The 52,613-nt window shown below is 56.1% G+C and carries 68 protein-coding genes and 4 pseudogenes (1 of these 72 running past the window's edge); 36 read left to right on the forward strand and 36 right to left on the reverse strand.

Features of this window, described 5'->3' with window-relative positions:
* Positions 1 to 93: 93 nt before the first annotated feature.
* Positions 94 to 1,755: a beta strand repeat-containing protein gene (locus AC1RNA_RS07900; protein WP_492950711.1), complete on the forward strand. Its 1,662-nt coding sequence runs from the start codon at positions 94 to 96 to the stop codon at positions 1,753 to 1,755.
* 95 nt (positions 1,756 to 1,850) lie between these two features.
* On the opposite strand, the gene AC1RNA_RS07905 is transcribed toward AC1RNA_RS07900, so the two are convergent.
* From AC1RNA_RS07905 to AC1RNA_RS07915, 3 genes are all read right to left on the reverse strand, one after another.
* A complete protein-coding gene (locus tag AC1RNA_RS07905; protein ID WP_492950712.1) occupies positions 1,851 to 3,602 on the reverse strand; it encodes a tetratricopeptide repeat protein in 1,752 nt (583 codons plus the stop codon).
* 380 nt (positions 3,603 to 3,982) lie between these two features.
* Entirely contained in the window at positions 3,983 to 4,450 is a 468-nt protein-coding gene (locus tag AC1RNA_RS07910) for a helix-turn-helix transcriptional regulator (RefSeq protein ID WP_492950713.1), read from the reverse strand.
* 50 nt (positions 4,451 to 4,500) lie between these two features.
* On the reverse strand, positions 4,501 to 4,728 hold the full coding sequence (locus AC1RNA_RS07915) for a helix-turn-helix domain-containing protein (protein WP_492950714.1): 228 nt from the start codon (positions 4,726 to 4,728) through the stop codon (positions 4,501 to 4,503).
* Positions 4,729 to 5,024: 296 nt separating this feature from the next.
* Here AC1RNA_RS07915 and AC1RNA_RS07920 point away from each other — a divergent pair, with 296 nt between their 5' ends.
* From AC1RNA_RS07920 to AC1RNA_RS07935, 4 genes are all read left to right on the forward strand, one after another.
* Positions 5,025 to 5,306 (forward strand): hypothetical protein, encoded by a 282-nt coding sequence (locus AC1RNA_RS07920; protein ID WP_492950715.1) that lies wholly within the window; start codon positions 5,025 to 5,027, stop codon positions 5,304 to 5,306.
* Entirely contained in the window at positions 5,303 to 5,806 is a 504-nt protein-coding gene (locus tag AC1RNA_RS07925) for a hypothetical protein (RefSeq protein ID WP_492950716.1), read from the forward strand. The genes AC1RNA_RS07920 and AC1RNA_RS07925 overlap by 4 nt, the downstream gene beginning before the upstream one ends.
* A 202-nt stretch (positions 5,807 to 6,008) precedes the next feature.
* A complete protein-coding gene (locus tag AC1RNA_RS07930) occupies positions 6,009 to 6,308 on the forward strand; it encodes an HU family DNA-binding protein (RefSeq protein ID WP_492950102.1) in 300 nt (99 codons plus the stop codon).
* 92 nt (positions 6,309 to 6,400) lie between these two features.
* Complete coding sequence (locus AC1RNA_RS07935; RefSeq protein ID WP_492950717.1) at positions 6,401 to 6,607, forward strand: hypothetical protein; 207 nt, start codon at positions 6,401 to 6,403, stop codon at positions 6,605 to 6,607.
* Positions 6,608 to 6,654: 47 nt separating this feature from the next.
* Here the strand turns inward: AC1RNA_RS07935 and AC1RNA_RS07940 are convergent, their stop codons facing one another.
* From AC1RNA_RS07940 to xth, 15 genes are all read right to left on the reverse strand, one after another.
* A complete protein-coding gene (locus AC1RNA_RS07940) occupies positions 6,655 to 8,247 on the reverse strand; it encodes an AAA family ATPase (RefSeq protein ID WP_492950718.1) in 1,593 nt (530 codons plus the stop codon).
* A complete protein-coding gene (locus AC1RNA_RS07945; RefSeq protein ID WP_492950719.1) occupies positions 8,244 to 9,017 on the reverse strand; it encodes a metallophosphoesterase in 774 nt (257 codons plus the stop codon). The genes AC1RNA_RS07940 and AC1RNA_RS07945 overlap by 4 nt, the downstream gene beginning before the upstream one ends.
* A complete protein-coding gene (locus AC1RNA_RS07950; protein ID WP_492950720.1) occupies positions 9,014 to 9,418 on the reverse strand; it encodes a hypothetical protein in 405 nt (134 codons plus the stop codon). Before AC1RNA_RS07950 ends, AC1RNA_RS07945 begins: the two co-directional genes overlap by 4 nt.
* 14 nt (positions 9,419 to 9,432) lie before the next feature.
* The gene (locus tag AC1RNA_RS07955) at positions 9,433 to 10,389 is read right to left on the reverse strand and encodes a DUF4357 domain-containing protein (RefSeq protein ID WP_492950721.1); all 957 of its coding nucleotides are present in this window, start codon (positions 10,387 to 10,389) and stop codon (positions 9,433 to 9,435) included.
* Between the two features lie 576 nt (positions 10,390 to 10,965).
* Entirely contained in the window at positions 10,966 to 11,985 is a 1,020-nt protein-coding gene (locus tag AC1RNA_RS07960) for a DNA-methyltransferase (protein ID WP_492951195.1), read from the reverse strand.
* 5 nt (positions 11,986 to 11,990) lie between these two features.
* Positions 11,991 to 12,227 (reverse strand): ParB N-terminal domain-containing protein, encoded by a 237-nt coding sequence (locus tag AC1RNA_RS07965; protein WP_492950722.1) that lies wholly within the window; start codon positions 12,225 to 12,227, stop codon positions 11,991 to 11,993.
* 1,416 nt (positions 12,228 to 13,643) lie between these two features.
* A complete protein-coding gene (locus AC1RNA_RS07970) occupies positions 13,644 to 14,228 on the reverse strand; it encodes a DUF1989 domain-containing protein (RefSeq protein ID WP_048755588.1) in 585 nt (194 codons plus the stop codon).
* Between the two features lies 1 nt (position 14,229).
* Positions 14,230 to 14,904, reverse strand: a complete 675-nt coding sequence (gene gntA / locus AC1RNA_RS07975) for a guanitoxin biosynthesis heme-dependent pre-guanitoxin N-hydroxylase GntA (protein ID WP_048755589.1) — start codon at positions 14,902 to 14,904, stop codon at positions 14,230 to 14,232.
* A 255-nt stretch (positions 14,905 to 15,159) separates the two neighbouring features.
* Positions 15,160 to 15,681 carry a YciE/YciF ferroxidase family protein gene (locus AC1RNA_RS07980; protein ID WP_492951196.1) on the reverse strand — a complete coding sequence of 174 codons (522 nt, stop codon included), beginning with the start codon at positions 15,679 to 15,681 and terminating at the stop codon, positions 15,160 to 15,162.
* Between the two features lie 301 nt (positions 15,682 to 15,982).
* Positions 15,983 to 16,189 (reverse strand): con-10 family general stress protein, encoded by a 207-nt coding sequence (locus AC1RNA_RS07985; protein WP_492950723.1) that lies wholly within the window; start codon positions 16,187 to 16,189, stop codon positions 15,983 to 15,985.
* Positions 16,190 to 16,331: 142 nt separating this feature from the next.
* A complete protein-coding gene (locus AC1RNA_RS07990; protein WP_244469027.1) occupies positions 16,332 to 16,670 on the reverse strand; it encodes a low affinity iron permease family protein in 339 nt (112 codons plus the stop codon).
* Positions 16,671 to 17,513: 843 nt separating this feature from the next.
* Entirely contained in the window at positions 17,514 to 17,636 is a 123-nt protein-coding gene (locus AC1RNA_RS07995) for a hypothetical protein (RefSeq protein WP_283805007.1), read from the reverse strand.
* Between the two features lie 1,002 nt (positions 17,637 to 18,638).
* Positions 18,639 to 18,881 (reverse strand): DUF6894 family protein, encoded by a 243-nt coding sequence (locus AC1RNA_RS08000; RefSeq protein ID WP_492950724.1) that lies wholly within the window; start codon positions 18,879 to 18,881, stop codon positions 18,639 to 18,641.
* A gap of 686 nt (positions 18,882 to 19,567) precedes the next feature.
* A complete protein-coding gene (locus AC1RNA_RS08005; protein WP_492950725.1) occupies positions 19,568 to 19,852 on the reverse strand; it encodes a hypothetical protein in 285 nt (94 codons plus the stop codon).
* A 469-nt stretch (positions 19,853 to 20,321) separates the two neighbouring features.
* Entirely contained in the window at positions 20,322 to 21,095 is a 774-nt protein-coding gene (gene xth, locus AC1RNA_RS08010; protein ID WP_492950726.1) for an exodeoxyribonuclease III, read from the reverse strand.
* A 154-nt stretch (positions 21,096 to 21,249) separates the two neighbouring features.
* Between xth and AC1RNA_RS08015 the strand changes: the two genes are divergently transcribed.
* From AC1RNA_RS08015 to AC1RNA_RS08055, 9 genes and pseudogenes are all read left to right on the forward strand, one after another.
* Complete coding sequence (locus AC1RNA_RS08015; protein WP_492950727.1) at positions 21,250 to 21,384, forward strand: hypothetical protein; 135 nt, start codon at positions 21,250 to 21,252, stop codon at positions 21,382 to 21,384.
* Positions 21,385 to 21,441: 57 nt separating this feature from the next.
* Positions 21,442 to 21,621, forward strand: a complete 180-nt coding sequence (locus tag AC1RNA_RS08020) for a hypothetical protein (protein WP_492950728.1) — start codon at positions 21,442 to 21,444, stop codon at positions 21,619 to 21,621.
* Positions 21,622 to 21,650: 29 nt separating this feature from the next.
* Complete coding sequence (gene greA / locus AC1RNA_RS08025; protein ID WP_492950729.1) at positions 21,651 to 22,130, forward strand: transcription elongation factor GreA; 480 nt, start codon at positions 21,651 to 21,653, stop codon at positions 22,128 to 22,130.
* Positions 22,131 to 22,164: 34 nt separating this feature from the next.
* On the forward strand, positions 22,165 to 22,779 hold the full coding sequence (locus AC1RNA_RS08030) for a cupin domain-containing protein (protein ID WP_492950730.1): 615 nt from the start codon (positions 22,165 to 22,167) through the stop codon (positions 22,777 to 22,779).
* Between the two features lie 182 nt (positions 22,780 to 22,961).
* Positions 22,962 to 25,301 (forward strand): annotated as a pseudogene (locus tag AC1RNA_RS08035) (FdhF/YdeP family oxidoreductase).
* A 228-nt stretch (positions 25,302 to 25,529) separates the two neighbouring features.
* Positions 25,530 to 25,859, forward strand: a complete 330-nt coding sequence (locus tag AC1RNA_RS08040) for a low affinity iron permease family protein (RefSeq protein WP_492950731.1) — start codon at positions 25,530 to 25,532, stop codon at positions 25,857 to 25,859.
* A gap of 3 nt (positions 25,860 to 25,862) precedes the next feature.
* Positions 25,863 to 26,141 carry a SemiSWEET family sugar transporter gene (locus tag AC1RNA_RS08045; protein WP_048755599.1) on the forward strand — a complete coding sequence of 93 codons (279 nt, stop codon included), beginning with the start codon at positions 25,863 to 25,865 and terminating at the stop codon, positions 26,139 to 26,141.
* Positions 26,142 to 26,145: 4 nt separating this feature from the next.
* The gene (locus tag AC1RNA_RS08050; RefSeq protein ID WP_492950732.1) at positions 26,146 to 27,114 is read left to right on the forward strand and encodes an NAD(P)/FAD-dependent oxidoreductase; all 969 of its coding nucleotides are present in this window, start codon (positions 26,146 to 26,148) and stop codon (positions 27,112 to 27,114) included.
* Positions 27,115 to 27,484: 370 nt separating this feature from the next.
* Positions 27,485 to 28,227, forward strand: a pseudogene (locus tag AC1RNA_RS08055) (DUF72 domain-containing protein).
* 12 nt (positions 28,228 to 28,239) lie between these two features.
* On the opposite strand, the gene AC1RNA_RS08060 reads toward AC1RNA_RS08055, so the two are convergent.
* Positions 28,240 to 28,458, reverse strand: coding sequence for a hypothetical protein (locus AC1RNA_RS08060; protein WP_048755602.1), 219 nt, complete (start codon positions 28,456 to 28,458; stop codon positions 28,240 to 28,242).
* A gap of 176 nt (positions 28,459 to 28,634) precedes the next feature.
* On the opposite strand from AC1RNA_RS08060, the gene AC1RNA_RS08065 reads away from it, so the two are divergent.
* Positions 28,635 to 28,817: a hypothetical protein gene (locus tag AC1RNA_RS08065; protein ID WP_492950733.1), complete on the forward strand. Its 183-nt coding sequence runs from the start codon at positions 28,635 to 28,637 to the stop codon at positions 28,815 to 28,817.
* Positions 28,818 to 29,044: 227 nt separating this feature from the next.
* Here the strand turns inward: AC1RNA_RS08065 and AC1RNA_RS08070 are convergent, their stop codons facing one another.
* Both AC1RNA_RS08070 and AC1RNA_RS08075 read right to left on the reverse strand, forming a co-directional pair.
* On the reverse strand, positions 29,045 to 29,653 hold the full coding sequence (locus AC1RNA_RS08070) for a cysteine hydrolase family protein (RefSeq protein ID WP_492950734.1): 609 nt from the start codon (positions 29,651 to 29,653) through the stop codon (positions 29,045 to 29,047).
* Positions 29,653 to 30,234: a phosphatase PAP2 family protein gene (locus AC1RNA_RS08075; protein ID WP_492950735.1), complete on the reverse strand. Its 582-nt coding sequence runs from the start codon at positions 30,232 to 30,234 to the stop codon at positions 29,653 to 29,655. Before AC1RNA_RS08075 ends, AC1RNA_RS08070 begins: the two co-directional genes overlap by 1 nt.
* A 79-nt stretch (positions 30,235 to 30,313) precedes the next feature.
* Here AC1RNA_RS08075 and AC1RNA_RS08080 point away from each other — a divergent pair, with 79 nt between their 5' ends.
* Together AC1RNA_RS08080 and AC1RNA_RS08085 are read left to right on the forward strand one after the other, a co-directional pair.
* The gene (locus AC1RNA_RS08080) at positions 30,314 to 30,652 is read left to right on the forward strand and encodes a DUF3147 family protein (protein ID WP_492950736.1); all 339 of its coding nucleotides are present in this window, start codon (positions 30,314 to 30,316) and stop codon (positions 30,650 to 30,652) included.
* Positions 30,653 to 31,090 carry a hypothetical protein gene (locus AC1RNA_RS08085; protein WP_492950737.1) on the forward strand — a complete coding sequence of 146 codons (438 nt, stop codon included), beginning with the start codon at positions 30,653 to 30,655 and terminating at the stop codon, positions 31,088 to 31,090.
* Positions 31,091 to 31,309: 219 nt separating this feature from the next.
* Here AC1RNA_RS08085 and AC1RNA_RS08090 read toward each other — a convergent pair.
* Positions 31,310 to 32,057 (reverse strand): annotated as a pseudogene (locus AC1RNA_RS08090) (PQQ-dependent sugar dehydrogenase); the annotation flags it as partial.
* A 276-nt stretch (positions 32,058 to 32,333) separates the two neighbouring features.
* Between AC1RNA_RS08090 and AC1RNA_RS08095 the strand changes: the two are divergent.
* The 11 genes and pseudogenes from AC1RNA_RS08095 to AC1RNA_RS08145 all read left to right on the forward strand — a co-directional run.
* The gene (locus tag AC1RNA_RS08095; RefSeq protein ID WP_492951197.1) at positions 32,334 to 32,981 is read left to right on the forward strand and encodes a gluconate 2-dehydrogenase subunit 3 family protein; all 648 of its coding nucleotides are present in this window, start codon (positions 32,334 to 32,336) and stop codon (positions 32,979 to 32,981) included.
* Positions 32,982 to 33,644: 663 nt separating this feature from the next.
* A complete protein-coding gene (locus AC1RNA_RS08100; RefSeq protein WP_492950738.1) occupies positions 33,645 to 34,760 on the forward strand; it encodes a GMC family oxidoreductase in 1,116 nt (371 codons plus the stop codon).
* Between the two features lie 64 nt (positions 34,761 to 34,824).
* The gene (locus tag AC1RNA_RS08105) at positions 34,825 to 36,018 is read left to right on the forward strand and encodes a c-type cytochrome (protein ID WP_492950739.1); all 1,194 of its coding nucleotides are present in this window, start codon (positions 34,825 to 34,827) and stop codon (positions 36,016 to 36,018) included.
* A 383-nt stretch (positions 36,019 to 36,401) separates the two neighbouring features.
* A complete protein-coding gene (locus tag AC1RNA_RS08110) occupies positions 36,402 to 37,274 on the forward strand; it encodes a c-type cytochrome (RefSeq protein ID WP_492950740.1) in 873 nt (290 codons plus the stop codon).
* Positions 37,271 to 38,236, forward strand: a complete 966-nt coding sequence (coxB, locus tag AC1RNA_RS08115; protein ID WP_492950741.1) for a cytochrome c oxidase subunit II — start codon at positions 37,271 to 37,273, stop codon at positions 38,234 to 38,236. The genes AC1RNA_RS08110 and coxB overlap by 4 nt, the downstream gene beginning before the upstream one ends.
* Before the next feature lie 10 nt (positions 38,237 to 38,246).
* Positions 38,247 to 40,205: a cytochrome c oxidase subunit I gene (gene ctaD / locus AC1RNA_RS08120; RefSeq protein ID WP_492950742.1), complete on the forward strand. Its 1,959-nt coding sequence runs from the start codon at positions 38,247 to 38,249 to the stop codon at positions 40,203 to 40,205.
* On the forward strand, positions 40,192 to 40,812 hold the full coding sequence (locus tag AC1RNA_RS08125; protein WP_492950743.1) for a cytochrome c oxidase subunit 3: 621 nt from the start codon (positions 40,192 to 40,194) through the stop codon (positions 40,810 to 40,812). The genes ctaD and AC1RNA_RS08125 overlap by 14 nt, the downstream gene beginning before the upstream one ends.
* Positions 40,813 to 40,816: 4 nt before the next feature.
* Positions 40,817 to 41,257, forward strand: a complete 441-nt coding sequence (locus tag AC1RNA_RS08130; RefSeq protein WP_492950744.1) for a hypothetical protein — start codon at positions 40,817 to 40,819, stop codon at positions 41,255 to 41,257.
* A complete protein-coding gene (locus AC1RNA_RS08135; RefSeq protein ID WP_492950745.1) occupies positions 41,245 to 41,649 on the forward strand; it encodes a c-type cytochrome in 405 nt (134 codons plus the stop codon). The genes AC1RNA_RS08130 and AC1RNA_RS08135 overlap by 13 nt, the downstream gene beginning before the upstream one ends.
* 11 nt (positions 41,650 to 41,660) lie before the next feature.
* Positions 41,661 to 42,329 carry a cytochrome c oxidase assembly protein gene (locus tag AC1RNA_RS08140; RefSeq protein WP_492950746.1) on the forward strand — a complete coding sequence of 223 codons (669 nt, stop codon included), beginning with the start codon at positions 41,661 to 41,663 and terminating at the stop codon, positions 42,327 to 42,329.
* A 566-nt stretch (positions 42,330 to 42,895) separates the two neighbouring features.
* Positions 42,896 to 43,081 (forward strand): annotated as a pseudogene (locus tag AC1RNA_RS08145) (c-type cytochrome); the annotation flags it as partial.
* Between the two features lie 189 nt (positions 43,082 to 43,270).
* Here the strand turns inward: AC1RNA_RS08145 and AC1RNA_RS08150 are convergent.
* The gene (locus AC1RNA_RS08150) at positions 43,271 to 43,477 is read right to left on the reverse strand and encodes a cytochrome b/b6 domain-containing protein (protein ID WP_492951198.1); all 207 of its coding nucleotides are present in this window, start codon (positions 43,475 to 43,477) and stop codon (positions 43,271 to 43,273) included.
* A 256-nt stretch (positions 43,478 to 43,733) separates the two neighbouring features.
* Positions 43,734 to 43,862: a hypothetical protein gene (locus AC1RNA_RS08155; RefSeq protein WP_492950747.1), complete on the reverse strand. Its 129-nt coding sequence runs from the start codon at positions 43,860 to 43,862 to the stop codon at positions 43,734 to 43,736.
* A 55-nt stretch (positions 43,863 to 43,917) separates the two neighbouring features.
* Between AC1RNA_RS08155 and AC1RNA_RS08160 the strand changes: the two genes are divergently transcribed.
* A complete protein-coding gene (locus AC1RNA_RS08160) occupies positions 43,918 to 44,445 on the forward strand; it encodes a lysozyme (RefSeq protein WP_492950748.1) in 528 nt (175 codons plus the stop codon).
* Positions 44,446 to 44,712: 267 nt separating this feature from the next.
* Here AC1RNA_RS08160 and AC1RNA_RS08165 read toward each other — a convergent pair whose 3' ends face one another.
* From AC1RNA_RS08165 to AC1RNA_RS08195, 7 genes are all read right to left on the reverse strand, one after another.
* Positions 44,713 to 44,937: a hypothetical protein gene (locus tag AC1RNA_RS08165; protein WP_492950749.1), complete on the reverse strand. Its 225-nt coding sequence runs from the start codon at positions 44,935 to 44,937 to the stop codon at positions 44,713 to 44,715.
* A 160-nt stretch (positions 44,938 to 45,097) separates the two neighbouring features.
* The gene (locus AC1RNA_RS08170) at positions 45,098 to 45,310 is read right to left on the reverse strand and encodes a hypothetical protein (protein WP_492950750.1); all 213 of its coding nucleotides are present in this window, start codon (positions 45,308 to 45,310) and stop codon (positions 45,098 to 45,100) included.
* Positions 45,303 to 45,572 carry a hypothetical protein gene (locus AC1RNA_RS08175; RefSeq protein ID WP_492950751.1) on the reverse strand — a complete coding sequence of 90 codons (270 nt, stop codon included), beginning with the start codon at positions 45,570 to 45,572 and terminating at the stop codon, positions 45,303 to 45,305. The genes AC1RNA_RS08170 and AC1RNA_RS08175 overlap by 8 nt, the downstream gene beginning before the upstream one ends.
* Entirely contained in the window at positions 45,553 to 46,215 is a 663-nt protein-coding gene (locus AC1RNA_RS08180) for an SOS response-associated peptidase (protein ID WP_492950752.1), read from the reverse strand. The genes AC1RNA_RS08175 and AC1RNA_RS08180 overlap by 20 nt, the downstream gene beginning before the upstream one ends.
* Entirely contained in the window at positions 46,208 to 46,645 is a 438-nt protein-coding gene (locus tag AC1RNA_RS08185; protein ID WP_492950753.1) for a hypothetical protein, read from the reverse strand. Before AC1RNA_RS08185 ends, AC1RNA_RS08180 begins: the two co-directional genes overlap by 8 nt.
* The gene (locus AC1RNA_RS08190; protein WP_492950754.1) at positions 46,642 to 47,091 is read right to left on the reverse strand and encodes a hypothetical protein; all 450 of its coding nucleotides are present in this window, start codon (positions 47,089 to 47,091) and stop codon (positions 46,642 to 46,644) included. Before AC1RNA_RS08190 ends, AC1RNA_RS08185 begins: the two co-directional genes overlap by 4 nt.
* Before the next feature lie 6 nt (positions 47,092 to 47,097).
* Positions 47,098 to 47,310 (reverse strand): hypothetical protein, encoded by a 213-nt coding sequence (locus AC1RNA_RS08195; protein WP_492950755.1) that lies wholly within the window; start codon positions 47,308 to 47,310, stop codon positions 47,098 to 47,100.
* Between the two features lie 307 nt (positions 47,311 to 47,617).
* Here AC1RNA_RS08195 and AC1RNA_RS08200 point away from each other — a divergent pair, with 307 nt between their 5' ends.
* Positions 47,618 to 47,770: a hypothetical protein gene (locus AC1RNA_RS08200; RefSeq protein ID WP_492950756.1), complete on the forward strand. Its 153-nt coding sequence runs from the start codon at positions 47,618 to 47,620 to the stop codon at positions 47,768 to 47,770.
* 88 nt (positions 47,771 to 47,858) lie between these two features.
* Here the strand turns inward: AC1RNA_RS08200 and AC1RNA_RS08205 are convergent, their stop codons facing one another.
* On the reverse strand, positions 47,859 to 48,152 hold the full coding sequence (locus AC1RNA_RS08205) for a hypothetical protein (RefSeq protein ID WP_492950757.1): 294 nt from the start codon (positions 48,150 to 48,152) through the stop codon (positions 47,859 to 47,861).
* A 184-nt stretch (positions 48,153 to 48,336) separates the two neighbouring features.
* The gene (locus AC1RNA_RS08210; RefSeq protein ID WP_492950758.1) at positions 48,337 to 48,588 is read right to left on the reverse strand and encodes a hypothetical protein; all 252 of its coding nucleotides are present in this window, start codon (positions 48,586 to 48,588) and stop codon (positions 48,337 to 48,339) included.
* Between the two features lie 461 nt (positions 48,589 to 49,049).
* On the opposite strand from AC1RNA_RS08210, the gene AC1RNA_RS08215 reads away from it, so the two are divergent.
* From AC1RNA_RS08215 to AC1RNA_RS08225, 3 genes are all read left to right on the forward strand, one after another.
* On the forward strand, positions 49,050 to 49,505 hold the full coding sequence (locus AC1RNA_RS08215; RefSeq protein WP_492951199.1) for an Hsp20 family protein: 456 nt from the start codon (positions 49,050 to 49,052) through the stop codon (positions 49,503 to 49,505).
* A gap of 72 nt (positions 49,506 to 49,577) precedes the next feature.
* Complete coding sequence (locus tag AC1RNA_RS08220; protein WP_492950759.1) at positions 49,578 to 49,904, forward strand: hypothetical protein; 327 nt, start codon at positions 49,578 to 49,580, stop codon at positions 49,902 to 49,904.
* An 11-nt stretch (positions 49,905 to 49,915) separates the two neighbouring features.
* On the forward strand, positions 49,916 to 50,104 hold the full coding sequence (locus tag AC1RNA_RS08225) for a hypothetical protein (RefSeq protein ID WP_492950760.1): 189 nt from the start codon (positions 49,916 to 49,918) through the stop codon (positions 50,102 to 50,104).
* 53 nt (positions 50,105 to 50,157) lie between these two features.
* Here the strand turns inward: AC1RNA_RS08225 and AC1RNA_RS08230 are convergent, their stop codons facing one another.
* Complete coding sequence (locus AC1RNA_RS08230) at positions 50,158 to 50,334, reverse strand: DUF3606 domain-containing protein (RefSeq protein ID WP_492950761.1); 177 nt, start codon at positions 50,332 to 50,334, stop codon at positions 50,158 to 50,160.
* 269 nt (positions 50,335 to 50,603) lie between these two features.
* Entirely contained in the window at positions 50,604 to 51,101 is a 498-nt protein-coding gene (locus AC1RNA_RS08235) for a YciE/YciF ferroxidase family protein (RefSeq protein ID WP_492950762.1), read from the reverse strand.
* A 444-nt stretch (positions 51,102 to 51,545) separates the two neighbouring features.
* Here AC1RNA_RS08235 and AC1RNA_RS08240 point away from each other — a divergent pair, with 444 nt between their 5' ends.
* The 3 genes from AC1RNA_RS08240 (at position 51,546) to AC1RNA_RS08250 (ending at position 52,569) form a co-directional block, all read left to right on the forward strand.
* Complete coding sequence (locus tag AC1RNA_RS08240) at positions 51,546 to 51,983, forward strand: GreA/GreB family elongation factor (RefSeq protein ID WP_492950763.1); 438 nt, start codon at positions 51,546 to 51,548, stop codon at positions 51,981 to 51,983.
* 162 nt (positions 51,984 to 52,145) lie between these two features.
* Positions 52,146 to 52,397: an SDR family oxidoreductase gene (locus AC1RNA_RS08245; protein WP_492950764.1), complete on the forward strand. Its 252-nt coding sequence runs from the start codon at positions 52,146 to 52,148 to the stop codon at positions 52,395 to 52,397.
* A 22-nt stretch (positions 52,398 to 52,419) separates the two neighbouring features.
* Positions 52,420 to 52,569: a hypothetical protein gene (locus AC1RNA_RS08250; protein ID WP_492950765.1), complete on the forward strand. Its 150-nt coding sequence runs from the start codon at positions 52,420 to 52,422 to the stop codon at positions 52,567 to 52,569.
* A 36-nt stretch (positions 52,570 to 52,605) separates the two neighbouring features.
* On the opposite strand, the gene AC1RNA_RS08255 is transcribed toward AC1RNA_RS08250, so the two are convergent.
* Positions 52,606 to 52,613, reverse strand: the final stretch of a protein-coding gene (locus AC1RNA_RS08255) for a tyrosine-type recombinase/integrase (protein WP_492950766.1). It continues 634 nt past the right edge of the window; 8 of the gene's 642 nt are visible here — the last part of the coding sequence; its start codon lies off the right edge, out of view — the gene reads right to left on this strand; it ends in the stop codon at positions 52,606 to 52,608.

Below are 52,613 nucleotides of genomic sequence, written 5' to 3' on the forward strand. Positions count from 1 at the left end.
GACCAGTGCGGCGGAGGGCAGCAACGTCGCGGCGCAGACCATCACCGGGACGGTTGTGTCGGGTGGCACGGCGGACGTGGGGTCGGTCAGACGGTGACGCTGACCGACAACGGCACGGCGATCGGGACTGCGACGGTGCAAGCCGATGGTTCGTTCACAGCGTCAGTAACGCTGAGCGAAGGATCGAACTCGATCGTTGCGACTGTAACCGACAGCTACGGCAATGTTGGAACCAGTGACGCGGTCGTGGACCTGCTGGATACTGTTGCCCCGACGGTTGCGCTGACCAGTGCGGCGGAGGGCAGCAACGTCGCGGCGCAGACCATCACCGGGACGGTTGTGTCGGGTGGCACGGCGGACGTTGTCGGTCAGACGGTGACGCTGACCGACAACGGCACGGTAATCGGCACAGCAACCGTCCAAGCCGGTGGTTCGTTCACCAAATTGGTGAAGCTGAACGAGGGATCAAACTCGATCGTTGCGACTGTAACCGACAGCTACGGCAATGTTGGAACCAGTGACGCGGTCGTTGATCTGCTTGATACCGTTGCCCCGACGATCGTATTTGCAAATGCAACAGAGATGCTCACAGGCTCTGAAGTTATTACTGGTACAGTTGCTTCTGGTGGAACTGCGGCGGTGGTCGGGCAAACCGTTACGTTTGCGGATAATGGGGTGACTGTTGGAACAGCAGTAGTTCAAGCAGACGGCACGTTCAATGTCTCGATTGGCCTTTTAAGCCAAGGTGGCAACTCCATCGTCCCGCATGTTGCTGATAGCTATGGGAATATCGGCACAAGTTCTTCTGCATTATTTTCCTTCAATAGCCCCACATCGGACATATCGTTCAGTAATTCTTTCTTGAGCACTCCGAACAGTACCACGACCAATATATATGGTACGAATGATACCCTTTGGACTTCGAGCTCAACAATTATTCTCCATGGGTCCGTGCTGAGCGTAGGTGGTGGCAGCACTAACGATACGATTAACTTTGGCGGGCTTGGTGAAACTCTTACATTAGTGGGCTCTGGGGCCTCGGATACGGTTAGGCTTGCGGCGGGTTCGTCGTCTGCGGCTTCGACGCCCGATATAATAAATGCATCCGGCGATACCTTGAATATTGTTGCTACTGTTAGCGGCAGCTCAACCACCAGCGCCGTTAGTGTCAGTGGAGACAATGACGCACTTTCGCTGAACGCGGGGTCATACGGTTCTCTGACGAACTATTTCACTGTCAACGGCAGCAACGACACGCTCAACGTCCATAACACTGACACTTCTGGGCTTGCGGTCGGGAGCGTAAATGTAAACGTGACAGGTTCCGGCGATGCGATCACCGCGAGCTATTCAACTCTTCATTTGGGCGCGAACACGTCTGCATCGATCACTGGAAATAACGATGTAATTACGGTGGCGGCCGGCGATACCCTGACGGTAAGTGGTACTAACAACTCGGTGGACCTTGCCGCGAATATTACAAGTCAAAATCTTTGGTTTTATCAAACCGGTAGTGATCTGAACGTCGACATCATGGGGACGCAAGATCAATTCACGATAAGCAATTGGTCGTCAGCATCGCTGGCGGAAATAAAAGCTGGTGATGGACTTAGGATTAACAACTCAATAAATCAACTCGTTCAAGCGATGGCGAGCTACTCATCCAGTCACACAGATTTCGATCCCACAATCGCTACGGCAGTACCGCCAGATACTACTCTCCAGGCGGCCATCGCTAGCGCGTGGCATAGTTGAAGCTAGATAGATTAAGATCAAAGGTAGCTGATATCCCCCAAGGCAAACTCATCGCCTTGGGGCGAGCCTCGCATACTTATATTGGTTAGCGTTGTCTATTGATCAGTAGGCGGCTGCTTGGATTCTACTAGTTTGAGCAAATCTGTTCGGATTCTTTCGATTACCGTTGCGTAATTTCTCGATGCGTCCTGACGATAAAGCCGTACAGTCGGGTACCAAGGGCTGTCGTCACGGCCGACAAGCCAGCGCCAATCCGGTACGTAAGGCAAGAGTATCCATGTCGGTACACCGAGGGTGCCGGCTAGGTGGGCGACGCTGGTGTCAACAGCAATGGCAAGATCTAAACATGATATGAGCGCTGCGGTTTGGGCCATGTCAGTTAACCGCATGGTGTGATCAACAATCTTACTTTTTTCAAAAATAGGTTGATCCTCTGGCCGAAGATCTATCTGCAGGCTCACGAACGTTGCGTTTACTTCGAATAGACGGGCCATCGTTTGTAGCGGTATCGAGCGATTCCGATCGTTGCTATGCTTCGCGTTTCCAGACCAAACAATGCCAATCCGCAGGTTGTCATGGGAACCAAGCAGGCGTTCCCACGCCATCAAATCGGCTGCATTCGTCGCTGGAAGATAGTTTGAACTGGGAATAGTGTCGAGATTCGTATCGAATATGTAAGGAAGACTGGTGATGGCGCAATGGAAATCAAAATGTGGTAGGATCATTTCAGGCGATTTAGGAAGACAAGCCGAGATGACCTGCATTTTTTTAAGTAGCGGGTAGAGCGGTGGATTCACGACGAGCACTATTTTTGCGCCGCGTTCTGCTACCATCGGTAGATATCGAGCAAATTGGATCGTATCACCAAGCCCCTCATCAGAGCTAATAACAATAGTCTTGCCCGCGATCGGCTCGCTTCCGCTCCACATCGGTCCGGGTATATTTATGTATCCGCCTTTTGCAGATAATTGCGAGTTTAGCCAGCGCGCTTCGCGTCTTCGCCAACCGGACTTAAAGTCTCCGGTCAGCAACTGGAGGGACGCAAGATTCCATGTCGTTGCGGTTCGAGTAGGGTCGACAGTTAACGACCTTTCAAATGCAGTTTTTGCATCGTCGAATTGATGGAGTTCCGCCAACGCGAATGCTTTATTGTCGAGTGCCTCACAGAAATTAGCTCGGATACCGAGGGCTGTGTCGAGCCATGAGAGTGCTTCCTCATGCCGGCCAAGTCTTCTCAGAGTTTCGCCCAAGCTGTTACAGATATTAGCATCGAGGGGATTTAAGTTATTGCAGCTTTCAAAGTAGACAAGTGCTTCTTGTAGCCGCCCTAACTGTTTTAGTATTGCTCCAGCTTTGTATCCCGCATTCCAGGAGCGCGGATCAATCTGAAATGCTGTTTCGAAGCAACGAAATGCCTCAGCATTGTTGTCTATATAGTGCAGGGCATCGCCAAAATTAATCCAAAGGGCAGCATCGTTAGGCTTTAATTCAACCGCCTTTCCGAAAGCCTTGATGGCTTCGCTCCTTCGGTCAAGATTCAGGAGCGCTGTTCCTAGAGTCGTCAAATAAACAGGTTGAGGGGATTTTCTAATTGCATTGGTTGACCATTCGACAGCAGCTTCGTATTCCTTCATATTGAAATGCGTCAGTGAAAGTAGGTGGAGTAGCTCGGAATCGCTCGGATAACTTTCGATAGCCCTTCGACAACTATCCTGTGCTTCGACAAAACTCCCAGACTGTAACTTCGCCAATATTTCTTGGTGCACTGCATTAATATTCCTCCCCATTTGAGAGGTTTGACCGTTGCGCTTTTGCTTGGCGGCGATCCGGCGTTCGCGGCGGTTCATTTACAGCATCCTGCGAAAGAAGCGATAATCCGTAGATGATTCACGGGGTGTGGGCCACCACGATCCGTGCTTGGCAGCGAATGCGGTATTGGTTGAAGATTTTAGTGAGAAAGAGAAATTCGTGATGGGTATTTAAACATATCAGTGAGCAAAGAAACATGCGGTGGGCGATACTACTGGTGTATTAAAGAATTTTCCTAACCGCGGGGACGCCTCGTGATTTTGTGAAGAGTGTACTTTTTCGTCTGCGCATTCACATTGGTGATTTAAGAATAGATATTCTCACTTGGCGGTAACTTGGGCATTCCGGACTGACGCGTAGCGCCCTGGAATGCGTGCACAACGAAACTATCTCATCATCCTTCCAACGAAAATGGTCGTTAGCTGAGTCGCAGTGGGACGGTGATTCGCGCATAGGCCGCTGTGGCCATGCGCGCGCTAGGGTGGAATGGTGCCGTACGATTTTGGCTTAATTTAGGGCCTACTTTTGGCTGAGTAGGTAAGCTTAGAGGCTCGCAACAGCTCCACGAATAACACGCCGCAAACCTGGAAGTGCCGATTCTCGAGGGCACTAAAAGGCTGTCGGACTTTGGCCCCTGCAGCGAGTTCTCAATCCGAGAAAAGAATCTTGAATGCCGTCGCCGGGCTTCGAGGGTTTGAAGTGTTGGATTGGCGCGGCTGTTCTCAATTAGACTGATCGCGGTCTGTTCGACCTTTATCTTTGCGGCCAGTTCGTCCTGAGTCCAATCTCGCTCCTTGCGTAATCGGCGCACGTTTCGGGCAAGCGTTTTTGCAATTTGCGAATTCCGCGCAGGAAATCGTTTTCCGAATCCAGACCGAGTTGCCATGGGACAGTAATCTGCTGGCGGCTCAAGCCTGGTTCAAAATAATTCTGGCTTCAGGATTGTTCAAAGAATGAACCCAATCCAACTTCAAGCGCTCTGGCGAGTAATTCAAGGGAGTTCAGTGTCGGGTTGGCGGTGCCGACTTCGATAGCGCTGACCAAGGCTTGCCGGACTTTGGCTTCCGCTGCCAAGTCGTCTTGGGACCAGCCTTTCGCAAGCCGCAACTTTCGGAGATTGCGGGCAAGGTCACGTTTGGCTGTCTGTGTATGGCGCCGTCCCATTCATGATGATGAAGCATCATCATGAAAATGCCGCCACACGCTTTAACGTGTAATATACGTTTCAACGTATAATCTTAGTCGTTCTCCAAGAGAGCGATATGAGCTTATTTCAGACTGAAGGGCAGGTAACGGCAACGGGGTCGAGCGAATACAACCTGCACGGCCGCTATTATTCATACGTCGAGGTGTCCGAGCCGAATGGGCGCCGGGTCACCATCGAAAAGGTCTTTGTGACAACCTAGACCGATGCCTATTTGGCGGTGGGGACGAGCGGGATATTTTACTTCGAAAAGGTCATGGGGATTTTGACCTTGGGACCGAAGCACCTGTGGGGTGTGAAGTGCTCCAATGGGGAAGTTCACTTCGAGGGGATGAACTTCCGGTTTTACATGGCGGTCAGACTGATATTCATCGGCATTGTGCTATCGGTGATTTTTATTGGTATTCCGATTGCGATCATTGGGTTTGGGCAACTCATTATGTCGTTGGCGACATTGAACCGGCGGGAGAGCATGTTCTACGGCCCCCACGGAGAGGAGCGGCGGCGCCTTCAGGCCCAGGAAGCCGTCCGGATATGAAACTTATCTGGGTTGTAATTGGCTCCTTACTCTTGAGTGCGCCAGCTTATGCCGCAGAGAGTCTCTATACTCGTACGTCTGGACCTGATTGTCGTGATTCCGGATCGAAGGAAGAATTCAACGCCTGGCAGTGTCCAGGGCCTGCTGATTACAGCGCGGAGTTTGCCGACGAGGGGAATCTGGTCGCCTTCAAGATTTCTCGAACAGGTAAACGAGACGACGAGCCGGGTCTGATCTGGCGCGGGGCGGGCAAGGTATTTGGTGACAAGCTCGAATGGCGGGTATCAGACGGCAAGCCAATTGCTGCGATCCTGCGAGCCTGGCGTGTCGACACGGATAAGGACGGCCACGACCATGTTACGCAAGAGCTTCTTGTGGTCTCATTGCGAGGGCAGCGCCCTTGCGAGGTAGGCGCGATTAACGTCCGCGGGCCAGACGCTAACCGTCGGGCGCAAGCGCTTGCCGACAGCGCCGCGTCATGTTTGACCAGCGACAGATAATCATCTGAATCATTGCTGTCCTTCTCCAAAACACGACATTATTTATCTCTCGCGACCGGGGGATTATCTTCTGCAAACCGCCGAAAGCGGTTCTGAAAAGGACTGCCGCGAAGAACTTCGGATGGCGGTGGGAAACGCCTGATGGGCCGGTGAAGAGTTGCGAAATCGAGCATCGTCGACCGCCCGGCTCAATGGAGTCGACATGGCAACTCAGATGACAAAATCGCAACTAATCGAAAAGATCGCCGAAGCTAACGAGCTCTCGAAGAGAGATGTGAAAGGCGTTCTCGAGTCTCTCGCAACGATTGGCTACAAGGAGCTGAAGAAGAACGGGACGTTTCTCGTTCCGGGCTTTGCCAAGTTTGTCGTAATCAAAAAACCGGCGACGAAGGCACGCAAAGGTACCAATCCGTTCACTGGCGAGCCAATGACGTTTAAAGCCAAGCCTGCTCGAAAGATCGTTCGAGCACGCCCAGTCAAGGCTGCCAAGGACGCTGTCTGACTAGATGGAAGTGGAGACTCGTTGTGATCTCCACTTCTTGATCCTGGTCGATGATGTGCTAAAGCGCATCTGACGGTAATTAGGAGGGTTGGATGGCCAAGAAGGTGAGGAAGTCGACGAAGAAGGCGCCGAGGAAGTCCGTGCGCCGGCCTTTTACAAAGGACGACGTCAAGACTTTACGAGCCCATTCGAAAGCCAGAACCCCGGTCACTAAAATTGCGAAGCAAATGAAGCGCACGGAAGGCTCGCTGCGTCAGAAAGCCTTGAAGCTTGGCATCGGGCTTGGTCATCAGCGGTAGGCCGTTTTACTCCCAGAAGACCGCTCTTCTGCGTTATTTGCATCCGGCTAATTTTGGACGCTCTGTTTCTCTCTTTCCTTCAGGATGACCTCGACGATCCGCTTGAGTTGCCGGACAGATCCACCCTTCCAATGTTGAGCAGTTACACAGTGCTCTTCACCGTCCAGCGGCGTGATCCAGCGCGGTTCGAGCTGGCGCTCAAGGGCGATGCCGGCAAGGACCGCGGGTAGCAGTGCGTCGAGATCGCGGGCTTGCGGCGAGGGGAAGCCGATCACGCGCAGCCGATCCTTGAGCGGTGAGGGCAGGGCATCGGTGCTGTTGGCGGTCATGATGTAATTGACATGCGACAGGTCGAGCGCGGTCTGTAGCGCAGGATCCGGATAGCGGGCGGCCGTCTCCGGTTCGAAGAAGCCGAGCAGGCAATCCCACAGCCGGCCATGGTCGCTTCGGGTTGCCGCCTTCTCCAACTCGTCGATCAGGACGAGCGGGTTGGCGTGCCCCGCGCGGTGGACCGCCATGAACGGATGACAGGGTTCGGTTGAGTGCCAGCGCCGGTCGGTGCCGGCGAAGATTGAACCGTCCGACTGCGCGCCGTCGACGCGCCAGACGGTAAGTCCGAGCTCTTCGGCCAGCCGCCTGGCAAAGCGCGACTTGCCGGCGCCGGGTTGGCCGAGCAGCAAGGTGGGTTTGAGTCTCACGATCCGTTGGCCAACGAGGTCGGACAGGATGGTGTCGATCACCTCTTGTGCATAAGGGAACTCGAACAGCAGCTTTGCGCGCACCTTGGGCAGCGCGGGCGCCAACGCAAGCGGCAAAGGTGAGTTGATCGCGGACTGGTAGGTTTTGGTCAGGCTCTTGCTTGAAGAACTGGCCCCCTGTTCGGGCAGGGAGCACACCATGACATGGTCGGGTGGGATCTCAGCGGGAGCAGGACCTTCACTGGCTGGTGTTTTGTCCGGTGTTTTCTCGTCGTCGCGATGGCGGTACTCGTTGCGGATTTCTTCTTGGGCGGCCTGGATGCGGCACGCCACCATGAAGTCGCCCAAGCCGAGGGCGGCATCCACCGCGCGGTTGTAGTGCTGCAGCTCGGGTGTCACTCGCAAGACAAGAGGTGCTGCTGCCCAGCCGTAAAGGAAGGATTCCACCTCGGCCAGCATCGGCTGGCTCAACACATGCCAGCGCTTCTTGCGGGCGGTGAACAGGGCGGCCGTGACGCGCCAATAGGCCTTCGCATCATAGGCGATATGGGGCGCGGGCAAGGACAACAGCCGCACGCAGTCGGAAAGACTGCGCAGGATCGCCCGGTCTTCGCTGGTGGCGAGACGATCCAGCTCCTCGGCCAGAAGTGCGCCGGTGGCATAGTCTTTAGCTATGAGCCACGGCTCCAGCGCCACTTTCGGTGCAACCTCATTGATCTCGGCGGCAAGCCGTTCCTCGGCGAGGCTGGAGCGCTCGGCGCAGAGCAGGCCGTAACGAAACAGCCGATGCAGGCTGAGTCGCTCGTCCTTGAGGTCCCCACTGTCGGCGGCCGTCCCCAACAGAAGCCGTTCGCCGTCGACCGTGATGCTGATCTCCTCGCCATCACCTTCATGATCGTCCGGGCCGAGGCTGTTGTCGTCATCGTCAAACGGCTCGCTCATGATCCCACCTCCACGACCAGGGAGGGATTGAAGGCCGGATTCTCGTCGCCATAGCCATTGGGGTTGCAGACGATGCGCGTCTTGTGGACGGCATAGTCGAACGAGTGGTGGACGTGACCATGCACCCACAGGTCAGGCCCATAAGGCCTTTCCGGCAGCGTCGACAGGTCGGACACGAAGGCCGCCGACAAGAGATCATCCTTGTAGATCGGATGCAGCGATCCGGGATGCGGGGCATGGTGGGTGACGACGATGCTGGCGCCGTCAAACGGCGTTCTGAGCACCGTCTCCAGATACTGACGCGACTCCAGATGCAGCCGCCAGGCGTCAGTCGGGCGGAAGCGGCGGAATGGCTGTTTGGACCAGGCGATCAGGCGATGGTCGTTCATGACCTCCCGCGCGTGCGCCATGATGAGGGGTGCCGCGTGCTCCCCAAAGAGCCTGTAGTCGGTCCACAAGGTGGCACCGATGAAGCGAATGCCGTGCAAGACCACTGTCTCGTTCTCGAGCAAGTGGATGTTGAACTCAGGCCCGAGCTTCTTCGCCAGAGCGACTTCCTTCGGCAAGCACCTGCGATAGAACTCATGATTGCCCAGCGCCATGACGATCGGGATCTCGAGGGGCACGATCCCGCGCAAGATGGTGAAGGCCTTGTCGGCGCCCTCGCAGGTGTCGCCGGCCACGATCGCCGCACCGATGTCCGGCTGAAGCTGGATCGCTTTAGCTGGATAGATATCGGCGTGGAGGTCGCTAAAGATCTGAAGCTTCATGCTGCACCTCCCTGCGAACGCTCGGACTTGGGCGTCTTTGGCGTCGGGATCCTGGCCAGCCAGGGCTCGGTGAGTGGCCACAAGTCCTGATGGGACCTGCTATCAAGGGCATGGGCGAGCATCAGCGCCGCGGCGGGATTGCCGTTCAGGGCGCACAGCAGGACCGCGCTCATGACGATATCGAGGCGTGAGCCGGATTCCTCGCGGTGGATGAGCGGCAGGGCAATGCCGATCGCTTCCGCGGCATCGCCGGCAACGGCCCGTTGCCATCCGGATTCGCCAAGAACGGCGATCTGCGCCAGCGACTGTCGCAGTGCGCAGCGATGCGTGGCGCCGAGGCGGCTGGGAGGCACCGTTCGCCACCACGCAAGCGGAGACGTCTTGTCGAGAGCATGTGTCATGGTCTCTTCCCCCCTTACGCTGCCACGATGACGGGGCTGGCAAGGCTGAGCCGTTGCCAGTGGCGGGCGGAGGCCTGGGCGCCGCACACGACTTGCGCTGCGATGTTCCGAGAGCCGAAGGCCACGGCCAGCGTCAGACGTAGGCGATCCTCGATGCCGCTGATCGGAGCAAGCGCACAGGCGTCCCGCAGCATGGCGTGACGGGCGGCGACAATTGGCCGGGCGCTGGGGTTGATGGAAGCGCGAACCTCGGATCCCGCGGCCACGACGAAACTGTCACCCAGGGGATAACCGCGCGCCCAGATGCCGGAGTAGTTGAGCTCGTACTCTTCTGAGCCGATCGGTGCGGTTGAGACGCCGATCTGCATCAGGCTGTTCTCGTCATCCTCGTCGTCGGCGGGGAAGGCAGGCACCGCTGACATCGGCACGAGAGAGATAGCCGGCCTAATATTATTGGAGTGAAACGCCCGGCAGCCGGCATCGAACAACAGACGCTCGGCGTCCATGACGATGCGTTCCAGTGTGGTCCGATGCCAGGAGGTGGGCTCAGCGTGGGGCGGGCTTTTATCCTTGCGGACATCGACGAAGCCTGCGGCCTCCGCCATGCACGTCAGACGCTCCTGCAGGAACATCGGTCCGGACTTGTCGTACCAGCGGTGCGCAATGCCACTGACCACATAAACTTCGCGAGCAAAGGACTTGTCCGGATCGGCAAGGTGGTCATTGAGCCGCCGCGCCATATGGCCGGTCTCACCGACATAGATCTCGCGGCCGTTTGCCAGGATGTAGCAAGCGGGAAGCCAGGAGAGACGAGTGCGCAGCTCCTCGTTGATCGGCCCAAACGGAAAGACGCAGACCGAGAGCTTTGATGCCTCGTCGATGATATCCCGAAAGCCGGTAATCCCGGACTTCGGACGATGAATGATGGTGGTGGTGCCTGCGTCAAGGGCAGACTGATTAGCTGAAGACATTGATGAGAATCCCTTGCTGAAAGGGACCGGGTCCTGAAAGCAGGTGCACGCATCCATTGCCGCGCTCGCGTTAGAGGAGCGCAGGTTACGAGAGGGCGAACCCTGGGCGTGCTCACGCACGCCGCTCAGGACGACCGATCGCTAGATGGCGGAGAAGCCGATAACGGACAGGCCCAGCGGCACAGGGCCGTCCGAACAAGGCATGTTCCGGCCATACTGCCCCAAACAGGCGGCGATCATCGACAACAAGGGATGGGAAGGGGACCGCGAATCGCGGATAAACTGGCACTCAGCCATGACTGACTCCTTACAAGTCGGTTGTGGTTAGGCCGTCGTTTGGTGTTGCAAGCACCGGACGGCGGCCGCCAAAAGCGCTCGCGCTCTGGCCTCATCAACGTGGAGGCCGCCAAATCAAAAAGCTAGACACGCAAACGATACATCCCGCGCGATGGTTAATGGAGGGCTCGAAGCTCGCGATCGATGTGTAGGCTTGGAATGAAAGCGGACAGGACTGATAAGCTTTCACTCGAAACCTATCCAGTTTCTCTAACTGATAAGCTTTCATGCGAAAGCTTATCAGGTAGCCTCAAGGACAGCGTCGCGTTTGGTAAGGTCCTGCCAGCGCCGGATGGCGACATCGACATAGAGAGGGTCGATCTCCATACCGAAACCAATCCGGCCAACGCGCTCGGCGGCCAGGATCGTCGTTCCTGAACCCGCAAAAGGATCGAGCGCGATGTCACCGCGGCGTGAGCAGTCCCGCATCGCGTCGGCGACGAGAGCAATGGGCTTGACGGTCGGATGAACTGTCAGTTCGGCGAGACGGTCTTTGCGGAATGCATTGACACCGGCATAGGCCCATACGTTTGAACGCGAACGTCCGTGTCGGCCAAGCTCGATATTGTTTTGATGAGGTGCCTCGCCATTTTTGAAAACGAAAATCAACTCGTGCTGCGAGCGGTAAAAACTCCCCTGGCCGGCGTTGGATTTGGTCCACACGACGAGATTCTTGAGCTCGTCATAGACGTCACCACCGGCGGTGATGATTTCGCGGATATGCCGCCAATCCATGCAGATAAAATGAATCGAGCCATCGTGAGAGAACAGGGCGGCTAGCCGCATAAATCCTTTAAGAAACGCCGTGAATTGCTCGGGCGACATCTCGCCCGAGGCCGCTGCAAACTCGCGATGTTTAATTTTGCCGCGATCTTGTATAGAGCTGACGCGGACGTTGTAGGGCGGGTCGGCGAATATCATGGATGCGAGGTGTTCTCCCATGAGAGCCTGCATGTCGGCCTCCACGCCAGCATCGCCACAGAAAAGACGATGTCGACCGAGTTTCCATATATCATTCCGCTGCGATACAGCTACCGCCTCGGGCAAAACGATCTGATCCAACGGATCCTGTTCAGGATCGACATTGTCGACCATCAAGACGTCAATCTCGGCGGCTGCAAATCCTGTGATGGAAATGTCCAGATTGCATTCTGAGAGCAAGGGAGCGAGTTCGCCAAGCTCTTTGGCAAGTAACTCCGCATCCCAGCCGTCGTTCGCCGCAATCTTGTTGTCGGCCAGGGCGAGGGCGCGTTTTTCCACCTCGTTCAAACCGCTAACGGTGATGACAGGGAATGTCGGCCATCCGAGCCGTTTTGCGGCGAGCCATCTGCCATGCCGGCTATGATCGTGTTGTCCTCGTCTGCAATAATGGGGGACGTTACGTCAAATTGACGTACGCTATTCGCGATCTGCTCGACCTGCTTTGTGGAGTGCGTGCGAGCGTTCCGCTTGCTGGGTTTGAGATCGTTGATCGGTGATGTCTTGATAGAAGGAATCTTCATCAATATCTCCATTCATTCGAATGGCAGTATTGATGTCACTATTTCGCGGATGAGGCACGCGTGACGATACAACTCGAAATGTGGCGGGTGCTCCGCGATTCAACCAAGAGGAAAATGCTGACACCGTCGCTTTTTCGACGTCTGGAAATATTGCACTGAATCCAGCCGACATCCGAAGTAAATGCGTAATCTGATTGTTGCCGACCCTTTCTTTAGGCTAACCGCAATTGTAAGTTGGTTTTAGGTGGCCCTGATTGAGGAGCACTTTCGTCGCATGGATCTTGCAACCATTCAGTAAGCTTGAACCAAGTCGAATTGTGACAAAGCAAGAACTGAAGTATTGGCCGGATAGGTTAGCTTACAACCGGGCGCTTTGAGCGCGCCGCACGGGCTGCCGCATTCCAGCTTTCGCGAGCGTATCGGCGATTTTTTGCTGTGAGGGAGCCTTACAGTCTGGATACCGGTCCGTAAGGTCCCCCTGGATTTGCTTCAGCAAAGGGGTAGTGCGTCCTGGGAGTGTGCTGAAGTCGATCAACATATAATCCCGGGCCGGTACTGACAGTTCTCGCTCATTAAGATGAGCGGGTCGGACCCAGCATTGTTCTCCTATCTCCATCATTGAAATAGCGCAATGAAGGATCCGCCAGTCCAATTCGCTCAATTCATAAGGTAGCTTCGACGGCAGAACTTCGATCGATCGAAAGATCGTCCCGTCCTTCATCTCCACGCTGCCGTCTAGCTTCAATGAAGCGTCGTCAAGGTCAGAGATGGAAAAAGTTTTGAGCTCGCGACGTTCCTTCGATCGTGCACGAAAAACTTTCGAGGTCGCGAGGGAAACAATGAGGGTCTTCCAAGTGCTTGAAATTCGCAAAAAAGATTAGCAATTCCCACGATGTCCCCTGAAGGGAGCATTAGCCTTCCAATCTTGAATTGAAGGTCATTACACGTCTGCAAATCTGAGTACCTAGAGAAGACGTCTAGCGCGTCCGCACCGGTGCGGCGCTGATTTCGCTGCTGCTCCTCCAACCGAACGAACTGCATTTGATCAATCTTTCACATCAGTCCCTTAGGCCCGTTATTTCGATTCTCAAAGATTCGCAATACCTAAATGCAATATGGACGCAAATTCGAAAATAAGCGGTCTAAGTTTGATCATTTCGGGGAGTCGTCTTCACAGAAGTCCCAATGTTTAAGTGAGATGCGGCAGTCCTGACGCTCCTGTAGCAGTGATCAATGCGACTATCAGGACTTGGTCCCGCCCAACAAAGTATAAGTCTCGCCGCACTCCGAGCACTTCCATTTCTTTGGCCACACGATGTTACGCTTCATGTCCGGGGTCTCAGCGTTTGAACAGCATCGGAGACTCAAGCCCAATGATCGAGAGCCAAAGAACAACAGGAACATCAGGCTGCTGACCTATGAACGAGAAAAAATCTCAAAGTCGATGGGTTTAAAGGAGTAATTGTTTGATTGGAGCGCCGAGCAGGCGGTGAGACCGATAAACAAGTCCATTTCCGCTTCGAAAACGATGTGATCGCCAGCTTTGCTTAGCGGCGGCTCTACCTTCAAGCCTCCCGACGGATCGATAACCACATTCATAAAACAATTGAAGGCCACAGGAATTTGATCGGGGCAGATGCCGAAAGGGGCCAGGGCTTCCGCAAGATTGCCAAAGCACCCCTGATGAGGATGTTCATCACCGTATATAATTCTGAAGGTGTCTTTAGAGCAGGGTGTGAGAAGAAAATCGTGGCGGCCAACAGTATCCTCGGCGATGCGCAGCATGACATTGCTTCGGTTGGAATAGATGGGATCACCGGTAGTCAGGAATAATTTGCTGGCATAGTCGAGGCTACGCCCAGAGGAAATGACCTCGCCAGTGTCGTCGGCATTATAAGCGACCAGATCTGCAACCTGTTCGCCTTTTGGGTCAATCACCTTTAGCCGCTGTCCTTTCTTTAGAAGAAAAGCGGTGCCGGATCGAGGTGCAATAGTTGCCATCTTATGTACGCTCAACGGGACGAAACGGACACTTCCAATCGTCACTCACAGCGCGCCCGCTGTATTGGCGAGCTTCGGACGCATCGCCGTGTTTGGCAAGCATCGGATTGGGCGTTCCCGCGATTGCGGTATCGCGCTGAACGATAACCTCTCTAATTTTTTCGTAACGGCCCATTTCCCTGAGTTGTTCAAACTGGTCATGAATGTTGAAGACGAGCACAGGGCACACGAACTGTCGCGCGGGGCGGCTCGCATTCGGATGCATGCCGACAACAAAAAAAGCCTCTTCCTCGAAGCTCAAAGAAAAATGAGGGTCATCTGGATTCGTACTCACTCGATGGTCGGGCGAACAACCAAGCCAAATATCCTTATTGGTAAGAGATTCGGCTCGCTTCCAAAGGTAGCGCTCAAATTCTGCTTCGGTCAGGTTTGTCGGCCCTTCGAAGATGACAGTGAAGCTTTGAAATAGCGCTTTCTCGGCCCGATAGCGTTTTACGATCTCCGAAATACCTCCATAAATTCGCTTGTCATCCCAATTCGACCGAAGATCGCGCGCGGTCATGATGTTCAATTGACCTCTCGCCAGCGCGGACTTGGCGCCCACGCAGGGGAAGTCCGAAGATGAAATCAAATCACGAAATTGAGCTGCAAGGGGGGAAGAAATATCGAACCGCATAACAAACTCCTGTCGCCATTAAACGCTGGAGCCGTTTGCAGGTGCCCGATTGTCGAATGTGACGATTAACCTATGTTATTAAAAGAGTCTATGCTCGGCGCCTATGAAGACTTTGCTTCGGCGGCAGCATGGTTGCGCTGCTTCATCAGCGACAGGTTTTGCTTTTTCCGCGAAACCCGCTTGTTCGGCAGCTTTTTCCCGAGCTTCCGGCGCATCTTTTTGGCAGCTTGTAAAGGTCGTAGCCTACGAGTCGCATCATCGATTGACGTCATGGAAAGCGAGGGCCCGGCCGTAGCCGAGCCATCTAGATCGGGCAGCTTTCGCGTTCACTACAGTTTTCGCGAGACCTGTGAGTGCCTGGTCAGTTTGCTTTTCTTCCGCCAAGGTCTCTTTCAAAAGCTTGCCGGCCAAACCGAGCTCACCTGCCCAGTTGATGAGAGTGCCGTAGCGCGAGATTTCATAATGTTCGACCGCCTGCGCAGCAGCGAGAAGGCCGGCATCGAGGGCGGGCGTACCCTCGTACTCGGACATGATTTCCTTGCCTTCGTCCGAGATCCCCATGATGGCATCGCAAGTTTTCCCGCGGGGCGTTTGGCCGATTTCCTCGAAGACAGCATCAAGCCGCTCGACTTGGCCTTCGGTTTCTTCCAGATGCTTCTCGAAAGCCGCTCGTAGTTCTTTGCTCTGAGCGGCTTTCGCCATCTTGGGAAGAGCACTCATGATCTTCTTTTCCGCAAAATAGATATCCCTGAGCATGTCATGAAACAGATCGTTCAGAGTTTTGGCTTTTCACATTGCGCACGCCTCGTTAGAATTGGTCGATCGAGTGCTTGCACCGAGAACAGGTCAGATGTCAGCGCGCACCAATGCTTTGTTGTCGCAGTCAGAAACCGGCAAAATGGCCGCGTCCCGCGTCTCCGTTGCGGCCGGTTGGCACCCGGCATAAGCGCCCGATGATGCGCGCATGATAATTTAGTTGCAGTAAGCAGATAGGGTCTGCGTCTCTCAGCCCTCGTTCTTGAAAAAAGCTCGGGACCATAGCGATCCCGAGCTTCCAACCGTCTATGCGGTAGCTGAATTAGCTCTGCCCGCCCTTCCGGCCGGCTTCGCTCGCCTTTTCGCGATCATCAGAAAAATTTCCCGGGTTGCCGCCCTGTTGCCCCCGAGAGCCGCCACCCTGCTGCTGACCGCCATGGCTATGTTCGCCACCCTTCTTGCCCGCTTCCGAAGCGCGCTGAGGATCATTTGCGAAGTTTTCAAAACCACCACGTTGCTCATTTGCCATTTAGAAATCTCCATGAGTACCCGCCAGCAACCAAGGAATTCGTCGCTATCTATTAGGTTCACGATGACATTCATTAAATGGTCGACCACCATCATCGTAAACCTAGTGCCGATTGTCGAAGAACGCCGCAGTGAGGCACGCTCTAGTCAGGTTGGGAAACTCGTTCTTTAATCTCCTCGTGTGCCTCTTTCAGCTCCTCGTCGCTCGCATCCTCTATATCGGCGAGCTTGTTGTTTGCGTCTTTCAATGCGATGATCAACTCCGACAATTTGACCTGCAAAGCCATCGTGTCCCGGTTTTGTGTGTTCTGAATAAGAAACACCATGAGGAAGGTGACGATGGTCGTTCCCGTATTGATCACTAACTGCCAGGTGTCGCTGTAGTGAAAAAACGGGCCGGTGATGCCCCATACAAGAACGATCAGAACTGCGGTCAAAAACGCGATAGGGCGTCCGGTCCAAGTCGCGGTGGCGTTAGCCATACGGGAGAACCAGCTTGATCCCGAGCGGTGAGCTGACGTCCTAGTACGATTCGGAAGAATACCTCTCATGCGGAAACAACGACGCGTGGAACTTCATGTTCCAAAATGGCATTGGAGCGCTCCTAAATGTCCCTCGAAGCTTAGATCGCGTTTTCGGGACTTCTGGTGCGTCATGCTGAAGGAGAAACCTCGAGGTTAGTTTTGTTCAACTTCGCTCATCTATTTCGATGCCATTACTTTCCATTGACGGCTTTAGTGCCGTGAACAAGCTGGCGGCCAACGGCGGAAACTGTGGCCCAATCCACATTAGGCGTTAGATGGCGGGCTGGTGTCATTGTTCACGCCGCCTTTTGCTGCCATCAAGACCGCCGCCTCAATGATCTCCTGGAAGCCTTTGTCCTCTCCAATTGTCGACGGACTCGATAGGGGGCAGGCCCAGCCCGTTCCTGACCAAGCGATCCGCTTTCGGGTTAAGTTTCGCAGAAGATCGCCTTGCCTGAGTTAAAAGACCGACGCGATTTGCCATCGACCTAACGTCGGACACTGTTCGCCCCCATACAGCGATACGCTGAGTGTATAGCCGCAGCGTTTCCAGATCGTCCTTGGACCAACCCTTGCGGGGCGCAAACAACTTTTCCGCGATGCGATTAACTCATGTTATGTAGGGGGATTTGATGTTTGAGGGGGATTTGATGTTTGTATGTCGTTAAGATGTTTGCAGCATCATTGCTCATTCAAGTAAGAATTTTCATCGCTTCTCGCCGGACTGCTCTTTGCGGATCAGTCCGGCTTTTGCGCGTTGGCGCTAGCCAAGGTTCAGCATCGTCAGTCCAAGATGTTTAGTTATTCAAGTCCTAGGAAAAAGAAGCCGTAAGCAACCGCCATAGCAAAAGCGACGGCAGCAACTACTCCGACCACGAGGAAGATCTTCTCAACCGGGTCAGGCTCGTTGTAGGGATGCTGCATATTGCTGCTCCCTCTGTTTCAGACGGCGGGAGCGCAACAGGCGGTCTTATCGCTGATAAAAGCCAGGGCCCGGCGGCGGCGCCACACCCTATACCGTCACGGCCAGCAATAAATATATCTTTCGAGGTACCGGAATGCTGCGCCGCACATACTAAAGCTTTCAATTGAAATCAGACTCGATTGTCGTCGAGTTGGGTGATTAGATCGGGGAACATTCAATCGGTGAGACGCTATGCCAATCAACCAGCGCCTTTGTCCGAAGTGCGGAAATCTCACCAAATTAATGCTGCCACCAGGCAGCGATGGTCCCCGCAGTTATTTGTGCCTCAACTGCGATCTAGGCGACCCCATGAAGCAGCCGAACGTGCAAGGATGGCTTCAGAGTGAACTCGCCCATAAGCGGTGAGCCGTCAAATTCGGGAAGTCCAGGATGATTTCCGCTGAAGGGCTGGGTGATGGATCTAGAATCCAGTATCGCCAGCCTCGAGCGTGGCCTCGGCATCGATAGTCCTCCCGACTTGCGCTTGTTCGCGCGGTGCCGATTGCTGAAGCCGCCCGCGTTATGTCGTGCACCAGCGTTACGAGTCAGAGTGCAATGTCTCGATGCCTTGCGAGGGCGTAGGAAAGCCAAACAGCGAGCACAAGGGAAACCCGCCGTCTCGCTGGGGGCGAGGCCCTCTACGACGGCCATGCCGTTCGGGATACCGACCCGCGCCACCGTCGTGGAAGGACGAAGCTTTCTCAGGTCATCTCACACGCGCGGTTAACGTCGGCGCCGATCTGGCGTGGTATTCGCGGGACCGGCTCGGGCTTGGCGGAATTCTACCTGCATAGGGGCGGTCGTCTGGTCCTGTCGCCGGCGCTGTGGCGGTTTCAGCCGAGCTGGGCGAGGGAAGGCCGCGTAGTGGATCGTGCACCACGGTCAGTCGAACGGCACCGTAGTCCATCTTACCCCCTCCTCATACAGAGGCTTGCAGATCGAGAAGAGCCTGCGCGCTTTTCTTATGCTTGATTCCGTTTATCTTGTGCAACCACGCGGATTTCCCACAGCGGTCCACCAAATTCGTCTCTGACTTCCAGCCGCCAATCCTGGCCGGGCCGCAACTTCCCATCGATGTCTTTGATCGTTTGTCCCGCAACTTTCGTTGCTTCGGCCCAAGCCGCGTGCTTATCCGGGAGTTCTTCGCCGCGCTCGTCGAAATGATGTTCAGAGCCGTGCAGAATGTTAAAAAAATATCGCGGCAACTTTCATCTCCATAATCATGGAGAAAAAATGCGTGACCGTTGCTGAAGTTCCAGAGACGCCTTTACTTACGCGTCTGATTTTGCAGCGCCTCGGCTAGCCTCTTATCAAAATCTGCTTTTCGTGCCGCAATAGGTCGATGGAATGTATTGTTTTCGGAGAGGATGCCTCGAATTACATTGTCTTCGATTTTATCGATGTTGCAGTCTTTGAACGTGCAACTCGTGAGAGCTGTTCCGTGCCTTCGTCCAGCAGCAAGATACAATCAACAAAGACGCAGTCATCAAACCGCGTGAAATTTAACTGCGATCGGAAGTCGAAGGTCCGCCCAAGATAGGCTTCTTGCCAGAAGACACGCTCCTCGCGCAGGCTGATAGTGCTCACAGTTACCTTCTTGGTTTATCGGGGTGAGGACGAATTATTCGCTTCAGCGTTTGCCGCTTTAAACGTTCGACTCACCGCCTGGCCACTGCGAATGGAAATGCCATGCCGCTGAGCCATCGATCGAACCCCGGAGGCAGTTCGATTCGGCGCCGCTGCTATTCGATAAATGGACCGTCCTTGCTCAGCATACAGACGGAAGGTACGCAAATCGTCTTCCGTTCTTCACAGCAACCCTCGTAGGTGCGATAGATTGCCGTATAACTATGACATAGTCGGCTAGTTCCGATGATGGCTGCGGCTACGGCTACGGCTTCGGCGCTGCCGAACTCAGCACTTTGGCTATCTCCGCGAGACTGTCAGAAGTGTTCGTATCGCCGCCAAGTACTCCAAGAAGATTTTTTTCTCGTTCCTCATCGAGGACAGCGTGAGCAGCAGCGATCCGCTCCATTTCGTTGGCAAGCTTCCGATATCTACCGGCAAGAGCAACGAAGATTTTACGCTTCCCTTCGTTCAGCGTCGTTTGACTAATAGTCTCGCATGCTTGAGCGTCGGCATGAAGTTTGTCGATAAAGAGCCGAATATCTTGCATTTCTACTCTCTTGCCTTCCTGTCTGCTCAGTCGGCTTAGCAGACGTTTAACGCATCAGTCGTATGGGAGAACATAATTTACTCCGAATAACAATTAAACCGTCTTGCTTCGCGCCGCGCAGAAATCCGAGCGAGACGTTCTGCTCCATTTCCTATTCCAGATATTTGTTTGCGCGGATGAGCGCGAATATTGCGCTACGAAGCTCCCTCCCGCAAGCTGCAATCTTCTGATCGAAGGCCGCGTCTAATCGATCCGCATTTAAGCTTCGTCGATCGCGGCGACAGATTCGTCCGGTGTCGCGCCGGAAAAGGGATTAGTCCGGGCTGTATCGCACGCCTTTCGCAGGGCGCCGGGATCGGTGTTATCCCGCATGTGTCCATTGTCAGGACATGCGCGGATGGCGTTACATTCCAGCAGCAGCCCGATGGCGAATTGTTCGATCGATTGAGCAGCGGCGTGTTGCTTTTCATTAGTCTGAAAGCTCTATCCAAACCGGCGCGTGGTCACTGGCGTTTTCCAATCCACGAATCCTGCGATCAACTCCGCCCTTGAGAAGACGGCGGCTTAGTTGCTCGCTGAGAAGCAGATGATCTAGTCTCAAGCCGTGATCCTGCTCGTAGCGATCGCGCCAGTAGGTCCAGAAAGTGTAGATTCGTTTGTCAGGGTTGGTGCTTCTGATCGAGTCGATCCATCCATTGCGGATTAGTTTGGCGAACGCCTCCCGCGACGCCGGCTGGACCAGCGCGTCTTTCTTCCACGATTTTGTCGGGTAAATATCGGCCTCGGTCGGTGCGACATTATAATCGCCCGCAAACACTACCGGAACGCCCTGGCGCTTCAACGCCGCCGCGTGACGAGCAAATCGTGCCATCCATGATAGTTTATAGTCGAATTTCGGCCCGGGCTGAGGATTGCCGTTCGGCATATAGATAGAGGCAATTAGGATGCCACTGACGGCGGCCTCGATATAGCGGGCTTGATGATCGTCGGGATCGCCGGGAAGCCTCCTTCGTGTGACGACCGGAGGCGCGTCCCTCGACAGAATGGCGACGCCGTTCCAGCTTTTTTGTCCTTCCCACACCGCACTGTAACCGGCCTCCGCCAAGGTGTCTTCGGGAAATGCGCTCGTTTCGCATTTCAACTCCTGCAGGCAGGCAATATCGGCTTTGGACCTTTTAAGCCAGGCCAGCAGGTTAGGCAGACGCTTATTGATGTTGTTGATGTTGAAGGTCGCGATTTTCAATCGACAGCCCAGGTCGGAGAGTGCCCGCCTTGCGACCGGCGTCCTCATAAACGGCGGCAATGGCTCGGCTCGCTAATGCAGCAGAGCGAAGAGTGTTCCGCAGGTTCGGAACCACCGCCGGTCAGGCGCGTTCAACGCAGGAATGGAGGGTGCGATGCTGGATGACGAACAGGTTGCTATTTTGCGGGCTATTGGTTCGTCAGTTGCCTTTGACGACGACAAAAAAGGCAAAGTCATCGATCTGGTTCTGGAGGGCTATGTTCAAAAGGATGGCGATTGTACGAACTGACTCCCAAAGGGATCATGATGATCGAAGAGCGCGGATACGTGACAGGAAACGAAGCAAATGCCTGAACAGCGCGAGAGTTCAGTAATCGAAGCGTCCGGTGCCAGCGACTATCTCGACAGTGTTACAAACCGTCACGCGAACTGGCGGGATGTTATCGTGGAGCTGACGCGGACTGCTCCATTCGTCATGCTGGGTGCCGCGTTCATTGCAGGCGCGATTTTCGCCCGGCGGAGATAGCAGTTTGTGCTGTTAATGGTAGCGAAGCCATGAGCCGCGCATTCGTCACTGAATCGGAGGCCGTTGAAGAGCTTCCCGACCGGCTTGTCTCGGAACATCCCAACTATGTCACAGCTGAAGGATTGGCACTTATTGACCGCGCCATAACCGGATTGCGGGCGAAACTCGCCAAAGCCCAGCTTGAGAGTGACCGCAATGCCTTGGCGTCGGTGTCGCGAGATTTGCGGTATTGGAACGCGAGGCGCGCCACGGCGGAAGTCATCCCATCGCCAACCGATTTCTCAGCCGTGAGGTTCGGCAGCGTCGTTTCAATCGAGCGGCATGATGGCCGCCGTTTAGCATACCGGATTATCGGGGAAGATGAGGCGGACCCGAATAAGGGCCTCTTGTCCCATGTGTCACCCCTGGCAAGGGCTCTTATGGGAAAGAAGGTCGGTGATGTCATACGAGTAGGCCGGGGAGAAGCCGAGATCGTCGCGATCGGGACGCAGACGGAATTGCACGACTGACGATAAAGATGGTCAGCAGAAAATCGAGGCGAGAATGATACTGAAGGATCAGATTGAAAACTTTCTCACCAAGGCCACCGAACACCGGCCGTCGTCGAAGGGACTTCAGCGGGCTATCGTGACACGGAAGCCAGTGACCAAACTGTTTGCCGACGATGGCATCGTCCCGAATAATCCCCGATGGCCATTGGTGATTTATCGCAAGGCCGTAAATCTGGCAGGTCGCGGTGATCCGGCTGCCGTGATCGATGCCTTGTTTGGGCATAACGGCTGGGGAAAGTCCTGGCGCGGTAGCATCTATGACTTCGTCCACTATCATTCGCAAACCCATGAAGTTCTCGGCGTTGCCCGTGGAGAAGCCCGCGTCGAGTTTGGCGGCATCAAGGGGCGCGTTATGGCGCTGAAGGTCGGGGATGTTGCAATCCTTCCGGCAGGCACCGGCCATCGTCTGATCGAAGCGAGCAAAAACTTCATTGTGGTCGGGGCTTATCCTTCCCAAGGTTCGTATGACGAATGCACCGACACGAGGGACCATCCGAAGGCTGTGAAGTCTATCGCCAAAGTCATGAAGCCTGACACTGATCCGGTTTACGGGAAGAAGGGAGCTTTGCTGTCGATCTGGAAAACGAAATCCAGAAGCGCGCGATAAAACATTCTGTCGGCAGCCTGGGTTGTGCTGCTCAGATAAAAATATCTCGGAAAGCGATATAATAACTTCCAAAGCGGGACTTATTCGTTCCGAAGCCTCCATCGAAAAGTCCCCGCAGCGGTTTGGCAAAACGGAACTAGTACCTCCGACACCGGTTCATCTGCCGCAGCCGGAGAAAAGAAATGCCAGGCGGTCCAAAAGCACATCCAAAAGGAGAGCCCTATAGCGGCCCCTCAGGCGGCTGGGGATCGGCGGCATCAGTCGCCAGAATTCTTGTTCAGGAACATGTCCCGGCCGAGGGCAGTTCAACCCTGGCCCATCAAAATCGTCCTGACGGGTATATGTGCGTCAGTTGCGCATGGGCCAAGCCGGGGAAGCCGCATCCGCTGGAATTTTGCGAGAACGGCGCAAAGGCGACGGCATGGGAAATCACCAACCGCCGGACCACCCCGGAATTCTTCGCCAAGCATACTCTTACCGAGCTTGAGGGGTGGGAAGATTATTATCTGGAGGAGCAGGGCCGGCTGACTCATCCGATGAAATGGGACAATGAAAGGGACATCTACGCTCCGATCTCCTGGGAGCAGGCGTTCTCCGAAATCGGCGGACACCTCCGCGCCGCCGATCCCAGACACACGGTGTTCTATACGTCGGGCCGCGCGTCGCTGGAAACGGCTTACATGTATCAGCTATTCGCGCGTATATACGGCACCAATAATCTGCCGGACTGCAGCAATATGTGCCACGAAAGCACGTCTGTCGGTTTGCCGGAAAGCATCGGCGCATCTGTCGGCACAGCGTCGTTGAGTGACTTCTAGAACTGCGATTGCATTTTTTACATCGCGCAGAATGTCGGGACGTCTTCGCCTCGCAAGCTGCACGATCTTCAAGACGCGGTGGACCGCGGCGTCAAGGTCGTGACGTTCAACTTTCTGCATGAGCGCGGACTCGAACGCTTCGTCAATCCGCAATCTCCGTCGCAGATGCTGACGGGCTCCGAAACGCAGATTTCATCGATATTCTATCAGGTTCGGAACGGCGGAGACATCGCGGCGCTGTACGGCGTCTGTAAGGCATTGATCGAGGCCGACGACCGTTACCATGCGAACTACGCCAAACATGTCGCCGGGGAGGACGACAAACCGGATCATCCGTCGGAAGCAGACGAGGTTGCTTTCGCTGCTTCGATGGCATCTGCCGATACCGAACATGTGCTGGATCACAGCTTCATTGCGGATGACACATCCGGTTTCGAGCAATTTGCCGACTCCGCACGCTCGCGCGATTGGGCCGAACTTGAGCGCCTTTCAGGCCTGAGCCAAAAGCAGATGGAGGAGGCAGCCGATATTTACGCAAGGGCCAAGAATGTTCTCTTCGTCTACGGGATGGGCATTACACAACACGTAATGGGCGTTCAGAACGTCCATATGCTGGCCAACCTGGCCTTGCTTCGCGGAAATGTAGGCAAGCCGGGCGGCAACATTTGTTCCGTGCGTGGTCATTCCAATGTGCAGGGGCAGCGCACCGTAGGCATTACCGAGAAGCCCGGACTGGTGCCGCTGGACAAGCTGGCGAAGCTATATCATTTCGAGCCGCCGCGCTGGACCGGCCATACCACGGTCGATGCATGCAAGGCGATGCTAAAGGGCGAACTCGATGTTTTTATCAGCCTAGGCGGCAATATCATAGGTGCCGTGCCGGAAACCGAGGCGCTTGAGGCCGCCTGGCGCCGGATGCCGGTGACCGTCAGCATCGCGACCAAGCTCAACCGGACATCCGTGCTCCACGGCAAACAGGCTTACCTGCTACCTTGTCTAGGGCGGATCGAGACGGATCAGCAGCGGAGCGGTCCGCAAGCGGTCTCGATGGAAAGCTCGGTAGGGCATTTCCACGGTTCGAAAGGCAGGGTGACGCCTGCGAGCAAAGAGCTTCTGTCGGAGCCTGCGATTGTCGCAGGACTGGCGAAGGCGACGCTGCAATCAGACCACCACGTTCCATGGGATGAGTGGGTCGACGATTACAGCCGCATTCGCGATGCGATCGAGGCGACCTATCCGGATACGTTCAAGAACTTCAACAAGCGGATGTTTCAGCCCGGCGGATTTCCGCGGCCGCTGCCGGCGAGGGAGCGGAAATGGGTCACGCCCAACGGCAAGGCCAATTTCCTCACGCCGGAACGGTTGTTTCCGGAACTCCAGATCAGCGGAGATCCGTCGGAAGTCCTGCACCTCACGACGTTGCGCTCCAACGACCAGTTCAATACCACCGTCTATGGATACAGCGACCGTTTCCAAGGCGTGGAAGGAACGCGAAAGGTGCTGCTCATGCACCCCAATGACATCGAACGCTTTGATTTGAAGGAGGGCGAAGCGGTCGATTTGACGACCGCAATCGACAACGGCGTTGTTCGCCAATTGAAGGGGTTTAAAGTGACCTCTTATGGCGTGATGGAAGGCAGCGTCGTCGCGTATTATCCGGAGGCCAATCGCCTGTTTCCGCTGGATCACCACGATCCGAAATAGAAGACGCCGGGTTACAAGCTTCTTCCTGTTCGCGTCTCGCGTTCGAACGTTCACTGATATCATTAGGAGTGAGAGTAACGGCGGAACATGCCAGGCTGGGACCGGTTTGTGACTGGGATCAGGAGGAAGACGAATGGCGAAGCGGATCGTCCTCAATGTCGAGAACGCCCCGTCGGTCGATATTGACCGCGTGGTTTCCGAAACGCCCAACCCTCGTCGGGCGTTCCCGTGAACAAGGCGGCAAAATCGCTGTCATCAGTGCTGACGAATCTCGGTGCTCTAAGCGCGAATCCCATCGCGTTCGCCACCGTCATTCTCTACGCAGGGCTATGGATCGTCTTCGACCGCGAAAGTCTGAACTGGCACGGTGGTGCCACGCTTGCGACTTGGATGATGACCTTGTTCATTCAAAGGTCGGAGCACCGCGATACGCAAGCCATCCATGCCAAGCTCGATGAATTATTGCGGGCAGATGAGCAAGCTGAAGAAGGATTGGCCAGGATCGATGAGGAGGAGCCGGAAGACATCGAAAAGCATCGCGAGCACAAAAAGTCTTAGTCCATGAACGGAAGCTTGACGATAGGGGCCTTGGGGCTCGCAGCAGCTGCGCTCACGTCCCTTTCGTACTTGCCGCAGGCCAGGAAAGCCCTTCCCAGAGGGGCCACAAAGGACCTTTCGCTTAAGACGCTGGGAGCCTTGTTGGTCGGCTTATGTCTATGGGCTGTCTATGGCATCCTGAGGTCTGACGTGGTGATCGTTATCGCCAATTCGGTCGGGGCAGTACTCGTTGCCATCGTCTTGGTGTGCAAGCTGCGGGACCTTTTGTATTGCCGACGTTGAGACGATGGCCGATCTGCAGAAAACGGACTGTTTTGTAGTCGGTGCAGGCCCCGCAGGCCTGACCGCGGCGGTTTATCTCGGGCGCTATCTAAGGTCGGTCCTAGTTGCCGATCATGGCCGCAGCCGGGCTCGTCTCATTCCTCGATCGCATAATTATCCCGCTTTTCCGCAAGGAGTGACGGGAGAAGAGCTTCTGCAGTTGCTGCGCGAACAGGCGTTGCGCTATGGCGCGGTGATACTTCCAGAGCGGATCGTCCGGCTTTCAGGGAGTGATGGCGAATTTCTCGCAGAATCCGCAGAACGGCAGGTGCTAGCCAAAAAGGTCATTCTCGCGACCGGCCTTGTCGATCGGTCAATCAAGATTCCCGGTATGAATGAGGCGGTCGCAGCCGGCATCGTGCGGTTTTGTCCGGTATGTGACGCCTATGAGGCAAAGGACGCGAATATCTGCGTGCTGGGATCAAACAAGGATGCGCTTCACAAGGCGCTTTTCATGCGGACATATTCAAGAACGGTCACTCTGGCCTTTCCTGAAGATAAATTGGTCGATGCCGAGATTTCAAAAAGCGCGCATCACGCTGGCGTCAATTTACTGGCCGGCGGCATAGAGCGAATCCGGCACGAGAAGCACTCAATCACGCTGTTCCTGAATAAGGGAAAGACGGCGTCTTTTGATGTGATTTATCCCGCTCTGGGCTGCGATGTCCGCTCCGATTTGGCGGCTGACCTCGGCGGGAAGCTCAACGAGGTGGGATGTCTCAAGGTCGATGAGCACCAGCAGACGTCAATGCCGTTGGCGATGTTGTCTCCGATCTGCATCAGCTTGCGGTTGGGGCAGGACATGCGGCGATCGCCGCCACGCACATCCACAAGCTTCTCGATCCCAACTTCCGTTAGGTTTGAGCTAGCTCGTGATAAGGCAAGCTATCGGCCAAGGTCTTCTTTATCGCACGCTTTCAAGCCGGCGGCTTAGCATTTCCAAGACAAATAGCCATCCATCTTTGATGAGCATCGATTTCGGCGACGCGCTGATTGGCTGTGTCATCCGTTGTTTCGAGGTCGGGTACTCCTAAAGGCTCAAGACCCGAGCGGGGCATTTTGTTCGCCCGGTTCGGAATTTCGTCGCCATCGGCCAACGCGAAGGGAAAAGAGCCAAGTGATTCCATTGTCTGATGAAACTTGGAGTACCGATATTTCGTTTTCCGTGGCCATTCGAGGAAAAAACAAATGTCAACGAAAAAGCCGCGGGATCGTCGCGAGGCTGCCAGGCGTAAGGAGGATGAGCCGCCTCCCGTCACCAATGGATTGCACGATCTCACATAACCAATCGTGCCGCGCACCGCATGAGAAAGAAAAAGGGAAGAGTCCTGATCGGCACCTCCGGTTGGCATTATGCCTCGTGGCGAGGGCCCTTCTTCCCATCCGAATTGATGGTCAAACATCAACTGCAGTTCTATGCCACTCAGTTCGAGACGACAGAGCTCAATGGCGTATTTTATCGAATGCCGTCGGAATCGACAGTTGAAAACTGGCGGGAGCAGACCGCGAAGGATTTTATCTTCGCTTGGAAGGCATCGAAATACATCACTCACTGGAAGCGGTTATCGGAGAAAAGCCCAAACAGCCTGAAGCTGATGGAGCAGCGGATCTCGCTGCTGGGCGCCAAGGCAGGGCCGGTCCTATTTCAACTGCCGCCGAATTTTTCCGCCAATCCCGACCGGTTGAAGCATTTCATCGGCATGCTTTCGCCTCGTTATCGCTACGTCTTTGAGTTCAGGCACCCGAGCTGGTATGCGGCTGAAATTTTCCGAATTCTCGCCCGACCAACGTTGCGCTCTGCATCTCGGATCATCATGACGCGCCGTCGCCATGGGAGCAGACGGCGGACTTCGTTTATCTTCGCGGCCATGGACCGGGCGGTCGGTACAGTGGACACTATTCCAGCGCGACATTGAAAAAATGGTCACAGACGATCGGCGGCTGGCGCAGCGCCGGTTCGGACGTTTTTGTGTATTTCGACAATGATCAAAAGAGCGCGGCGCCGCTGGATGCAGCGAAACTGCGTGCCATGCAGGCGGGCCTGTAAAATTCAGTCTGCTTAATCGTTATCGTTGACGCCGAGCGCAGTCTGATTGCCCGCTTCCCGGCCCGGCACGCTCACATGAACTTCGTGACCTTCACGGACGGCAAGGGACGCCGCCGCCACCGCGGACTCGAATGCGGCTTCCTTTGACGTATAGTCGCCCTCGGCTTCGCCGTCGTGAAGAATGGTCCAATTCCGCCCTTTCTCGATCACTGCGTAACTTGCCATGCCCATACGGCGTCTCCTCGATCTCGTGGTCTACGTCGCCTGCGATGATCCCAGGCATCGTTTACTATCGGTTGGAACAAGCGACGCCGTCGAATTGAGTTCCATCTCTCACAAAAGTAGCTGCATGTGATGGGAACGGGATGCGCTCCGCTTTGTCTTCTGACAAGAGAAGGAGAACTCCCATGGACGACAAATGGCCGGCCGCTAATAAGGTGGATGATTCCAAGCAAAGGCAGACCGAAGACGATCAGCAGCGAGCAGAACTCGGCCCCCGTGGTGTGCCGGGACGGCCGGATCCCGCCAGGATGACGCCCCAGCAAGAGAAAAATATGCCCGACCACGCAGCAGGTGGGCACACAGCTTGAGCGTAAAGCGTATGACCGAACAGAGTACGACAAGCCCGCGCTCCACTACGAATAAGGGCACCGATCGGCCGTGGGAGCAGCCCGGCCAGGCCGCCCAGAACCCTCATGCGAAGCTCACCGATTCAAAAACCCGGCAACGGGAGTATGAAGACAGGATCGGCGGGGCCGATCTTGCGCCGTATCAACAGACAAGTTCGACGCCGGCGTGATCTCTCGGTTGCGAGGCATCACACAGGAATGGCCCAGCTCTTGATCACCTCTTCGGCGGAGGCGAGCTCGATCTGAATGTCGAAGCGTCTGTTGTACAGATCAAGCAGCGCGTCATGGCTCTCATCCGAGGAACTGGCAAGCGCATCGCTCACCACGATGGTTCGATAGCCGTGATCGACCGCGACCAGGACGGTCGACAGCACGCAGACATCCGTTTCCGAACCGGAGACGATCAGCGTGGTGACGCGGCGATCCTGCAGCCACGCATGCAGGCGGCCATCCGCAAAAGCCGAATAAGTGGGCCGGTCGAATTGCGTGGCCGGAGGCACGAATGTCTGCAACTCCGGCACGAGATCGATCAGCGCCGGGTCGACGGCCTCTAGCGTCACATCACGCCACTTCTCGTAAGACGCCCGCCATGTTCCGAACGCATCGGAGGGAGATTTCGCGGGGATGAAGCGCGTAAAGACGGTGCGCCGGGGCTGGCGCGCGACAAGCGTCGTGACCACCGGGAGCACGCGCTCCAACCACGGCGTCATCCAGGGCCCGCCCGGCGCAAACAACCGCTGCATGTCGATGCACAGATGAACGCTCTGTCCGCCGATTGCGCCACGCAAGCTGCCCATCAGACGGATCCCCTTCGCTGTTTGCGCGGGACAGGCCAAGGTCGCGTCCACAGGCGGACTACGCGCTCGAGCACCACGCCTGTGGCAAAGCCGACGGCGACATCGGTGAGCCAATGCGCAAGCAAGACCACGCGCGTCGCCATCAGAGCGGATGCTGCGGTCCACGCGCTGTATCGAAAGCCACGCGGTAGCAGGGTCGCGAACGAAGCCAGCGCTCCCATGTGAATGGCGTGGCCGGAAGGAAATGCATCGTTCGGTTTGCCCGAATGGGGAATGCCGTGCCGATGTTGAGCGAAGGGCTCGCGGTCGGGCCGCTTCTGGTCGATCATGGTCTTGAGGATGTGGGGTAAAATCGATGCCGCAACGGTGGTCACAAGGCAGTGGGTGGCCACCTCTCGCGTCCTGTCGTCAGCGCGCCGGGAAGCCAGCCAGACAATCGCAGAAGCAGCCAGCAGCAGATGTTCGTCGGCGCCCCATGTGAGCGCCTCCGCTACCGTTTCAACGCGCGGGCCGGTTTCCTTGGAAATTGATTTTGCAACCCGCTTGTCGAATGCGGTGGGTTTGACTGTGACCAGGGCCATGCCGTCCTCTCTCCATCACAGGAACTCGGCACGTCACGGAAAGTTCTTAAGTTCTTCCCTCGCGATCGAGGAGCAGCTTTTGGAATTTGTCATTCGCTTTCTGGTAGGCGGTATTGTCGTGTCGGCCTTTGCGCTGCTGGGCGACCTGCTGCGGCCCAAGAGTTTTGCGGGGCTGTTCAGCGCGGCGCCGTCGGTGGCGCTGGTGACGCTGGGTTTGGCGTTTCACAATCAGGGCGTCGATTATGCCGCTGCGGAAGCGCGGACGATGGTCTTCGGCAGCATCGCGCTCGCGGCTTACGGCGTCCTCGTCTGTCATCTGCTGATGCGCAGACGATGGAGCGCGGGAACCGCCAGCAGCACGGCGCTGCTCGCATGGTTCGGCGTGGGCGCCGGGCTGCTGATGATCTTTGGAGCCTGAATGACGATCGTCCGGCTCAAATTCGCTAGTCTCAAGCAAAGCCAATGGTGCGAGCATGTCATCCGCTTCGTGCTCGGTGGCCTTGCGACGATGCTCGCAGGCGGCATCGCAAAACTGGCGGGACCTTCCTGGGGGGGATTGTTTCTGGCGTTTCCCGCGATCTTCTGTGCCAGTTCGACGCTGATCGAAAAACACGAACGGCGGCGCAAGAAAATGAAGCATCTAAAGGGCGCGCGCCGGGGACAGGAGGCTGCAGCGCTCGATGCTTTCGGAGCTGCCTTGGGAAGTGCCGGCATGGCGGCATTTGCATTCACCGTCTGGTTTGGACGGTTGCTACCGCCTGTTGCCGTGCTGGGATTGGCGATAGCGATGTGGGGCATTGTCTCCGTTGTGGCTTGGTATCTTGGGACAACGCCACGGCGAGCAGCCGGACAGTGATGGCCAATCCCGTCTCCAGGAAGACGAAATTTCAAGACTTCGCAGTAAGAAGCAGCCTTTTGGTTCTTCAACCCTGCTTCAAACTGTTAAGCGGCTTCGCCGGCACGCTGAGATTCAATCGGAGAACAGCTCTCCGCCAGTCATGCTCGATCTTGCTTGAGTCTATCTTTGAGCAACATACGTTAGTAGTCCCTCGGCAGGGCATGGAGCGAGGCCGGGTCACTGCGGACCTCCCGTACCGCCACCAACAGGCGTCAGGCGTAGAAGACGGCCCAGATTGCTGTCCTCAATGAGCCAGATAGATCCATCGGATGCGACGGCGACGTCGCGAATACGCGCACGCATGTTCCAGCGCTCAGCCTCGTCGGGCTGTCCGTCAGGTCCAAAGGTGACTCGAACAAGACAACGGGCGCGTAAGCCGCCGACCAGCGCGGAGCCGCGCCATTGCGGAAACATCGCGCCTTGATAGAAGGCGAGCCCTGCCGGTGCGATCACCGGCGTCCAGTAAATGGCAGGCGCTGCAAACTCGGGCCGAGTGGAATGGCGCGGGATCGGTGTCCCGTTGTAATTGGCACCATTAGAAGCGATGGGCCAGCCATAGTTGCGGCTTGGCTCGATCAGATTGAATTCGTCGCCACCCTGCGGTCCCATCTCGTGCAGCTACAGTCGGCCATCGGGCGCGAAGGCGAGGCCGTAGGGATTCCGATGGCCGGTGGTCCATGTCTGTCCGGGGGTACCGTGTTTTGAAGCATGCGGATCGTCGTCCCGAGTCGAGCCGTCGAGGTTAAGACGAAGCAACTTACATCGCGCCTGAGTAGGAACCTGCGCGCTGCTCGGCTCCATCCGGTCGCCCACCGTGAGAAATAGATGCGATCCTTGCGGGTCAAAGGCGATGACACCGCCGGGTTGACCGCCGCCTCCAGCGGGGTGCTTGCCGCCAAATCACGGTGCGATTTGTAAGCATAGCAGCACTCTCTGAGCTGGCCCATGATTCTGCTAGGCTCGAATTAATGGTCTTTCACGAAGGTGTGATTGCCCTTAAATTTGCTGTTCGGCATCAAAAACATCGTAATACGATACAATTACGATTGTTAGCGAAATTTTTGGAAGCAAGGAACTTGCGCGGTGCGTGCTCGTTAGAAAGGCACCTTGCGGGCCAAGCCACATGTTTCATCGACGTCAATTTCTTGCCAGTGCTGCGTACCTCATTGCGAGCTTTTCCGTGGCGCGTGCATCGCCGATCATGTTGCACCTGCCATGGTCGCCTAATGCCGGAAATCCTCCCGTCCCGTTTCAACCGGGCCCTTGGCATTATTTTACAGGCTCCGAGGGAAGGGCGGTTGAAGCGATCGCAGATCGCATTATTCCACCGGATAATGAGACTCTCGGCGGCAAGGACGCGGGCTGCGCGGTTTTTATCGACCGCCAGTTGGCAGGGCCTTACGGCCGCAGGGATGGCCATTATAACCGTCCGCCATTCATGGACGGTACCAAGCAGCAGGGAGAGCAGGGCGAGGCCGGCCCGGCACAACAATACAGGAAGGCGCTCGCCGCGCTTGATAAGCACTGTCAGGCGAAATTTTCTGGGAAAACATTCGCCGATCTCGATGACAAAAATAAGGACACGGTTTTGCAGGGGCTGGAAGCCGGAGAGATTTCGCTCGATGGAGCCGACGGCAAGTCGTTCTTCGCGCTTGTGCTGAAAAATGTTCAATCCGGATTTTTTGCCGATCCTCTCTATGGCGGCAATCGCGACATGGTGGCGTGGAAGATGATCGGTTTCCCCGGCGCCCGTTACAATTATCTGGACTGGATCGACCGTCACAACGAGCGCTTTCCCCTGCCGCCTGTCGGAGTGACCGGCCGCATCGACTGGACCCCGAAAGGTTGAGGCATGGCGCGTAAGCTTCCGCGAAAAGACGTGGTTATTATCGGTCTCGGCTGGACAGGCTCGATCCTCGCGAACGAGCTGACGGACGAGGGGCTTGACGTTATCGCCATTGAGCGCGGCCCCTGGCGCGATGCGCCGACCGAGTTTCCGCCCACCTATGCCCAAGACGAGCTGCGCTATCACATTCGGCACGAGCTCTTTCTGCGACCCGAGCAGAACACCTTCACGTTCCGCAACAAGATGGACCAGACGGCGCTTCCGATCCGGACGTGGGGTGCATTCATGCCTCCGAACGGCGTAGGCGGTGGCGGTATTCACTGGAACGCTGAGACATGGCGGTTTTTGCCGTCCGATTTCGTCTTGCGAACGCACCTCACCGAACGATATGGCGCGAGCTTCCTGCCAGACGACATGACGATTCAGGACTGGGGCGTGACGTATGACGAATTGGAGCCGCATTACGACCGCTTCGAGCACCTTTGTGGAACGTCAGGCACAGCCGGCAATCTGCGCGGCACCATTCAGGAGGGAGGCAACCCGTTTGAAGGCCCGCGCTCGCGGCCTTATCCAAATCCGCCGCAGAAGCAGGGTTTTGGGCACACGCTGTGGGCGAAAGCGGCGCGAGATCTGGGATACAAGCCGTTTCCTCAGCCGTCCGGCAACATGTCCCAGGCCTACACAAATCCGCTCGGACTGCATCTCGGGCCATGCACCTATTGCGGCTTCTGCGAATGGTTCGGCTGCGGAAACTATTCAAAGGCGAGTCCGCAAACCACAATTCTGCCGGTTCTGATCCGAAAGCCGAATTTTTCGGCGCGGGACAATTGCGAAGTCACGCATATCAATCTTGACCGCACCGGAAAACACGCCACGGGCGTCACCTTTGTCGATACCAGCAATGTGGAGTGGGAGCAGCCGGCTGATCTGGTGATCCTTGCTGCGTTTTCTGTCTTCAACGTTCAGATGCTTCTCAATTCGAATATTGGGCAGCCATACGATCCTGCTGCCAATTCCGGCGTCGTCGGTCGCAATTTCACGCATCAAGCGACGTCTGCCGTCAACGGATTTTTTGACAAGGAAAAGTTCAATTTCAATCCGTTTATCGCATCCGGCGCAATTGGCATGTGTATCGACGAATTCAATGGAGACAATTTCGATCACGGGCCGTTGGGCTTTGTGGGAGGGGGATATCTCGGACAGGTGCAAACCAATGGCCGCCCCATCACAACTACCCTTGTGCCGCCAGGCACACCGAAGTGGGGCGCTCAATGGAAGAAGGCGGTGGCAGACAATTATTTGAGCACGCTGGCCGGCGGCAGTATTCATTCAAGCTTTTACAGCTATCGCGATGTCTATCTTGATCGTGACCCAGTTTATAAGGATCGTTTCGGCCGTCCCATGATGCGAATGACGATCGATTTTCACGACAACGAGCTCAAGGCGGCAAATTTTCTCACGGACAAGTATGCCGAAATCGTCAAGGCCATGGGCGCGCGGCAGATCGAAAAGAAACCGCGCAAGGGGCCTTATGACATCACGACCTATCAGACGACGCACCTGAACGGCGGCGCCGTGATGGGCGCCGATCCGAAGACAAGCGTCGTGAACCGCTATTTGCAAAGCTGGGACGTTCCGAACGTTTTTGTCATGGGCGCGAGCGCCTTTCCGCAAAACGCCGGATACAACCCGACAGGAACCGTCTGCGCGCTGGCTTATTGGTCCGCCGCTGCGATTAGAAATCAGTATCTGAAAAACCCGAGGCCGCTAGTCGATGCGTAGCCGAGTTCAAACCGCTTTCTTTGTCGGCGCTATATGTGTCCTCGGTGGATGCTGCGGCTTCGTCATGCAGACGGCAAACGCGGCCAATGCGGACGGCCAAAGTTTCGGGGAAATTGAAAGAGGACGGTATCTGACCTCTGCCGCCGATTGTTTTGCTTGCCACACGGTCCCGAACAGCGACAAACCTTATGCAGGCGGGCGGCCGCTTGAGACGCCGTTTGGTTTTATCACCTCGCCCAATATCACACCCGATCAGGAAACGGGCATCGGTGCGTGGACCGATGACCAGTTCGTTGATGCGGTGCGCAAGGGAGTGCGTGCGGATGGCGCACACCTCTATCCCGCGATGCCATATACGTCTTATACGAAGATGCCGCGCAAGGACGTGCTGGCCATTCGCGCCTATCTCAACACCGTGAAGCCGATCCACAACCGTGTGGTATCCAACACGTTGCCATTTCCGTTCAACATCCGCGCCAGCATGGCGGCATGGAAGGCGCTCTACTTCAAACAAGGCGAATATAAGCTGGACCCCAACCAATCGGCTGAATGGAATCGCGGAGCTTACCTTGTTGAGGGACCGGCGCATTGCAGCGCCTGCCATACTCCGAGATCGTTTCTGGGCGGTGAGAAATCATCTCAGTATCTCCAGGGAGCGAAGCTGCAGGGATGGTTTGCCCCGGACATCACCAACACCGATCGAACAGGTCTTGGCAAATGGTCGGTTGATGATCTCATCGCCTATCTCAAGACGGGCCATAACCGCTTGTCCGCAGCGACGGGGCCAATGGCGGAAGAGGTGACCCATTCAACCTCCAAGCTTACCGACGATGACATCAAGGCTATCGCGGTCTACCTGAAGTCCGTTCCCAACAGGGATACGTCTTCTCAACCGCTTCCACCGACAGACCCGCAAATGGTGGCAGGCCAGGCGATTTATCGGGATGTCTGTTCGGCCTGCCATAGTCTCGATGGCAAGGGCGTTTCCCATCTTTTCCCGTCGCTCGTTGATTCCGCGGTCGCACAGTCGAACGATCCCACAACGGCGATCCGGATTATCCTTCGCGGTGCTCGGAGCGTGGCAACATCGGCGGAACCTACTTCGCCCGGAATGCCGTCCTTTGCATGGCAACTCAACAATGATCAAGTTGCCGCCGTCACGACTTATATCCGGAATGCCTGGGGAAATTCAGCTTCCAAAGTGTCGGCGGACACTGTCAAGGAGCGCAAAGCAGATTTGAAACATCGTCAGGATTAAAAGGTTGATTTGCAGCGTCATCACGATCGACGAAATGAGGGTCGCCGTTTCTCGTACCGGCTTGTCGAAGAAGAGATGAAGCAAATGCTTTAAGAAAAAGTCCCGCCATTGCTGGCGAGACTTTGAGTCATCAATGCATTCCGATCTGCTCGGTTAGATAGCGGCGAATGTTTCCAGTCAGCACTGTTGAACACTACACGGAGGGATTTCCCGGATGCTGAAGGAGCAAATGAAATAGAGCCTCACATACTTTGGAGTCTTGAAGAAAGAATTCCGTGGGAGGGCGCTGCGTACCCAAGTGTCTTTGAGCCTAAATCGAACACGCTGTTATTGATTTATTGTCGGGCAGGCAGAAGGACATATGAAAAGATAATGCGGACTTGATGATGGTTACTGACCAAACGCAGCACGGCGCATGTTCCAAAGCAGGCGGGGCGACGAAGCATCACTGGTTTTCGCGGCGCGTCAAAGCTGCAATTTGGGTGTTGGCCGGGGCAGGGGTCGGTGTGGGCTTCTGCGGCGCTTTGTTTATTTGGGCAGGGTTCTTCGATGTAGCCGCGACGAGCAAGCATTCCTGGCCGGCCACGCTGCTTTTGCACTACGCCATGGAGCGCTCCGTCGCGTTTCATGCGCCGAAACTCGATGCGCCTGATCTTGACGATCCGACATTGGTTGGTCGGGGCGCGAGACATTATGCAGGCGGCTGTGCGCCGTGTCATGGCGCGCCGGGCGAATTAGCCTCACCCATTGCTCAGCAGATGACGCCGACCCCTCCGGGGCTTTATTCGGCGGGGCGCGACTATACGTCGAGCCAGTTGTTCTGGATTATCAAGAACGGCATTAAGATGACGGCAATGCCAGCTTGGCCAGCACAGGAACGCAAGGACGAGATCTGGGCGATGGTCGCTTTCGTTAAGCACCTGCCCGACTTCAACACCGAATCTTTTGCCAAGATTAGCGGTTGGATCGGTGGGGCGGATTTCCTTTACGAGATGGTGCCTGTCGAGGCTGGCGGTGCTTTCAATCCAGTTCCGTGCGGGCGTTGTCACGGGGCCGACGGACGCGGGCGCAATGGCGCTTCTCCCAATATTTCAGGGCTGAGCGTGCCGCGTTTTGTGCAGGTCATGAAAGATTATCGCGATGGGGCCAAACCTAGCGGTTTCATGCAGCCGGTCGCGGCTTCCCTTTCGGACGAACAGATTGAGCAGGCAGCACGTTATTTCGCGTCTCTGCCGACGACGGGGGCAGTGCCATGAGAGAGGGGCTTTCCCTGCCGCTCGGCATGTTCGAACCTGCAGGAGCCGGAGCGCGCGCCATTCATCCCTTGCTCTGGGGGCTCGTCTGGCTCTCGATCATCGTCGTTGTCTTTATTGCCGTTGTGGTAGTGGCTGGCATTTTTGTACGGGGGCGAAGCACGTGGGAGCCTAACTTGGTCATCCCCTCCCGCGCGGGTCGTGGCTTGTGGTGGATCTATGGCGGCGTCGGCGTATCCACCATCATATTGATCGCCTTCGTTGGATGGACGGTCACGACAATGGCTAGACTGACGACGCCTCCCCGCGATCCTGCCCTGACCGTCGAGGTTTCGGCGCGGCAATGGTGGTGGGGTTTCCATTATGATGACCCTGATCCCGCCAAGGCTTTCAACACAGCCAACGAGATCCATATTCCTGTCGGAGAACCGGTTCGTTTCAACCTGAGTTCTCCAGATGTCATCCACAGCTTCTGGGTGCCGGCACTGGCTGGCAAGGTCGACGTCATTCCGGGCCGCAGCAATTCTCTGTGGCTGGAGGCCGACAAGCCCGGCATCTATAGAGGGCAGTGTTCTGAGTATTGCGGCCGTCAGCATGCCGAGATGGCATTTTACGTTATCGCTGAATCAAGACCCCAGTTCGATGCGTGGCGTGCGGCCCAGCAAGCTCCGGCACCCGAACCGGCAACGGCAGAACTCCATGATGGGCTTGCCCACTTCGTGAATCGTTGCGGCAAGTGTCATGTCGTTCGCGGCACAACAGCGAAGGGAGACAAAGGCCCTGACCTCACCCACATAATGAACCGCTCGAGGATTGCCGCCGGTATGCTGGACAACAATCTTGGCAATCTGTCGGGCTGGATTGCACATCCTCAGGGCCTCAAGCCCGGCGCACTGATGCCGGATATCGCGATGTCGGGCCCGGAGTTTCAGTCCATCCTTTCCTATGTTGAAACGCTGAAGTGAAGGGCGCGAGATGAGCGTCAGCGAATACGAACGTGTCCCTTTGATCCGCAGCCTTGCCGATGATCCGGACCTGCCGTCACGTCTCCACGCGCTCTGGGAGACCAGGCCTGGCTTCTACGGCTGGATCTCATCGGTCGATCACAAGTCGATCGGCATACGCTACCTGGTGACCTCTTTTGTCTTCCTTATTCTCGGGGGGCTCGAGGCCCTGTTAATGCGAGTCCAGCTGGCCCAACCGGGAGCGCGCGTGGTGACCGCGGAACAATTTAATCAGCTATTCTCGATGCATGGCATCACCATGATTTTTCTCTACGCGCTGCCGGTGCTATCGGGATTTTCCAACTTCCTATTTCCCCTTGTGCTGGGGGCCAGGGATATGGCGTTCCCTCGCCTCAATGCGTTCTCCTACTGGATCTATCTCGGTGCTGGCCTGTTTATGTATGCGAGCTTCCTCGTTGGGGCTGTCCCCGACGATGGCTGGTTCAACTACGCGCCGAACTCGCTGAAGGCTTTCAGTCCCGGTCCAAACATGGACTTTTACGCGCTGGGAATAATCTTCCTCGGCATCTCAACGACAGTTGGCGCGGCAAATTTTGTCGTCACTGTCCTCAGGATGCGGGCGCCCGGTATGTCCATCAATCGTCTGCCGATCCTTGTGTGGGGTACCACCACCGCTTCAGCGGGGATTCTTCTTTCGGTACCGGCAGTGAGCCTGGCATTCTTCATGTTGTGGCTTGATCGGCAGTTCGGTACCCATTTCTTCAATGCTCAGACGAATGGTTTGCCGCTGCTATGGCAGCACCTGTTCTGGTTGTTCGCTCATCCGTGGGTCTACATCATCGTGCTGCCCGCCATGGGGCTGGTATCGGACGCACTGCCAATCCTTTGCCGCCGACCGATTGTCGGCTACACGCTGGTGGTGCTTGCCACGGTGCTGACGATGGTGCTGGGCTTTGGCGTCTGGGTCCACCACATGTTTGCGACCGGCCTTCCGTTTGTCGCCTCCTCGTTTTTTTCGGGCGCCTCATTCATCATCACCATACCGAGCGCGGTTGCGACCTTTGCCTGGGTGGCGACGATCTGGACCGGGCGTCCAGTATTCACCATAGCTTTTCTTTACTTCGCCAGTTTCATCGTGATGTTCGTGATTGGCGGCGTATCAGGCGTGGTGACGGCGGCTGTGCCGGCGGACCTGCAAGTCACTGACACATATTTTGTGGTCGCCCACATCCACTACGTCCTGATCGGCATCAATCTGTTCGGCGTGCTCGGCGCCCTCTATTTCTGGTTCCCGAAAATGACCGGGCGCATGCTCGACGAGCGTCTGGGACGATGGAATTTCTGGGTCACGTTTATTGGCTTCAACGTGGCTTTCTTGCCTATGCATCTCATCGGTTTGATGGGCATGCCGCGGCGCATCTACACCTATCCGGCCGATATGGGGCTCGGGACCATCAACATGATCTCGACCGTAGGTTCGTTGCTGCTTGCAGTTGGAATCCTTATTCTCCTCGTCAACATTTGGATCAGCCTGCGCAAAGGAGTTATCGCGCCGGATAACCCATGGGATGCACCGACGCTCGAATGGTCGATATCATCACCGCCGCCGCCCTATAATTTTGCGCTGATTCCTGCCGTGGCGAGCCGCCATCCCCTGTGGGAAGACAGACTAGGGGAAGGGTCGGGCCGTTCCATGCTGAATCGAGGGTTTGTTCTGGATCACGGCAAGGAGGCGCTGGCGACCACGGTGCTCGACGCCGAGCCTGATGTCATCCTCAAGATGCCGGAAGATTCGCCATGGCCCTTCATCCTGACCTTCGCCGTGGGCGCAGTGTTTACCGCTATGTTGATTCAGTCCTGGTGGGCAATCGCCGTCGCGAGCACGGCGGCTGTCATCTGCCTGGGCTTCTGGCTCTGGCCGAGGCGACGGCTTCTACAGGTCGCAAGGGTTAGCCATGACAGATCTTAGCTTTCAGAATAGCGAAGAAGATATCGGGGTTGGTCTGTTGCCGGTCGGTAGCGCGGGCCGCAAGTCGTCGGGCTGGTTTGGCATGATGACGCTGATAGCGACCGAAGCTTCGCTCTTTGTCTATCTTCTGTTCAGCTATTATTATTTCGTCATCTGGAGCCACGGCGCGTTCCTGCCCAAGGAGCTCCCGAAGTTCGACCTTTCCGCCCCGGATACGATCGTCCTGCTGTTGAGCAGCGTCGTCGTTTGGTGGGGTGAGAAGGGCGCACGCATTGGCAGCCGGCGTCGATTGTCGCTCGGGTTGTTTGGCGGCATCGTGCTTGGTGCCGTCTTTGTGAGCGTGCAATTGGTCGAGTGGTCGAACAAGCCCTACCAGTTCAACTCCAGCCCGTACAGCTCGCTGTATTTCACCATCACTGGTTTCCATCTGGCCCATGTGGTTGTCGGAATATTGGTGCTGTTGATTCTGCTGGTCTGGTCGCAGCTTGGCTATTTCGACAGCGAGCGCCACGCCCCGGTCGCCATAGGTGCTGTCTATTGGCATTTCGTCGACGCAGTCTGGCTCGCCGTATTCTTCACCATCTATGTCACGCCTTATCTGGGATAGCCTGATGTCGAGCACCTCTCCAGCCACCGGCCTCGGTATTGGCCATCCAGCACCGCAACGGCATCAGGTTCGCCCTCTCTCGTTGCTATTTGCGCTGCTGGGAGCACCGATGGGATGGGCCATTCAACTCCTCTTCGGATTCGCTTCCACGAGCTATCTTTGTAACGGTCAAGCGAGGACCGCCGTTCCGGCCTGGCTGGCCCCCGCGGTGATAGGGTTGAACTTCGCCGCTCTCGCGACTGCAGCCGCAGCTCTAATGGTCGCGCTGGCCCTGAGGAGGCGCACCACGCATGAGCATCGTCAGCGTTCCGGCCGCATCCTGAACGCGAGCGAAGGACGTACACGGTTTCTTGCAACTTGGAGCGTGTTCACATCCATCGTCTTTTTCGTCGCCACATTGGCCAATTCCTTGTCACTATTCCTGGTCTCGTCATGCAAATTTTGATGCTTTTGCGGCTGATGCTTGGGCAGGTTCTTGTGGCTCTGGTGCTGATCGGTGGCATCATGAACTGTTCTGAATCTGAAGCGTCAGGTCTTGCCGGCGATCCCTACAGCATCGGCGATCCCTCACAGGGTCAGGCGGTGATACAGAAACTCGGCTGCGGCTCCTGCCACGATATTCCCGGGATCATTGGGGCACATGGCATGGTCGGCCCGCCGCTTACACGAATGGCAAGTCGCCAATACGTCGCCGGTGTTTTGCGTAACACACCCGAAAACATGGTGCATTGGCTACGCTTCCCTCAAAAAGTGGTTCCCGGCAACGCTATGCCCAATCTGGGCATATCAGATCGCGACGCGCGCAACATCGCAGCATATCTAGCGACGCTGAAATGAGAGAACCAGGCATGTCCTTGGTCACGATTTCCGCCAGTTGTGTCGCCCGGCGCGGAAACGCCAGCCTCCTTGCTGGCTTGCTTGTCTTAGCCACACTTTGGCTGGGACCGCTGCGGTCGCTCAGTCAGACAGCTTTTTCGCCGCACATGATGCTGCATCTAGGCATCGTCGTTGTTGCAGCGCCGCTCATTGGGTTCGGCCTTGCGATCCATGTTCCGCAGATGATTGATTTCGGCACTGCCTTGTCGCGGTGCCTGCTCGCCACCTTGTTCGAAACGGTGATCGTCTGGGGTTGGCACGTCCCTCTGCTCCACGATGCAGCGGCGCGCAGTACAAGCCTCTTTGTCCTGGAGCAGGCGTCATTTCTAGTTGCTGGCCTTGCTGTCTGGACCGCGGCGTTGTCGGCGCGAAGCCGCGAGACAGCGCCCGCAGCGGCAATCGCGTTGTTCCTTACTTTTACGCATATGACTATGTTTGGACTGATTCTGACGCTTGCCCCGATGTTGCTCTACGATCCGCATCTTTGTCGCGGGGCATTTGGGCTGGATCGGTTACAGGACCAGCATCTGGGAGGCGTGCTTATGGCGGTAGGAGGCGGCTTGCCGTATCTCGTCGGCACCGGTTGGACCTTATCCATCATTGTGACGAAAAAGCCAGATCATTCTGATGCGAGGAAATGAACCACAATATCGGCAATTTTACTCCGGGCGATATATCATCGACGGGCTGATTGAATCATTAATTCCGATGTCAAGACTCTGTGCGACCTGTGGAGCCGTCGCACCAATGGCAGGCCCCGCGCTATGCGACAAACGCTATAAGCGCATCTTGGAGGGGTCACGGAGTCTCCGGCAGCTCTCGTAAAATCTGAATATTTTGAAGCAGTTCGGTTGATCGTATTGACGGGAGCGGAAATCTCGCCGCACAAGGTGCCCGGCAATGTTATGCTGCATAGTCTGGAAGGATGCATATCGCTCAGCCTGACGGATTCGCAAATCACATTGAGCGCAGGCGAATGGGTTACCTCGCAGGCAACGAGATCCATTCGCTGAAGGGCATCAAGAATTCGTCCATCCTCCTAACGATCCTGCTCGGCACCCGATAATTTGCCCCAGAAGTGACGGTAGAATTGCTTACGACCCAGCGCTTCACCGGTGCGCAGCGCGATATTCTTCTGAAGTGCCCCGACCTCTGTTAAATCTTACGGTGCCGGTCTCTCGGGCGATGAGGCACCGGCCCGCAAACCTATTCCGCAGCCAACAAGAACTCAGGTCTCACTTGGGATGAACCCACATTCCGCGAATACATCAAGGATTCGAAAGCCAAGGTGCCCGGCACCAAGATGGTCTTTGCCGGATTGAAAGACGAGAAAAAGGTCGGCGATCTGACGGCCTTCCTTAAGCAATTCGACGCCAGCGGCAAGAAGAAGTAAGCCGCATTTCTCGGCTGATGGGTGCAATTTGATGGTGGCGTCTGCCGGCCGACGCCACCATCAATTGTTTCCGGCCTTCTGAACGCTCGTTGGTGATGGCGCCACGACGCTGTCACCCTCGGCGCCAGGAGTGAGGCAAGCCTTGGGAGATAGGCAAGCGCAAACAAGCTAAAAGTAAGCGATCTCTCGCTATGAGGGTTCACCGGGCCACATTTGTTGCATTACGCGATCTCTATAAACCAACAGATGTATGATCGCGGCACCGACATGAATACCGACCACGATGAGCATTGCCCATTCCGGGAACTGATGCAGCCCATCAATCCCATGTATAAGTGTTGGACTTTCCGAGGCTAGCATCGGCAACGGAATTGCGAAGTATAGATATTTGCCCATCCACGGGCTGAGCCGAAAAGCCAATTGCTCATCGTCGTTGCGAGGGCGAGCGCATAGAAGCAGCCAATGGACAAGCTCTGAAAGGTTGGGCTGCCACGCCGGTAGTCGTTTTGAGCGAGGGCGGCCTGCTCATTGTTGTCGAAGAGATTAAGTAACTCGCGGATGAAAGCCGAGAATCTAGCGCCGAAATCTGCACAGACCAACTCATTTTAAGCACAAATCCAATGCCCAACGCAGCGCCAGAAGCGCCGTGGCGCTATCGTCCGAGTAAGGGCGGAAATACATCAAAGAAGAACGCGGCGACCAGGATTATCGCTGCAGCGCCAACACCAATACCCAAAACAATGCCGAGGATGAGTTCGGCCGCCCCATCATCATCCGACATCAGGGAACCGTATCCCTGAAGGCGGCGAAGACAACTGCCAAAACGGAGTATTCGAATGCCCAACGCAGCCCTAGCGGTCGCGGACGAGACCTTGTGCATGGGTCCGGCCGGTCTTGAACTGGTGCGGGCTTTTGAGGCCTGCATGAAGGCCGTCCCAGGTCAGAAGGGTCGCTTCACGACCTATCGGGATTCGGCTGGCATCCTGACCATAGGTTGGGGCCACACCAATCATCATCTGCCGCGCTTCTCGGCTGGCGCGATCTGGTCACAGGCTGAGTGCGATGCAGCACTGGCGGGCGACATGCTGACATTCGAGCGCCATGTGCAGGAGCTTTGCCATGTCCCGCTGACTCAGAGCGAGTTCGATGCGCTGGTGTCGTGGTCATACAATACGGGCGGGCCTGCCACGGCGACACTGTGGAAGAAGCTGAACGCGGGAAACAAGGCCGCCATCCCGGCCGAACTGGCGAAGTGGAATAGGGCAGGCGGCCGCGTTCTGGCGGGCCTGACGCGGCGTCGGAAGGCCGAGGGCCTGATGTTCGCTGGTGATGTGAAGGGCGCGCTGGCGCTGGCTCATTCCTGACGGCTGTTGAACCAAACCCAAAGCAATAAAAGAACGACAGTTATCGAAAACAAACTGAAGTGCATCGGCATTTTGTAGGGCTACATCCGCATCGCAACGCAATACTGGACTGATCGTTCCGATCCTAAAGCACCCAGAGAAAAATCACGGCCCCCAAAGGAAGGGCTAGGAGCACCAGCGTCTTAATCGATTACCCTTCGCAGGCACAAACACCACATCGAGCGGCTTCGACCAACTCATACGCAACTCCACAACTGAACGGCGGATTCAATGAGGCATTGCGTGATTTGTTCCTGAAGAAAATGAACCAGTCCTGGCCGCCCGTTGGGCAGGCCTTTTAACTTTAATTTTTACGCCAATCCGATTGGCCATTGTACGAACTCCAGAAACTGTTCGTCCCAGTGCAGCCGCAATCCGATAAACGGATCGCCCTTCCTCAGCATACAACCGCAATGTTTGAAGATCGTCTTCCGACCAGCCGTTGCTCTTCATGTGCTCCTTCCTCGCATGTTGAACCTTGGCCATAAATGCAGAAAAGTAGGCGCAGTTCCGCGGAACGTGCAGCATCAGAGATAATTTTAGAAGTTGCGAAGAATGGTGACACCCGCCGATTTGTGCACGGCGGGAACGGACGCGCAGTATTCCCGCGATCTCAGGAGCGGGGCCTGCGCGTCTTTTTATTTGTCTGTGTTGGCTTCACGCTCTTTTTCAGCGCATCGTTCAGATCGACCGGAACGCCGTGCCTTTTCAGCAGATCGGCAAATGCCTCATCGGCAAGCTCTTGGAACGTAGCCATCCGGTCGCGGCCGAGCATAGTCAGCTTCTGAAGCGTGTCCTCATCGAACTCGATCAGCTTCCTAGGCATCCTCGCCCTCCGGGGTGATCATGATCCGCGATCCGCTTTCGTCAATGGCCAGCCAGCCCTTGTTGATCGCGTAATCTCTGCCCGCGCCGTAACTCGCAGGTGTACTCCCGCCGTCGTAGATGAAAGTGAAGTTGACCGTTCCCGTATATGCGAAAGAGCGGTTGGCTTGCTCCATTTCGGCTTTGCAAAGTCGGATCAGTTCTTTTGCGGCGGCTTCGGTGTTGGTGAAAGGGTCGTCGGTCTTAAACAGCTTCGGATGCATTCTCGTCTTTCTTCGCGCCGCGACCGACGATCTTAAGCGATTCATCCGGCAACGGTCGCTGCAGCTTCAGCGCTTGTTCTTTCGGCGCAGTTAGCCACGTCTCAATTTCATCCTGAGTCGTCAAGATTACTGGCATCGCCTTCGGGTGTATGGCGCCAACTTCGGCGTTTGGTGATGCCGTCAGGAATCCGAACAGGTCGGTTTCGATCTCACCTTCCTTGACCTTGCGAACCGACTTCCACTTCGGCACCCAGATCCCGGCAAAGAAGTTCAGCGGGCGGGTTTCATCGAAAGCGAACCAGATGTCACCGCCTTCGGCCTTGTTAAACTCGCTGAATGACGTGAACGGCACGACGCAGCGGTTCTCGACGCCAAGCCAGCGCCGCCAGTGCGGGGAGGCGGTGTTGCGGATGTTGGTGACGCCCGGATCGCGCTTTGACGCGGCGAGCACGTTCTGAGGCGAGGGCACTCCCCAGCGCGTCATTGTCAGAACGCGCTGCCCGGCCTCATTCCGAACGATCGGTGCCGCGTAATCCGGGAATATGCCGGGCATTGGCGGCAGGTTGCCGGTGCGATCCTCCATCGCCCGCGTCAGGGCAATGATGGCGGCTTGACCCTTGGTCTGGGAGTAGAGGTTACACATTGGCGGCCGAGTGATGTTGCCGAACGTGCTCTGAGATGCCGGCTATGGTGATGGTCTTGCCGCAATAGCATTTTGAGATGCCAGAGGTGCTTTGCGTCGGGAGCTGCAGGCCCTCGTCCCGCATCGTGTATTTCCAATCTGTGAAGTCGCGGTGATCGCGCCACTCCTGATAGTCGGCCTCGGTCTTGTGGGGCTGGAGGGCCTTCCATGCCATCTCGAATGCCTCGCGGGCTTCCGTGAAGTCAGCCGCGGTGCCGGATGTCATTTCACAAGGACCGCATCCTGGATAGAACCCGCAGGACCACTGCCATGGGTTGACGTGTTTCGGAACGCCAGAGCGCGCGCTGATAGAACCAATCCGAACGTCACCATGGAAAATGGCCCAGCTCTCGAAGGCTGTACCCAGTCGTCTTCGTGTCAGTTCCGTCATTCAGCCGGCTCCCGTTGGGTCTTTGCTAGTTGCTTGAGGATGGTGAATGGCGTCTCGCCATGGCGCCGACAAGCCTCATGGCGAAGCGAGTTTTCAAGTTGGTGGATGCCGGTGTCTGATGGTCGCTTGATGAGGCTTAGATCAACGCTCAGGCGCTTGCGGCAGCGGGTGCAAAGAACTTCCAGCCAGCGATAGTCGGCGTTGAGGGCTTGACCGATGGTAGGTGATGGTTGAGCAGGACCGCCCTCGGACCACATACGCTCGTTCCAGCTTTGGCAGGAGAGATCGTCGGCCTCGCGGATCAGTTGCTCGCCGGCCGCACGTTTCTCGATCGACGCATTCTCCAGCATGTTGGAAACGCCGCGCGACCTGGCCAATTCCTTACGGAGAGCCTTCCTGTCGCCGCCGGAGAGCGGCATGTGGATGTGGGACAGGTCTTTGGCCATGATACATCAAAACTTCGGCTCTTCCGTCTGCCCCAACAACTTCGCTAGCTCCTCAATCGTCTCGCCGGACGGATTCGGATTATCGAGTAGCTCCATGATCCTCTTGTCGTCGATAAATAAGCCTTGGCTCTTCGCTACGCGTTCAAAGTCCTTCACGGCCTTGTCGCTGGCGTAGCGGGATAGAGTGCGGCGGGGACGGAAGGGGATCGGGTCGGTCATCTCAGCTTCCTCCGCTTCACCGGCCGATCCCTCGACCCATGCTCCTCGACGTAGCCAAGGCGCTTCTCGTTCAGGATTTTGGAGAGAGGGCCGGGGGTCATGACCGGATCGTAAATAAGAGGGCTCGCACAAAGCAAGGACGTCGAGAGCCGTCCTGGCGTGCGTAAGAAGCAAGTTGACAGGGCGGTCTTCCGCCTGGTTCAGCGAATCCAGGGAAGGGCGGGAAGCTCTCCGCGCCCTTTCGCTTACGGGCTGCCATGTGTGTGCCTTCGCTTCCTTCGCCAATTTTAAGCTTGGAGGATTTTCAATGAAAAAAGGATTTTGGCGGCAAGCATGGTTGCGCTGGCGACAGGCACACGCCCAGCATGGTGGCTACGGCATCGGTTCGAACTCTAATAGCTATTCAACAAACGGTTATATGCGCGGCAACGGCACCTGCATGACAGAGGTCGAGTGGTGACGGGAACTGCCGGGGACCGGATCGAGTTCCGGATGAGAAGACTGCGTTTGGCCGATTGAGTATGCATGCTGGTCGGCCGCGACCGACGCTACCTATCGACATCCACGATCGCACCGGTGCGCGCATCTACATCCACTTCCATATAGTTTCCGGTAACGTCATATCCCTCGATCTGCCACTCGTTCCCCCATTTGTTCGTGCTGGACAGGGAAACCAACCCGACTCCATTGGCGATATCGATGGCCGCCTGAATTGGCATCGGCCCAGGCCGGGTGTAAATCTCGGCCACCGGTTCCTGAACGTAACCGATGTCGGCGGCTGATGCGGGGATTGTGAATCCGATTACGGCCAAAGCGACGGCGGATATCAGATTATTTTGCATGATCGTCCTCCAAAGCGCCTTCCGAGATGGTCGGCACACCACAAAACGCACGGTGGCAGAAGGCCGTTCCGCCTCGCCCCGTGACCATTTCCAGACCATCGGGTGGCAGAAACGGAACCGAGGCCCGGAGCGGCGACAGGGAGCGGGGGATCGAGTTTCGGATGAGACGGGTGAAGTCGGGGGATTAGCTGCCGTCGGACGGGAAACATTCATCGGTCCTGTCGGAAATAAGCCCCAGTAGATGCTCCTCCCGCTGTGCGTCCGTCTCGGCGTGATCCTCCAAGATTCGCTGGAGGTCCGCCGCTAGCCTTCGATAGGTCTGGGCTAGATTGCTAAAGGCCGCGCGCTTGGTCTCGTTCGTGGCCGTTTGGCTGATTGTGACGCAATGCTCGGCGTCGGCATTGAGTTTGTCGATGTAAAGCTTGATGTCCTTCATGGCCGATTACGCCGATTTACCCAAAACCGGCCATCATAATGCCGTAAGTGCAGACCGGGTTCCAAGCTTAATTTACGGTGTAGGCCTCTTGGATGAGGCAGCTCAGGAGCGCGGATTAACGGTCATCTTCGCCAAGGCGCCCCAGACCATTTGCGGTCCGGGGCTCAACCTTAACGGCCGTACCTGCAGGGTCGCTCGGCTGCGAAATCCAGTTAACGGGGAATCGATCGTTCGCTATTGACGAAAATCAAAGAGACCTGGACAGGGAGGCGGCTTCGGACGAGTCGGCGGAGGAGCGAGGATTGAAATTTTTTGCGACCCCTCTTGACGATGACCGGACCCTTTCTAATTTTTTTGTCGCCACGATGAGTGGTGCGGAGCGCCTGAAGGGCTCCGTGAGGCGGGCGCCGGTGGTGTCCGGTGTCTGCTCGTATCCATCTTGCTCTATGGAGGATTTGGCTATGAGAACCTTTGATTTTACGCCTCTTTGGCGCTCTTCGATCGGCTTTGACCGATTGATCGATCTCGTCGACGCTGCGCAACGCAGCAACGAGGAAAGCTACCCCCCGTATAACATCGAGCGCGTCGGTGAGGACCAGTACCAGATTTCCCTGGCATTGGCCGGATTCGCGCCGAGCGACGTCAACATTACTGCTGAGCAGAATGTTGTCACCATTGAGGGCCGCAAGAACGAGGAAAAACGGGACTTCCTATACCACGGAATTTCCGCGCGGGCGTTCAGGCGGCAGTTCAGCCTTGCAGACCATGTCGAGGTGAAAGATGCCTCGTTCGAGAATGGCATCCTGCGCATCGATCTGGTTCGAGAGATTCCGGAGGCGATGAAGCCACGGAAAATCGAAATCAACGCTGGATCTTCCTCATCCAACGTCCACCAAATTGAATCGAAGGCTGCTTGACCTTCCTCGGGCGGCTCGGTTTTCGAGCCGCCCCACTGGCGTCCGCAACGAAAGGAGAAGAAGGAGGACGACATGACTATCCACGGTAGATTCAACGACGACGACGTTTTCGATCTCGATGCAATCTTTCATCCCGGTGCGGTTTATGACCACCCACGCGATGTGTTGGCAGACAAAGGCCTGACAATTGCGGAGAAGAGAGCGATCCTCGCTTCTTGGGCATCGGATGCCGCCGCTGTTAGCTCTTGCCCATCGCTTCGATCTATTCCCGGACAACGGTGTCCTGTGTCGATCGACGAAATCTTGGAAGCCCTCTCTAGCCTCGATCACCGCCCGAGGCCGCCGGGAGGAAAACCTGTCCGGCGTCGATCCGTATCCCGCGTGCCCGCGGCGGCCTGATGGAGGCGGCGATGTTTAAGAGCATGCCCCAAGCCTTCGAGCTTCAGCGGCTGCGGCGACTGAAAAAGGCCGTTCTCGGCTCTGAAATCAAGGTCGGAGGACCGAGAATGATTCCTGCCGAGGACTGGATGACGGATTTAGAATCCAGAATTGCCAGCCTTGAGCGTGGCCTTGGACTTGATAGCCGCCCAACCGGATAATTCATCCTGGCGGCCGCCGTGGGACACGACGGCCGTAGGACATCCAGTAAGGGCTATTTCCCGAGTTCTTTCCGCACCGCCGCGGGGGAATTTCCGACCTTATCGACGGCTTTCTTCAGCTCGTCCCGGCTGACGCCCAGATGATGCGTCCAATATTTCACTTCGTAATCTTCGTGCATGTTGATGTGGCTGCGGTCCTGCGAACCCCTCTTGGCTAGATCGTCGGCCATGTCGATTTCCTCGGTTTTGCTCGGGCAAGAACAAGCGGGCAGGCTGCCGGGTTTCCTATTTCAGCCTTTTTGCTTTGCAGCTTTGCTCCTTGCCTTCATCAGAGACAAGTTTTGCCGTTTTCTTAAGACCCGTTTTGTGGGCAGCTTCTTTCCGAGCTTTCGCCACTTTTTTTTGGAAGTTTGTAGAGATCGTATCCGACCAGTCTAACTGCGGGAGGCATTGTCCGACCTCAGAAAAACTGGCTCGGCTTTACGCCGAGCCAATGGGGTTATGCAGCCTCGGCTTCCGCGTTCACAACGGACTTTGCAATGCTGGAAAGTGTCTGGTCCGTTTTCTTTTCTTCGGCCAACGTCTCTTTTAGAAGTTGGCTGGCTTTCTTTAAACCGAGTTCGTCTGCCCAAGTGATGAGCGTTCCGTAGCGTGAGATTTCATAATGCTCAACGGCTTGAGCGGCAGCGAGTAGGCCGGCATCCAGGGCAGGAGCGCCTTTGTACTCAGACATGATCTCTTTGCCTTCGTCCAAGATCCCCATAATTGCATCGCAGGTTTTGCCGCGAGTCGTTTCACCGAGCTCCTCGAAGACGGATTCAAGGCGCTCGACCTGCCCCTCGGTTTCTTCGAGATGCTTTTCGAAAGCTGCCCGCAGGTCATCGCTCTGAGCTGCCTTCGCCATCTTCGGCAATGCGCTCATGATCTTCTTTTCAGCGAAGTAGATATCCTTGAGCGTGTCATGGAATAGATCCTTGAGAGTTTTAGTCTTCGCCATGGGTGCCAGCCTCTAATTGGGGTGTGTGCTCGCGTCGAGAACAGGTCAGATGTCAGCGCGTACCGATGCGTTGGTGTCGCGGTCAGAAACCGGCAAAATGACCGCGTCCATCGTCCCCGTTGTGGCCGGTTGTCACCCGGCGCGAGCGTTCATTAATGTTTTCGTATGGATATGGTTTCATCCATCTAGCCGGAGCTTAACTTCGATTCGTGGGGGGAACGCCTTCGGCGCCTCTGCGCTCGGTCAGATGTGCGTCAAGCCAAACCCGTTTGCTGGAGAGCACATACCGGGGAAATTGAGCTAAAACGCAGGAGCCGTGAGCAAGTGCCCCGTTTTCAAATGCGGTAATTAACTTGTGTTATTTAAGCAGCTATTCGCGTTGATGCTCGGTGAACCACCACTTTTGGCTTCGAGAGCATCACGGTTCGTTTCTTCAGTGGCGACATGTTTGATCGGCTTGTCTCTGATCACCCAAACTACGTAAGCATTGAGGGATTGGCACTTATTGATAGCACCATAACCGTGTTGCGAGCGAAACTTGCCGAGGCGCAGCTCGAGGGTGACCGCAATGCTTTGGCCTCGGTGGCGCGAGACCTGCGGTATTGGGACGCGAGACGCACTACGGCAGAGATCGTCCCTTCGCCAACCGATTCTTCGACCGTGAGGTTCGGTAGCGTCGTTTCAATTGAGCGGAGTGGCCGCCGTTTAGCATATAGAATCGTTGGAGAAGACGAGGCAGACCCCAATAAGGGCCTTTTGCCCCATGTATCGCCGCTGGCAAGAGCTCTTATGGGGAAGATAGTCGGGGACGTTCTACGGTTTGGTCGGGGAGAGGCCAAGATCGTCGCGATCGGGACGCAGACGGACAAAACCAACGATTAAATCGAGATGAGATACTGAAGGATAAGATCGAAAATCTTCTCACCAAGGCCATCGAACGCCGGCCATCGCCGATGGGACTTCAGCGGGCGATCATCGCACGGAAGCCAATTACCAAACTATTCGCCGAGGACGGCGTTTGCCGATCGCGGTATTGAGGACAGCGTGCAGGTCAACAGTGTGTCGCCTGGCGCGATCGTGACGGGACGGCGTCTGTCGATGCTGGAGAGGGTGGCCGCTGCGAAGAACATCAGCCTCGACGAGACCAAGCAGGGTTTCCTCAAGCAGGCCGGGATCAAACGCTTCGGATCGGCGGAGGAAATCGTCGAGGTGATGGCGTTCGCGGTCTCTCCGGCGGTTCGCTGGAGGACGGGCACCGTGCTGCGCATGCATGGTGGCGATGCCCGGTCGGTCTGAACGAAAACTGGAGTGGTAAGCCATGTCAAAATTTCCCCTGATCGTTTTTGACGTCAATGAAACGCGCCTCGATCTTGAAACCATGGTGCCGATCTTCGATCGCATCTTCGGTGACGAGGGTGCCATGCGGCTCTGGGAGCCCGGTCTCGCCAACGTTTCGCCAATGATATAGCTGTTATAAACGCAAAAAGATGAAATCGAAGTCGATCTAAGTAT

The sequence above is a fragment of the Afipia sp. GW821-FHT14H12 genome, from assembly GCF_058803465.1.

Excerpts from the sequence above, each read along its gene's own strand:
- AC1RNA_RS07905 (WP_492950712.1), bottom strand. The coding sequence starts at position 3,602 with ATGAACCGCCGCGAACGCCGGATCGCCGCCAAGCAAAAGCGCAACGGT.
- AC1RNA_RS07910 (WP_492950713.1), bottom strand. The coding sequence starts at position 4,450 with ATGGCAACTCGGTCTGGATTCGGAAAACGATTTCCTGCGCGGAATTCG.
- AC1RNA_RS07915 (WP_492950714.1), bottom strand. The coding sequence starts at position 4,728 with ATGGGACGGCGCCATACACAGACAGCCAAACGTGACCTTGCCCGCAAT.
- AC1RNA_RS07920 (WP_492950715.1), top strand. The coding sequence starts at position 5,025 with ATGGGGATTTTGACCTTGGGACCGAAGCACCTGTGGGGTGTGAAGTGC.
- AC1RNA_RS07925 (WP_492950716.1), top strand. The coding sequence starts at position 5,303 with ATGAAACTTATCTGGGTTGTAATTGGCTCCTTACTCTTGAGTGCGCCA.
- AC1RNA_RS07930 (WP_492950102.1), top strand. The coding sequence starts at position 6,009 with ATGGCAACTCAGATGACAAAATCGCAACTAATCGAAAAGATCGCCGAA.
- AC1RNA_RS07935 (WP_492950717.1), top strand. The coding sequence starts at position 6,401 with ATGGCCAAGAAGGTGAGGAAGTCGACGAAGAAGGCGCCGAGGAAGTCC.
- AC1RNA_RS07940 (WP_492950718.1), bottom strand. The coding sequence starts at position 8,247 with ATGAGCGAGCCGTTTGACGATGACGACAACAGCCTCGGCCCGGACGAT.
- AC1RNA_RS07945 (WP_492950719.1), bottom strand. The coding sequence starts at position 9,017 with ATGAAGCTTCAGATCTTTAGCGACCTCCACGCCGATATCTATCCAGCT.
- AC1RNA_RS07950 (WP_492950720.1), bottom strand. The coding sequence starts at position 9,418 with ATGACACATGCTCTCGACAAGACGTCTCCGCTTGCGTGGTGGCGAACG.
- AC1RNA_RS07955 (WP_492950721.1), bottom strand. The coding sequence starts at position 10,389 with ATGTCTTCAGCTAATCAGTCTGCCCTTGACGCAGGCACCACCACCATC.
- AC1RNA_RS07965 (WP_492950722.1), bottom strand. The coding sequence starts at position 12,227 with ATGAAGATTCCTTCTATCAAGACATCACCGATCAACGATCTCAAACCC.
- AC1RNA_RS07970 (WP_048755588.1), bottom strand. The coding sequence starts at position 14,228 with ATGGCAACTATTGCACCTCGATCCGGCACCGCTTTTCTTCTAAAGAAA.
- gntA (WP_048755589.1), bottom strand. The coding sequence starts at position 14,904 with ATGCGGTTCGATATTTCTTCCCCCCTTGCAGCTCAATTTCGTGATTTG.
- AC1RNA_RS07985 (WP_492950723.1), bottom strand. The coding sequence starts at position 16,189 with ATGGCAAATGAGCAACGTGGTGGTTTTGAAAACTTCGCAAATGATCCT.
- AC1RNA_RS07990 (WP_244469027.1), bottom strand. The coding sequence starts at position 16,670 with ATGGCTAACGCCACCGCGACTTGGACCGGACGCCCTATCGCGTTTTTG.
- AC1RNA_RS07995 (WP_283805007.1), bottom strand. The coding sequence starts at position 17,636 with ATGCAGCATCCCTACAACGAGCCTGACCCGGTTGAGAAGATCTTCCTC.
- AC1RNA_RS08005 (WP_492950725.1), bottom strand. The coding sequence starts at position 19,852 with ATGCAAGATATTCGGCTCTTTATCGACAAACTTCATGCCGACGCTCAA.
- AC1RNA_RS08015 (WP_492950727.1), top strand. The coding sequence starts at position 21,250 with ATGCTGGATGACGAACAGGTTGCTATTTTGCGGGCTATTGGTTCGTCA.
- AC1RNA_RS08020 (WP_492950728.1), top strand. The coding sequence starts at position 21,442 with ATGCCTGAACAGCGCGAGAGTTCAGTAATCGAAGCGTCCGGTGCCAGC.
- greA (WP_492950729.1), top strand. The coding sequence starts at position 21,651 with ATGAGCCGCGCATTCGTCACTGAATCGGAGGCCGTTGAAGAGCTTCCC.
- AC1RNA_RS08030 (WP_492950730.1), top strand. The coding sequence starts at position 22,165 with ATGATACTGAAGGATCAGATTGAAAACTTTCTCACCAAGGCCACCGAA.
- AC1RNA_RS08045 (WP_048755599.1), top strand. The coding sequence starts at position 25,863 with ATGAACGGAAGCTTGACGATAGGGGCCTTGGGGCTCGCAGCAGCTGCG.
- AC1RNA_RS08050 (WP_492950732.1), top strand. The coding sequence starts at position 26,146 with ATGGCCGATCTGCAGAAAACGGACTGTTTTGTAGTCGGTGCAGGCCCC.
- AC1RNA_RS08060 (WP_048755602.1), bottom strand. The coding sequence starts at position 28,458 with ATGGGCATGGCAAGTTACGCAGTGATCGAGAAAGGGCGGAATTGGACC.
- AC1RNA_RS08065 (WP_492950733.1), top strand. The coding sequence starts at position 28,635 with ATGGACGACAAATGGCCGGCCGCTAATAAGGTGGATGATTCCAAGCAA.
- AC1RNA_RS08070 (WP_492950734.1), bottom strand. The coding sequence starts at position 29,653 with ATGGGCAGCTTGCGTGGCGCAATCGGCGGACAGAGCGTTCATCTGTGC.
- AC1RNA_RS08075 (WP_492950735.1), bottom strand. The coding sequence starts at position 30,234 with ATGGCCCTGGTCACAGTCAAACCCACCGCATTCGACAAGCGGGTTGCA.
- AC1RNA_RS08085 (WP_492950737.1), top strand. The coding sequence starts at position 30,653 with ATGACGATCGTCCGGCTCAAATTCGCTAGTCTCAAGCAAAGCCAATGG.
- AC1RNA_RS08095 (WP_492951197.1), top strand. The coding sequence starts at position 32,334 with ATGTTGCACCTGCCATGGTCGCCTAATGCCGGAAATCCTCCCGTCCCG.
- AC1RNA_RS08100 (WP_492950738.1), top strand. The coding sequence starts at position 33,645 with ATGTCCCAGGCCTACACAAATCCGCTCGGACTGCATCTCGGGCCATGC.
- AC1RNA_RS08105 (WP_492950739.1), top strand. The coding sequence starts at position 34,825 with ATGCAGACGGCAAACGCGGCCAATGCGGACGGCCAAAGTTTCGGGGAA.
- AC1RNA_RS08110 (WP_492950740.1), top strand. The coding sequence starts at position 36,402 with ATGATGGTTACTGACCAAACGCAGCACGGCGCATGTTCCAAAGCAGGC.
- coxB (WP_492950741.1), top strand. The coding sequence starts at position 37,271 with ATGAGAGAGGGGCTTTCCCTGCCGCTCGGCATGTTCGAACCTGCAGGA.
- ctaD (WP_492950742.1), top strand. The coding sequence starts at position 38,247 with ATGAGCGTCAGCGAATACGAACGTGTCCCTTTGATCCGCAGCCTTGCC.
- AC1RNA_RS08125 (WP_492950743.1), top strand. The coding sequence starts at position 40,192 with ATGACAGATCTTAGCTTTCAGAATAGCGAAGAAGATATCGGGGTTGGT.
- AC1RNA_RS08130 (WP_492950744.1), top strand. The coding sequence starts at position 40,817 with ATGTCGAGCACCTCTCCAGCCACCGGCCTCGGTATTGGCCATCCAGCA.
- AC1RNA_RS08135 (WP_492950745.1), top strand. The coding sequence starts at position 41,245 with ATGCAAATTTTGATGCTTTTGCGGCTGATGCTTGGGCAGGTTCTTGTG.
- AC1RNA_RS08140 (WP_492950746.1), top strand. The coding sequence starts at position 41,661 with ATGTCCTTGGTCACGATTTCCGCCAGTTGTGTCGCCCGGCGCGGAAAC.
- AC1RNA_RS08150 (WP_492951198.1), bottom strand. The coding sequence starts at position 43,477 with ATGGGCAAATATCTATACTTCGCAATTCCGTTGCCGATGCTAGCCTCG.
- AC1RNA_RS08155 (WP_492950747.1), bottom strand. The coding sequence starts at position 43,862 with ATGTCGGATGATGATGGGGCGGCCGAACTCATCCTCGGCATTGTTTTG.
- AC1RNA_RS08160 (WP_492950748.1), top strand. The coding sequence starts at position 43,918 with ATGCCCAACGCAGCCCTAGCGGTCGCGGACGAGACCTTGTGCATGGGT.
- AC1RNA_RS08165 (WP_492950749.1), bottom strand. The coding sequence starts at position 44,937 with ATGAAGAGCAACGGCTGGTCGGAAGACGATCTTCAAACATTGCGGTTG.
- AC1RNA_RS08170 (WP_492950750.1), bottom strand. The coding sequence starts at position 45,310 with ATGCCTAGGAAGCTGATCGAGTTCGATGAGGACACGCTTCAGAAGCTG.
- AC1RNA_RS08175 (WP_492950751.1), bottom strand. The coding sequence starts at position 45,572 with ATGCATCCGAAGCTGTTTAAGACCGACGACCCTTTCACCAACACCGAA.
- AC1RNA_RS08180 (WP_492950752.1), bottom strand. The coding sequence starts at position 46,215 with ATGTGTAACCTCTACTCCCAGACCAAGGGTCAAGCCGCCATCATTGCC.
- AC1RNA_RS08185 (WP_492950753.1), bottom strand. The coding sequence starts at position 46,645 with ATGACGGAACTGACACGAAGACGACTGGGTACAGCCTTCGAGAGCTGG.
- AC1RNA_RS08190 (WP_492950754.1), bottom strand. The coding sequence starts at position 47,091 with ATGGCCAAAGACCTGTCCCACATCCACATGCCGCTCTCCGGCGGCGAC.
- AC1RNA_RS08195 (WP_492950755.1), bottom strand. The coding sequence starts at position 47,310 with ATGACCGACCCGATCCCCTTCCGTCCCCGCCGCACTCTATCCCGCTAC.
- AC1RNA_RS08200 (WP_492950756.1), top strand. The coding sequence starts at position 47,618 with ATGAAAAAAGGATTTTGGCGGCAAGCATGGTTGCGCTGGCGACAGGCA.
- AC1RNA_RS08205 (WP_492950757.1), bottom strand. The coding sequence starts at position 48,152 with ATGCAAAATAATCTGATATCCGCCGTCGCTTTGGCCGTAATCGGATTC.
- AC1RNA_RS08210 (WP_492950758.1), bottom strand. The coding sequence starts at position 48,588 with ATGAAGGACATCAAGCTTTACATCGACAAACTCAATGCCGACGCCGAG.
- AC1RNA_RS08215 (WP_492951199.1), top strand. The coding sequence starts at position 49,050 with ATGAGAACCTTTGATTTTACGCCTCTTTGGCGCTCTTCGATCGGCTTT.
- AC1RNA_RS08220 (WP_492950759.1), top strand. The coding sequence starts at position 49,578 with ATGACTATCCACGGTAGATTCAACGACGACGACGTTTTCGATCTCGAT.
- AC1RNA_RS08225 (WP_492950760.1), top strand. The coding sequence starts at position 49,916 with ATGTTTAAGAGCATGCCCCAAGCCTTCGAGCTTCAGCGGCTGCGGCGA.
- AC1RNA_RS08230 (WP_492950761.1), bottom strand. The coding sequence starts at position 50,334 with ATGGCCGACGATCTAGCCAAGAGGGGTTCGCAGGACCGCAGCCACATC.
- AC1RNA_RS08235 (WP_492950762.1), bottom strand. The coding sequence starts at position 51,101 with ATGGCGAAGACTAAAACTCTCAAGGATCTATTCCATGACACGCTCAAG.
- AC1RNA_RS08240 (WP_492950763.1), top strand. The coding sequence starts at position 51,546 with ATGTTTGATCGGCTTGTCTCTGATCACCCAAACTACGTAAGCATTGAG.
- AC1RNA_RS08250 (WP_492950765.1), top strand. The coding sequence starts at position 52,420 with ATGTCAAAATTTCCCCTGATCGTTTTTGACGTCAATGAAACGCGCCTC.